Genomic DNA, 55,235 nt, shown 5'->3' with positions numbered 1-55,235 from the left:
CGTGGTGCCGCTGGCGATGAGGCTCTTGGTGACGGTGCCGAACGAACCGTGCAGGACCGGATCGGTGCTGTCGCTGATCGCCGCCGGGTAGCCGGAGCTGATGCTGAGGGAGTCGATGGAGAAGCCGAACGGGTCGGTGGAGTCGACGCTGTTGTCGGTCATGAGGTCGTTGAGGATCTGGACCGCGTCCTCGCCGTCGTTGTTGCGGTCGGCGCCGGTGTGGTCGGAGATCATGAAGAGGCCGCCGCCGTTCTTCACGAAGTTCATGATCGCCGTCTTCTCGGCCGTCGTGAACAGCGTGTTGGGCTCCGGCAGAACCAACGTGTCGAACTTCGACAGGTCCGTCGCCGAGGAACCGCCGTAGGTGAGGGCGGAGCCCGACGGCAGGGTGTCCAGCGTGTAGTCGCCGGTCTGCTGGAGCGCCACGCCCCAGGAGGACAGCGCGCCCGTCCAGTCCGACTCGTCGGCGGGCGAGGAGTCCTCGCCGGTCGGGTCGGGCTGGCTGGTCGACACGATCCAATCGGCGTTGCCCGCCGTCTCGGCGTGCGCGTTGTCGAACAGGACGCGGTGCGAGGCGGCCGCGACCGCCGGAGCGGCGGTCGACGCCTGGACGGCCGCGCCGGCGGTCAGCAGGCCGAACACGGTGAAAGCGGTGGTGAGTCTGCGGGGGGACGTACCGAGGCCGAGCATGCGGAGAACCTCCGGAAGTGGGGGAAGGGAGGCGGTGCGGGTGCCTGATCTGCGCGCGTAGAACGGCGGTTGGACAACTGCCGCTCGACACACGGCTGGACGCTACACAGAAGATCCAGAACGGCGGCAGGGCCCACTGGGGGTTCACGTAGACCTCTTACCGAGCACAGACCGACGCCGATCTCACTCGATGGTCTCGAGCACCTTCAGATACTCGCCCAGGTCACGGCCGTGGCGATCCGACTCCTCGACGGCGCGCACGAGTTCACGCCGGACCTTCCCGCGGCAGTCGAGCTCCGACTTGCGGAGCTCGGGGAACTCGTACGCGAAGTCGAGCAGGATCCTGGAGGCCTCCGGCGGCGACAGGAGGGCCACGGTGCCCGCCTCCTGGAAGTGCTCCTCCGCCCCTTCGCGATAGGAGACCGCCACGACATAGATCCGTGTCCGCCCTTGCTCCTTTTCGTAGTACAGATCCTTTTCCGGCTCCCCGAGCACGAACCGGACGGCCTCGGACCTGCCCGGCGGGATCTCGAACGACCGGGCCAGCACCTCGCTTCCCTTCTCGGGCAGGCTCACATCAAAGCTGCCGGTCACAGCGACAGGTCCGCCGGTGGGCGGGAGTTTCGTCCGGCACGGATCGGTGGCCCGGGCGACACGCCGCACCGTGAACCGGAAGTCGGTGATCACCGCCGTCAGATCGCCCCGGTTCCGGAGCGTGAGCAGGACCGGAATTCCCAGCGTCGTGGTGTCGCGCGGCGCCTCGCCCTCTCCGGTCTTCACCACGGCGGGAACTCTCGACTCCTCCTCCACGGACAGCGAGAGGGCCTCCAATCCGGGCCTGACCCCGTCATCGCCCGCCCACGGGTTCGGCAGCCAACCGAAGAAGACGCTCGTGAAAGCCAGCGCCACCGCGCTGCCGAACGCCGTGACCCCGGCCAGGAACGGCCGGTTCGATTCCTCTGACCTCGTACCAGATGCCGCCGTATCGTCCGATTCCCCCATGGCTCCGAGTTTTCCAGAGCGGGCCTCGGCACACCACGACAGCGTCGGACCACTGCCGCGCGGTCAGACGGGGCCGCCCCCGAGCCCGATCTCGTTGCCGTCCGGATCGCGGTACGTGATCTTGCGGACGCCGTTGGAGTAGGTCTCGCGTTTCACGGGTTCCACACCCCGGTCGGTGATCGCGGCGACACGGGTGTCGAGGTCGTCGACGAAGAGAGTGTGCAGGGCATGGCCGGCGCGGTCGGGGAGATGCTCGATGTAGACGTAACGGTGTTCCGCCAACTCCCATACGGCTTCGGTGTCGTTCGGGAAGAACGCCGGTGGGACGCCGAAGAGCCGTTCGTACCAGACCTGTGCCGCCTGGTAGTCGCTGACGGGGATGCCTGCGAAGAGCTCTAGGGCCATTGGCCCATGCTAGGCAGCCTTCGCCGTGTGCTCCAGGATCGCGTCGGCGAGCGGTGCGTGCACGGCGGGCGGGAGCGCGTGGCCCATGCCGGGGATCTCGACGAGGTGGGCGCCCCGGATGACCTGGGCCAGGTGATGGGCGTGCGGCGGTGGGGCGACGGGTTCGGCCGGGGCGGAGATGACCAGGACGGGCACGTCGGTGCGGGCGAGTCGAGCGGTGCGGTCCATGCCGGAGGTGTCGGCGCGGGCGTGCGCGGTGTTGGTGGCGTGGTGGCCGGTGTGCTCGATGATCCTCCGCTCCAGAGCGCGGGCGTACCCGGCGTCGAAGGGCAACCGCTCGCCGCCGAGGGCTCGCCAGTGCTCGACCCGGCGTGCCAACTCGGCCTCCAGGCCTCGGTCCTCGACCGGACGGGCCCACATCTCCAGCAGGTGCGGCGCGACGCCGGGAAGTTCCTCGGGCGGGACGCGGGTTCCGTCCGGAGCCGTGTACGGCGCGCTGCTGAGGGCGGCGGTGCCGATCAGGGTGGCGCTGAGCAGCCGGTCGGGGTGGTCGGCGACGAGGAGTTGGGCGAGCATGCCGCCCAGTGACATGCCGACCACATGGGCGCGTTCGATGCCGAGCCCGTCCAGCACCGCCACGACGTCCTCCGCGAGCCGGGTGAGCGGGTAGGGCCGCTCATCGAAGCCCCAGGTGGAACGGCCGGTGTCCCGGTGGTCGTAACGGATGACATGGTGCTGGGCGCCGAGCCTGTCGACCAGTTCGTCGGGCCACCCCAGCCCCGACGCCTGGGCACCCATGATCATCAGCAGCGGAGGGGCCCCGACGGTGCCGCGGTCCTCCACCCACAGGCGCACACCGGGGGCTACGTCGACCATGTGTTCCACGTTCGCTCTCCTCTCACTCCTCAACCAAGACGAGACGTATCGTATCGCGAATCCCCTGATGCGTCCGTCTCTTTTGCCGAGCAACCTGCGCACCACGCGCCCCATGGCCCAAGATGAGCAGGTCATGCACCGGCCCCCCACGCACCGACCCGCGCCCCTGCCCGTCCTGCGGGCGGCGGTGTTCGCCGTGGTCGGCGCGGTGTTGGGGGTGAGCGCCCACCATCTGGCCGCCGAGGGCAGCGTGCCCTGGCGACAGGGCTCGGCGGTGGCCGCCGGACTCTTCGTCCTGGGACTGGTGGGCGTACGCCGCCCCCGGCACGTGGGCACGGTCGTCGCCGCCAGCGTCGTGGGCCAGTCCGGTCTGCACCTGTGGCTGACCCTCGGCGCGCACGCGCGGCCGCCCGCCCACCACCACGGTCGTCATCCGCACGGCAGCACTCCCACGAGCTCCTACGACTCGCTCGCCATGGCGGCGGCCCACGCGCTGGCCGCCGTACTCGTCGCGGTGCTGTTGCATCGCGCGGACACGGCCTGCTGGACCCTCGTGCGCGACCTGGCCGCCACCGCACTCGCCACGGCTCGCGCCCATGTGGCCGCCGCGCGGAGGTTGTTCACGCGGCCCCGGACGACCCTGCGACTCGGGGCAACGCTTCTCGTGCCGGTGCACATCGACTGCACGACGGCCATCGGACCGGTGCTCGCCCATGCGGTGTCACGGCGCGGTCCTCCCCTCTCCAGCCCGGCCCACGTCAACTGACCACGCCGGGAGGCCCGTTGCGGCCGCCCGGGCACCACCCCCCGCCTGGAGACACCCATGTCCCGCACCACCCGCCGCCTCGCCGTCGCCACCGCGGCCGCCGCAACCGCCGTTCTGCTCACCGCCGTTCCGGCCGCCGCCCATGTGGAGGTCGAGGCCGACAAGGCGCAGGCCCTCGCCGAGGACGTCCAGCTCACCTTCACCGCCGAGTCGGAGTCCGCCACCGCCGGCATCACCCAGCTCCGGGTGATCCTGCCCAAGGGCATCGCCCCGTCCGACGTGACGTACAAGGAGGGCCCCGAGGGCTGGAAGTTCGCCACCACGGACGACGGCTACACCGTGAAGGGCCCGGCCCTGAAGACCGGCGGCGACGCCGAGCACTCGGTCGTCGTACGGCAGTTGCCCGACGCGAAGGAGCTGGCGTTCAAGACGCTCCAGACCTACAGCGACGGCGAGGTCGACCGCTGGATCGAACTGGGCGAGTCCGACGACGGCCACGGACACGGTCACGGCAACGAGGCCCCGGTCCTCGAGCTCAAGGCGGCCGCACCGGGCGCGACGACCGTCAGCCCCACCCCCAGCCCGTCCGAGAGCCCGACGCCGACGCCGACCGCCACGCAGAGCGGCGACGACGCCACCCCGCAGGCCGCCGACACGGAGCAGGAGGAGGGCGGCGGTCTGTCGACGGGCGCGTGGATCGGCATCGCGGCTGCGGTGCTGCTCGTCGCCGCTGCGGTCGCCTTCGCCGTACGTCGACGCAGCGCCTCTCAGCAGTAATCCGGCCGCGCTCCCCGCGAGCGCCCGAGCACTTCGGCAGCCACCAACAGCCCCCGCACCGACGGACGTTCGCGGTGCGGGGCCAGCCTCAGAAGTTCCTGACGAGCCAGACGGCCACCCACAGCGCGACCGCCACCGCGGCGAGCACTCCGACCACCTGGACGGCCCGGACGGGAACCCTGCGCATCGCGTCCGTCCTCTCCTCGACTCCTGACGGAGTCCTACCCCGAACACTGGCCAGGGGCACGGATCGCCGCGACGATCCGAGGGAATCCCGACCAATCGGCGGTCAAGGAGAGCCCCTATGAAGGCCATCGTCCAGCACGCCTACGGCTCCACCGACACCCTGCACCTGCGGGAGATCGACCGTCCCGTCCCCCGCGCCGACGAGGTGCTCGTCGAGGTGCGGGCCGCCGGGGTCGACCCGAGCGTGTGGCACCTGATGACCGGGCGGCCCTACATCGCGCGCCTGAGCCCTCAGCTCGGGGTGCGCAGGCCCGCTCACACCGTGCGCGGCTGGGACGCCGCCGGCCGGGTCGAGGCGGTGGGGGCCGAGGTGACCGCCTTCAAGCCCGGCGACGAGGTCTTCGGCCAGTGCGACGGCTCCTTCGCCGAGTACGCGTGCGGCAAGGCCGAGCAGTTGGCCGCCAAGCCCGCGAGCCTCACCTTCGAGCAGGCCGCCGCCCTGCCCGTCTCCGGTGTCACCGCCCTCCAGGGCCTCGACGTGGCACGTCCGCGACCGGGGCAGAAGGTGCTGGTCATCGGCGCTTCGGGAGGCGTCGGGACCTACGCCGTCCAGCTCGCGGCGCACTACGGCGCCGAGGTGACCGGCGTCTGCGGCCCCGGCGCCGCCGAGCTGGTCGCCTCGCTCGGCGCGACCCACGTCATCGACTACACGCGCGAGGACATCACCGCCCGGTCGGTGCGCTACGACTTCGTCCTCGACTCCGCCGGAAACCGCTCCCTCTCCCGACTGCGCCGAGTCCTCGCCCCGCGCGGCACCGTGGTCTTCGTGGGCGGCGAGAACGCGGGTCCCGTGCTCGGCGGCCTGGACCGGTGGGTCCGTGGTCTGGTGCTCTCCGCCTTCGTGGGCCAGCGCTTCCGGCCGCTGTTCGCGGTCACCCGGCAGCAGGACCTCCTCACCCTCAAGGCACTCGTCGAGGCGGGAGCGATCGCTCCCGTCGTCGACCGCGCGTACCCCCTCGCCGAGGCGGCCGACGCCGTACGCCACCTGGAGAAGGGCCATCCGCGAGGCAAACTGGTCGTCACGATCTGAGGTCCGCACACCCGGTAACCGTTTGCGCGATTCTCCTGCTTCCCGCCTCTCACCCAACTGCGGCGATCCACGTTTCACAGCGGTACGACCATTGACCGCGCCAGATCTTCCTCATTAGCGTGGAATACGTTTACTGGTCAGCCGCTCTGCCTCGCCTTTCTCCGCACCGCCGAGAGGACCTTCGTCATGCCCGAATCCCTCCACCGCAGATCCCTCCTCAAACTGGCCGCGGGCACCGCGGCGACCGGATGGCTGTGGCAGGGCGGCACCGCCCGGGCCGCCGACGCCGACGCGGACAGCGGCGAACGGACCGGCGCGGGACCGCTCGACACCCTCGTCGTCGGGGACGCTTCCTCCGAGTCCGCCCACGGCCTGACCGCCACGCTCTCCGACGTGGTCGGCGGCGGCCTCGGCCAGGCGGCGCGGGTGCTCAACGCACCGGAGACCGCCGGCTTCTGGGGCGGCACCCTCTCCGCCACGATGGCCTGCCGCCCCAAGGGCCCCACCTACGTCACCGTCAAACTCTGGGGCTCCGACAGCGGCGCCGATCTCGGCCGTCTCCAGCTCTTCGCCGAGGGCGAGCAGGTCGGCCACTACCACCTGGGTGCCGTCGACCCCCTCGACATCGCCGGCGACGACCCGCGCACCCCGGAACGGTTCTTCTTCCACACCCTCCCGCTCCCCCTCGACCTCACCTCCGGCAAGAAGTCCGTGACCCTGGAGATCCGCTCGATGGGCCGCATAGCCGGCTACGCGGCCACGGCCGAGGCGTACTACAAGGACATGACGGGCCCGAGCCGCACGATCTACCGCCTCTACACCCACGACCAGCCGTACTTCGACCTCGCCGACGGCGATGTCACCGGCACCCTCCCGGCGCCCGCCACCCGCACCTCCCCCGGCACCGAGATCATCGGCACGATCAACGACCGTGTGCTGGCCCGGGCCGCGTCCGAGGCCTCCCGCACCAGTGCCCAACTCGACCTGTGGTACCTGGACTTCCTCGCCCGCGCCTACCGTATGCCCGCGACCGCCGCGTATGACAACGTTGCCGTGCCGCCGCAGATCGCCCGCAGCCTCGACGGCATCTACTGGAAGTACCTCACGGACGCCACCGTGATGACCGGCTCCAGCCAGCAGTGGATGGGCACAGGCCGGGCGGGCCTGGTCCTGCTGGCACTCGCCGACGAGCTGGAGCCGCTCCTGGACGAACCGGTCCTCGGCTCGCCGTACGGACTCCCCAATCCCGGCTTCGAGTTCGGCACCACCGGCTGGAAGTCGACCACCTGGTCCGGCAGCGGCACCGCCTCCCGGGACACCACCGTCCACCGCACCGGCCACGCCTCAGCCAAGGTGACGATCCCCGCCTCCGGCACCGTCGGCTACAGCACCTCCGCCAAGATCCCGGTGGACCAGGGCACTTACACCTACGGCGCCTGGATCAGGACGGACGGCGTCGGCACCGACAGCGCCTACCTCGACATCCTCTTCCACGACGCGAACGGCACCCTCGTCGGCACGGACCACAAGGCCTACGCCTCGGCCGGCACCCACGACTGGGAGCACGTCACCCTCGCCCTCACCACGCCCGCCACGGCCGCCCAGGTCACCGTCGGCGTGCGTCTGTCGGGAGCGGGCACCGCCTGGTTCGACGACCTGTCCATGACCGAACCGGACGGCTCGTCGTACGCACCCGTCGTCCGCCGGGCCGCCTGGACGAAACTGCTGCTGGACAGCCGCGAGTACTGGCGGCAGAACTTCCCGCAGTACACCAACCAGGCGATCATCTGCGCCATCGGCCTCTACCTCGCCGACCGAGGCCTGGCGTATCTCGGCCCCGACCGGGCCTGGGGCGAGAAGAAGGCCCGCGACTACATCTACCAGTCCGTCGGTCTGGTCCCCTGGCTGGGCCCGGAGCGGGCGGACGGCACCCCGACCCGGCCGCTCGGCGGCTCCTACCACCAGGTCACCAGCAAGGGCGTCTCCAAGGAGCTCGGCTACGCGGGCAGTTACGGCGAGCTCCAGGAATGGCTGTCGTTCGTGTACGACGCGGTGACCGGCATCGGTGGCGTCGAGGACGCGACGCTGCGCGACCATCTGGTCAAGATGGCCAAGGCGCGCATGGTCTTCCGGCACCCGGCCGTGGACCGTGACGGCTACCGGGCGATGCGGCTTGAGACCCTCGTGGGCTGGCGGGACACCGAGTACCCGGGCAAGGTGGCCTACGACCAGGACGCCAAGTGGGACGGCCACGCACTGAAGTTGGCCGCCCAGCTCAAGGACCCCGACCTCGTCTCGTACGCGCGCCAGTCGATCTCCGACGGACAGGCGTTCCAGTCCCTCGCCGACTCCCACGCGGCGACGGTCTCCTCCCGCACCAACCTCAACCTGCTCAGCACCGCCGACGACTACGCCTACCTCAGCACCGCCGCCGGCAGCGGGGCGCAGCTGCCCATGACACCCGGGGCGCCGGACCTCGTCTTCACCGACGAGGAGAACGGCCTCGTCGCGATCAAGCACGGTGACGAGATCCTCTATATCTCCCTGTACTGGCGGGCCCGTTGGGGCGTCAACCGGCTCGCCCGCGTCCACCACCTCACGGCCTCGGGAGTCGAGCGCTCGGCCACCGTCTGGCAGGACGTCAAGTACGTCGCGGACGGTCGGACCTTCTCCGAACCCGACTGGGTGAACTTCGAGTTCACGGTGAACGACCTCGCCATCCCGGACGGCGGGTTCATGCCGCCCGGCGACGCACTGCGGCAGGCCTTCGCCGGACAGGTGCTGCCCCTGGCCAAGGCACCGGACGACGTCCCGGAGCAGACGCCGGGCGTGGAGAGCCCGTACGCCGGGCGCGCGTCCTTCTACCGCTGTGTGTACGGCCCGTACCTGATCGCCATGAACTCCGGCGCGGACCGCGCGTACACCTTCACCACGAAGGGCTTCGGTGCCGCGCGGGACCTGGTGACCGGCGCCAGGGTGGGCGGGAACGCCGAGCTGCGGGTGCGGCCCGGTACGACCGTGGTGCTGCGCAGGCGCTGAGGGGACGGCAACGGCCCTGTCCCGGTGGCGTGTTCACCAGGACGGGGCCGTTCGGCTCAGCAGGCGATCAGGACCGCGGACCGCTCGGCGGGCAGGCTCACCCGAAGGGCGCCGGCGCTCTCGTCCCACCGCAGCTCCGCCGGCTCCCCGGCCCCGAAGAGCACCCGTGGCCGCCCGGTGACCGACGGCACCGTCACCGACTCCGGCGCCCCGTCGCGACGCCACAGCGCCAGCAGGGTCGTCCCCTCCTCGGTGTCCAGCGCGAGCGCGAGCCAACCGTCACGCCAGCCCGGCAGCCCCAGCGGCCAGCGGGCGTGGGCGGCGGGCAGGAGATGCCGGTAGGTCTTGTACGTCGCCAACGCCGCGCGCACCAGCGCCATCTGATCCTCGTTCAGGAGGTCGGGGCGGCCGCTGAGATGGACGCGGCCGAGCAGCGCCGACACCAGGACCATGCCTAGTTCGGCGTCGGTGTGCCCGGGCTGCGGGTAGGCCCAGATCGCGCCCTGTTCCGGGGTGACCGCCGTGGGCGCGGCGGCCGCGACGGCCGGGATCAGGCGGAAGTCCTGCTGGTCGGTGACCGAGTGGACGGGCAGCCGGGAGAGCGTCGCGTGGTCGGTGCGGCTGCCGCCGGCGGCGCAGCTCTCCAGCACGAGCCCGGGGTGCCGGTCGAGGACGCCGTCGAGCCAGTCGAGGTAGGCGCGGTTGTGGACGAGGAGGCCGTCGCCGGGGCTGCGGGTGCCGTCCGGGCCGTCGGTGCCCGCGCCGATGTCGATGTTGTAGTCCAGCTTCAGATACCCGACGCCGTAGTCGTGGACCAACCGGTCGACCACCGCGTCGAGATGGGCACGCGCGGCCGGATGGCCCAGGTCGAGCTGATGGCGGCCCCACTCGGCCACCCGGACCCCGTCCCGGCGGAAGAAGGCCTCGTCGGGCAGGGCGGCCGCGACCGGGCTGCGCACACCGACGACCTCGGGCTCCAGCCACAGCCCCGGGGTCATCCCGTGGGCGCGGACCCGGTCGAGCACCTCCGAAAGCCCGCCGGGGAAGCGGGACTTGGCCTCGCGCCACTCCCCCACCGCGTTCCACCAGCCTGGCACCCCGCCCGGTCCGACGGTGCCGGGCGGCTCGTCGTCGAACCAGCCCGCGTCGATGCAGAAGGCCTCGGCCCCCGCCTCCGCGGCGGCGTCGACCAGCGGCAGCAGGGCCTCGGTGCTGGGTTCGCCCATCAGGCTGTTCATGAAGTCGTTGAAGACGACCGGCAGTTGCTCCAGATCGGGGTGGGCGCGGCGGGTGGCCCGGCGGTGCCCGGTCATGGCCCGGACCGCGGCCTCGAAGCCTCCCTCGGTGACGAAGGCCAGCGCGGCCGGGACCGTGCGGAAGGACTCCCCGGGTTGAAGGCGGTGGCGCCACTGGTGTTCGCGGTCGGTCGGGCCGGACAGGGTCAGGTACAAGTCGTCGAAGCGGTCGGCGAGTTCGGCGTGCCAGGAGCCGTTGTGCTCGATCTGCCACAGCAGGGCGCGTCCGGTGCCCGTCTCCTCCAGGCAGCCCGTGGGCAGGTGTTCGGAGGAGGACCAGGAACCGGTGCTGGTCACCGCGAGGCGGTTCTTCGAGCCGGTCTGGCCGTACGCCACCATGCCGACGTCGTACAGCCCGCGTTCGGCGAGCGTGGCCCGCGACCAACGGAACTCGCCGCTCCAGGGGTTCGCCGCGAGCCACAGGGACAGACCGTCCTCCCAGCGCTCACCGGCGGGAAGTCGACGGGCGAGGTTGGCCAGGGCGAAGGAGGACACGTACTCCAGGGACACCGGGGCGCCGCCCGCGTTCTCGACCCGTGCGTCGGCGTGCAGCACGGGGATGCCGTCCCGCAGCCGGTACCGGGCGGTGACGCGCACTCCGGTCGCCTCGTCGGCCATGTGTATCCGCAGCGTCCGTACGCCCGCGGTGTCGTCCTCGTCATGGCCGGTGCAGCTCAGGCCGCGGGAGAGGGCGCCGTCGACATGCCGTTTGCCGGAGGTGCCGAGGCGTCCGCCGTCCGTCGTCTGGATCTCGACCAGGGGCAGCGCCCGTCGGGCGAGCCGGTCGCAGAGGTCGGTGTCGTGCGCGGGGTCGGGCAGGCCGGCCGTCTCGCCTACGGCCAGCAGGCGGGCGGGGCCGGCGGGGTCGAGGCGGATGAGCAGGGACAGCTCGTCGCTGCCCCATCGCAGATGGGTCGGGGTCATGGGGCGGCTCCGGGCGAGGGGAGGGAGTGGGAAGGGCGCGAAGGGGTGCGGCTTGCGCTTGGAAAACGTTTACTGTGTTGGCACGGTAGTTGCCCACCGCCGGATGCCGCAAGGCACTCCGCGTGCAGTAACGTCGAGCCGTGACGGACGAGGCGGACAGGACACACGGCAGGCCCACGACGGAAGGCTCCGGGAAGCGAAAGCGCGCCAAGCGCGCCGCTCAGGACCGGCCCAGCACGATCCGCGACGTCGCGGCCAAGGCGGGCGTCTCCGTGGCAACCGTTTCCCGCACCCTCGCCGGGAACTACCCGGTCTCCGACGAGACACGGACCCGGGTCATGGCGGCGGTCGAGTCACTGCACTACGTGGTCAACGTGCACGCCAAGGCCCTCTCCGGCCGGGTCGCGGGCCCGGTGGCCCTGGTCGTCAAGGACATCACCGGCCCCTCCCTCGCCCATGTCGCCGCCGGCGTGGAGCAGGAGGCGGCCGCGCGAGGGCGGCTGAGTCTGGTGTGCGCCACACACGACGACACGGCCCGGGAGGACGACCTGGTGCAGCTGATGCGTGAGCAGCACGCGGCCGCCGTCCTGCTCGTCGGCGGAGCGACACCGGACGAGGCGTACGCGGCCCGGATGGCGGGCTACGCCAAGGCCCTGGACGCCGCGGGGTCGCGGCTCGTCCTGGTCGGCCGCCCGCCGATCGCGCCCGGGCTGCCCGTGACGGTCGTGGACTACGACAACCGGGGCGGCGCCTTCCAGGCCGCGGCGCATCTGCTGACCGCGGGGCACCGGCGCGTCCTGTTCCTCGGCGGCGAACAGGGGCTGACCAGCTCGGACCAGCGCCGGTCCGGCTACCGGGACGCGCTGCGCGCGCACGGCGCCGAGCACGTCGAGGAGCTCGACACCTCAGGGACGTACACCCGCTCCTCGGGCTATCTGCGCACCCGTGACGCGCTGCGCGCCGGGCAGGCGTTCAGCGCGGTGTTCGCCGCCTCCGACATGGTCGCGCTCGGTGCGCTGGCCGCCCTGCGCGAGGCCGGTCTCGACGTGCCGGGCGACGTGTCGGTGGTGGGTTTCGACGACGTGCCGTTCGCCACAGACCTGACCCCGCCGCTGACCACGGTCCGGGTGCCGTACGAGGAGCTCGGCCGCACCGCGGTGCGGCTGGCCCTGGAGCGGGAGGACCGTATCGCGGGCGACGACCACGTGGTGCTCAGCACACAACTCGTCATCCGTCAGTCGGTGCGCCCGGCCGCCTGACCGCCCGGGGGTTCCACACGGGCCAGCCACGACGTCAGGAGCGTCTCCAGCGTCTCGGCCTCGTTGGGTGTCAGCGCGTCCAGCAGGCGGCGTTCGTTGCGCATGTGGTCGGTGAAGGCCCGGTCGATCAGTTCCCGGCCGGGGCGGGTGAGGGCGACGATCCGGCCGCGCTGGTCGTCGTCGGCGCGGCGGCGGGTGACGAGTCCGGCGCGCTCCAGGCGGTCGATCCGCTTGGTCATCGCGCCGGTGGTGACCATGGTGTGCGCGGCGAGCTCGCCGGGCGCCCGTTCGTAGGGCTCGCCGGCCCGGCGCAGGGCGCACAGGACGTCGAACTCGCCCTCGCTCAGGCCGTGATGGCCGTAGACGAGGCAGAGTTCCTCGGTGAGTCGGTCGGCGAGCCGGTGCAGTCGGCCGATCACTCCCTGCGGGGTGACGTCGAGGTCGGGCCGTTCGCGGCGCCAGTCGGCCTGGATGCGGGCCACGTGGTCGGGGTGTTCCATGGAGTCACAATACCTTCCTGGGAAGCTATATTGCCTTCCATGGAAGGTAATACGCGCTGGGTGGCGCTGACCGCGGTCGCGCCGGTGGCCTGGGGGACGAACTACTTCGTCACGCACGAGTACCTGCCCGCGGACAGCCCGCTGTACGGGGCCGCCCTGCGGGCGCTGCCCGCCGGGCTCGTTCTGCTGGCCCTGTGCCGGAAGCTGCCGCGGGGCGTGTGGTGGGGGCGGTCGGCCGTGCTGGGGCTGCTCAATGTGAGCGTGTTCTTCGTGCTCGTCTACGCCGCTTCCCAGCTGCTGCCGACGAGCGTCGCCTCGACCGTCATGGCCATGTCCCCGCTGACGATGATGCTCATCGCCTGGCCCCTGGTCGCCGAACGCCCCGGCCGCGCCCACCTCGCCGGCGCGGCGGTCGGGCTCGGCGGGGTCTGTCTGATGCTGCTGACCGGGGCGAGCGGCGTGAGCGTGCCGGGGGTGCTCGCCTCGGTGGGGGCGATGCTGGTGTCGGCCTTCGGGCACATCCTGACCAAGCGGTGGAACGCCGGCAGCGACGTGCTCGCCTCGACCGCCTGGCAGCTCACCGCCGGAGCACTGTTCCTGCTCCCGGTCGCCGCGGCCGTGGAGGGCCCGCCGCCCGCGCTGACCGGGCCGTCGCTCCTCGCCTTCGGGTACGTCTCGCTGGTCGCGACCGCGCTGGCCTTCACCGCCTGGTTCGCCGGGCTGCGCCACCTCCCCGCGGCGACCGTGGGTCTGATCGGGCTGCTGAACCCGGTCACCGGTGTGCTGCTCGGCACCGTCGTGGCGGGCGAGGCGATGACGGGCCGGCAACTGTGCGGACTCGCGCTCGTCCTGCTGGGCGTGCTCCTGGGACGACCCGCCCGCCCCTCGGCACCTGCCGTGCGCGAGCAGCCGTACGCCTGCGTTCCCGGGGTGGACCGGTGCAAGGTGGAGGAGTGAGCGAAGGACGCTTCGACGTGTGGGCGGCCGGCGAGGCCTACGAGCGCTACATGGGCCGGTGGAGCCGGCTGGTGGCCGACGGATTCCTGGAGTGGCTGGCGCCCGCCCCCGACGCGCGGTGGCTGGACGTCGGCTGCGGTTCGGGCGCGTTGGCCTCCACAGTGGCCGCCCGCTGCCGTCCGCGCACCCTGCTGGGGCTCGACGGGTCCGCCGGGTTCGTGGCCACAGCCCGTGCCACGGCGTCAGGGCCGGCCCATTTCGCGGTGGCGGACGCGCAGGCCCTGCCGGTGCGCGACGCCGTCTTCGACACGGCCGTCAGCGGGCTGGTCCTCAACTTCCTTCCCACGCCCGGCAGGGCCCCGGCCGAGGCGGCGCGCGTGGTGCGGCCCGGCGGAGTGGTCGCCGCGTATGTGTGGGACTACGCCGAGGGCATGGACCTCCTCCGTCTGTTCTGGGCCGCCGCGACGGACCTCGACCCCTCGGCCGCCGCCCAGGACGAACGCCGCCGTTTCCCGCTCTGCCGGCCCTCCGCGCTACGCCTGCTGTGGACCGAGGCCGGGCTGACGGAGGTGACGGTCGCGCCGATCGACATCACGACCCGTTTCGCCCACTTCGACGACCTGTGGGACCCCTTCCTCTCCGGCCAGGGCCCTGCCCCCGGCTACGTCGCCGCCCTCCCCCCGGCCGCACGGGAACGGCTGCGCGGGACACTGCGCGAGCGGGTACCGGCCGACGCGGACGGGACGATCACCTTGCGGGCCCGGGCCTGGGCCGTACGGGGCCGCACGCGGGGTTAGCGGAGATCGACCGTGGCGCCACGCTGTTCGAGGAGTTGGACGATCTCCTCGAAGTAGGTGAGCCCCTCCTCCGACACGTCGTCCTCGAACGTCCGGCGGGCGATGTGGGAGTCGTGCCAGACCAGGGTGAAGGGCGCGGCGATGCCGAAGCCGCCGCCCAGGCAGTCCCTGAAGGCGTTCCACTCCCGCCCGAAGTAGTTACCGGGCCCCACCAGCGCCTCGGCCAACGCGCAGTACAGGCCGGGGTGGTCGGTGACGAACCTGCCGTCGAGGTGGTGGACGCCGCCGGTGCGGTCTGGGTGCTGCTCGCGCGCGCCGGTGGCGGTGAGTTCGAGCCACTCGTGCCGGGCCTCGGTGGTGAGCGGGGCCCATTGGTTGGGAGCCGTCGGAACTCCCTGGTACCAGGTCTCCCAGACCGGGCGGGCGAGGAGGGGGCGCTGGTCCCCGCCGTCGGTGAGGGTGATGTCCAGGAGGTCGGTTCCGAGGACGGACGGGCGGGCCGTCTCGATCCGCAGGTACACGGAGTGGCGGTACATCACCCGGCCATGGCGGTCCAGCGCCCAGAGCTGCACCCAGTCCCTGTCGTGTCTGCGCCGTCGGCCCAGCAGGGCACGCAACGGCTCGGCGGCCTCACAGCCGACCAGGTGCATCGGGACGGGCGGCGGGCCGTGACGGGGGACGAACAGCCCCTCCACGTCCTGGCACGGCCCGGCGGGGAGGGCGGACGCGGTGGTCCCTGCGAACACCTTGAACGCCGGGACGGTCGGCAGGGTGTGCGCCCACGCGGTCTCGGGCTCCACGCCCGCGCCCAAGACGACGTCCACCAGGGCCGGGTCCTTCCGGTTCGGCCGGTGTGCCAGGACGACGGTGTCGACGAGGGTCCACCACTGGAGCGGCTGTTCCTCGTCCCAGACCTCGACGCACAGGTCCCCGAGCAGCGCGGTGGCCGCGCCGTCCGGCGCCAGGGCGTCCCGCAGCGCGCCTTCGGGGGTACAGCCCCGCAGCGTCAGCACCTCACGCCGGGGCGGCACCTTGTCGACGAACAGGCCCTCGACACCCGCACAGCGCCCCCAGTACTCCTCCACACCGTCCAGGTCCTCCTGAACCAGCAGATACCTGACCGGGACATCCCGCCCCCAGACCGCATGCTCCGCGACCCGCACCCGTCCCCCACACTCCGACCACCGCACCAGACGGACGGAAGCCTCGCACTCCGGCTGGCTTCGCGCCCCTCAATTGTTCACCGGTGCCGGTCCGGGGCCGCCGCCTCCAGTTGCTCGATCGTGCCCGACATGATCGTGCGTACGTGTGCGGTGATGTGTTCCAGCGGCCAGTCCCACCAGGCCACCGCCAGCAGTCGGGCGATGTCCGCGTCGTTGTGGCGGGTGCGGATGAGGCGGGCGGGGTGGCCGCCGACGATGCCGTAGTCGGGGACGTCGGAGGTGACGACGGCGCCGGTGCCGATGATGGCGCCGTGGCCGATCCGGACGCCGGGCAGCACGGTCGTGCCGTGTCCGAACCAGACGTCGTGGCCCACGACCGTGTCGCCTCTGTTGGGCAGTCCGGTGAGCAGGTCGAAGTGGTCGGACCAGGAGCCGCCCATGGTGGGGAAGGGGAACGTCGAAGGGCCGTCCATCCGGTGGTTGGCGCCGTTCATGATGAACCGCACGCCGGTGCCCAGCGCACAGAACCGGCCGATGATCAGCTTCTCCGGCCCGTAGTGGTAGAGCACGTTGCGGGTCTCGAAGGCGGTCGGGTCGTCCGGATCGTCGTAGTACGAGAACTCCCCCACCTCGATGAGCGGGGACTTCACGAGCGGCTTGAGCAGCACCACGCGCGGCTGCTCGGGCATGGGGTGCAGCACCGTAGGGTCGGCGGGCACGGGCATGGTGGGCGGGTCCTCGCTGGTCGGGTGCGGGTGTACGGGGCCACGATCGCAGCACCTCCCGCCCCACGACACCGCATCAGTCGGCGTCGGCCTTGACGACGTAGACCTCCCAGCGCTCCGCACCCGGGCCGTGGACCCAGACCTTGTCCTGGAGGGCGTGGCAGCAGGTGGTGTCGTTCTGGACCTCGGTGGCCAGTCCCGCCTCGCTCAGGCGGGCGGCGTCGGCGCGGACCTCCTCGGAGCTGTCGACCTCGACGCCGAGGTGGTCCATGCGGGTCGCCTCGCCCGCCGTCCCCTCGATCAGGACCAGCTTGAGCGGGGGCTCGGCGAGGGCGAAGTTGGCGTAGCCGTCGCGGAGTTTGGCGGGCTCGGTGCCGAAGAGCTTGCTGTAGAAGGCGATGGACGCCTCGAGATCCGGGACGCGGAGGGCGAGTTGTACGCGGGACATGACCAACCTCCTGGTGTGGATGGGGGTTCAGCAGCCTCGGGACGTGGAGATCTGGAGGGTGGTGGGCGTGGCTGGGGTGGCGCAGCAGCCGCCATCGGACTGTTCCTGCTCGTCGAACAGGCCCGCGCCACCGCATACGCCGGTCTCCGGGAGGGTCAGTTCGACGCGTTCGGCGGCCTCCTGGTCGCCGGCGAGCGCGGCGGTGACGGAGCGGACCTGCTCGTAGCCGGTCAGGGCGAGGAAGGTGGGGGCGCGGCCGTAGGACTTCATGCCGACCAGGTAGACGCCCTGCTCCGGGTGGGAGAGCTCGGTCACGCCGTGCGGGTAGACCGTGCCGCAGGAGTGGACGTTCGGGTCGATCAGCGGGGCGAGGGCGGTCGGGGCCTGGAGGCGGTCGTCGAGGCCGAGACGGAGCTCGGAGAGGAAGGACAGGTCGGGGCGTAGACCGGTCAGGACGATCACCTCGTCGACCGGGTCCGTGCGGCGGCCGTCCTCGGCGACGAGCACGAGCCGGTCGCCGTCGCGCTCCACGGCCCGGGTGCGGAATCCGGTGACCGCGCTCGCGTGCCCGGCCTCCACGGCGGCCCGGGCGCGCAGGCCGAGGGCGCCACGGGCGGGGAGCTGGTCGGCCTCGCCGCCGCCGAAGGTGTTCGCGCCGATGCCGCGGCGCAGCACCCACTCGGCGTGCGTGCCGGGGGCGTCGGCGGCCAGGTCGGCGAGGAGCGCCAGGGCCGTGAAGGCGGAGGCTCCCGAGCCGACGACGGCGGTGCGCCGGCCGGCGTATCGGGCGCGTACGGCCGGGTCGGCGAGGTCGGGGACGCGGTAGGCGACGCGGTAGGCGGCGGCCTTCTCGCCGAGTGCCGGCAGGCCGTCGGCGCCCAGCGGGCTCGGCGTCGACCAGGTGCCGGAAGCGTCGATGACGGCGCGGGCGGTCAGGCGCTCCTCGCGGCCGTCCGAGGTCTCGATGTGCACGGTGAAGGGCTGCTCGTCGCGGTCGGCGTCGACGACACGGTCCCGGCCCGCGCGGGCGACCCCGGTCACCCGGGCGCCGTAACGGACCTTGTCGCCGAGGACATCGGCGAGCGGCTGGAGGTAGTGCTCGGCCCAGTCGCCGCCGGTGGGGTAGGCGGCCGCGTCGGGGCGCGCCCAGCCGGTCGGGGCGAGCAGCTTCTCCGCGGCGGGGTCGACGAGTTCGCCCCAGGTGGAGAACAGGCGGACGTGCGCCCACTCCCGTACGGCGCTGCCCGCGGCCGGGCCGGCCTCCAGGACCAGGGGTTCGAGGCCGCGCTCGACGAGGTGTGCGGCGGCGGCCAGGCCGATGGGGCCGGCACCGATGACCACGACGGGCAGGCGGTCGGTGGAGGAGGCGTTCACGAGCGATCCCCTTTGTTCAACACTTGCTTCGACTTGTTCCACACTTGATTCGACGTTCGTCGATACAGAAGTCAGCTTGGCACCTGATTCGACAAGTGTCAACATAGATGCATGTCGAACTCCGAGACGCTGCCACTGCTCGACCCCGAGGTCTCCGGCACCGCGGCACCGTGCTGCCCGCCCCTGACCGAGCGCCCCCTGACCGCCGACGAGGCCGAGCGGACCGCCACGATGTTCAAGGCGCTCGGCGACCCCGTGCGACTGCGGCTGTTCTCACTGGTCGCCTCCCACGACGGCGGCGAGGCGTGCGTGTGCGACATCTCCGACGTCGGCGTCTCCCAGCCGACCGTCTCCCACCACCTGAAGAAGCTGAAAGAGGCCGGGCTGCTCAGCTCCGAGCGGCGCGGCACCTGGGTGTACTACCGGGTGGAGCCGTCGGTGGTCGCCGCGCTGGGGCGGATGCTCGGCACCCTGGGATGACTACGGGGTGGTCCGTCCGCGTACGAAGACGATCGCCACCAGAGCCAGTCCGACCGTCGCCCCGACGAGCTGGGCGGCGACGAACCCCGGCACCGAGCCCGGCGCTATGCCCGCGAACGTGTCGGTGAAGGCCCGGCCGACCGTCACCGCCGGGTTGGCGAAGGACGTCGACGAGGTGAACCAGTACGCCGAGCCGATGTACGAGGCCACGGCCACCGGCGCGAAGCGGAGGCGGTCCGTGCGGGCGAGGCCGAAGATCAGCAGGATCAGGCCGGCGGTGGCCACCGCCTCGCCCAGCAGCAGATGGCCGGCCGAGCGGTCGTGCGTGGACCATCGCACCAGCGGCTCGCCGAACATGGCGTCCGCCAGGATCGCGCCCGCCGTCGCTCCGGCGGTCTGCGCGGGGACGTACACCGCGACCTCGCGGGCCGTGACCCCGTCGCCGCCGCGTCGGGCCGTCCACCACTCGGCTAGCGTGACCACGGGGTTGAAGTGCGCCCCGGACACCGGGCCGAGCAGCAGGATCAGGACGCCGAGGCCGAAGACGGTGGCGAGGGAGTTGGCGAGGAGCTGGACGCCGACGTCCCGGGTCAGCTCGGTCGCCTGGATGCCGGAGCCGACGACGACCGCGACCAGCGCGGCGGTGCCGAGCAGTTCGGCGGTCGCGCGGGCGACGAGCGGCGCGCGTGGTGGGGCTGCGGTCGGGTCCGTCCGGGCCGCGGCGGCGGCATCGGTGACGGTCAACGGGGCTCCTCGGGAAGGCCGTGGCGGATCAGGGACAGGACCGTTTGACGTGGTTCTCGGCGGTGGCCCGGGCGGTCGCCGCCAGCTCGGTGAACTGGCTCGCGAGGGCGGCGATGACCTCCGGCCTGAGCCGGTAGTAGGTGAAGCGGCCGCACGGTTCGGTCTCCACGACGCCCGCCTCCCTCAGCACCCTCAGATGGTTGGAGAGGTTCGTCTGCCGCGCCCCCGTCTCCTCGATCAGGTGCGTGGTGCAGAGCGTCTCCCGGGCGAGCAGGGTGACGATCCGCAGGCGCAGCGGGTCGGCCAGGACCCGCAACAGATCAGTGTCGACTGACGTCAGCATGGGCTGATACTTTCACATCACTCCGCGCTGATTCCAACCTCGCCCCAAGGAAGCCCTGATGCCCTCCAGCCCGCCCGCCTCCGTGCTGTTCGTCTGTGTCCACAACGCCGGGCGCTCCCAGATGGCCGCCGGTTTCCTGCGCCATCTCGCCGGCGACCGGATCGAGGTGCGCTCCGCCGGTTCCGTGCCGGGCGACCGGGTCAACCCGGCAGCGGTCGAGGCGATGCGTGAGGTCGGTGTCGACATCTCCGCGGCCGAGCCGAAGATCCTCACCACCGAGGCCGTTCAGGCGTCCGACTACGTCATCACCATGGGCTGCGGTGACGCCTGCCCGGTCTTTCCCGGCAAGAAGTACCTCGACTGGGCGCTGGAGGACCCGGCGGGCAAGGGTGTCGAGGCCGTCCGACCGATCCGGGACGCGATCAAGGCCCGTATCGAGGCGCTGATCGCCGAGATCGACGCCCGCCCGGCCGTCGCCCCCTGACGAGTACGGTCCCCCGCCCGCCGTCTCACCTCGCCCAGTGCGGCGTCCAGGTCTCCACGTCACCCGGGCCGAACCGTGCGCCGTCGAGATGGCCGCGCAGGGTCGTGAGGGCGGGGTGGGGGTTGTCGGACCGCCACAGCAGTGAGTGCGGGTAGACCGGCATCGGGTCGCGCAGCGCGATACGGCGCAGGTCCTGGTCGGTGGGCCAGACCATCCGGGTCTCCTCGCCGACCAGGGTGGCCAGGTGCGGTGAGTCGGCGATCGTGTCCAGGAGCGGGTCGGTGCCGAAGTCGGGGCCCGTCGCCTCGATGGTGAGGCCGAAGGCGAGGGCGAGTTCGTCGTAGTACGACGCCCATTCGGTACCGGCGACGAGGCCGGGCATCCAGATGCGGTGCCCGGCGAGCCGTGCCGGGGTGACTTCGCGGACCGTGGCCAGGGCGTGCCGCGGGCCGGTCAGCAACTGGACGGGCTCGTCGTAGACCCGGACCGCCGCGATGCCGTCGGGGAGCTGGCGGGCGGGGACGGTGACGGCGCGGAAGGACGCGTCGATCGTCCCGAAGCGCAGAGCGGTGAGCGCTTCCTCGGCGTCGAACAGGGTCACCACGTCGAGTTCGACCTCGGGATGGGCGCGGTGGAAGCGGCGCAGCAGCGCTGCGGGGCCGAGCCGGCGGCCGATCACGTCGACCCGCAGCGCGCGTGAGCCGGGCCGTACGGAGGCCAGGGCCCGCTCCGCGGCGTCGAGGAGGGCCCGCGCGTGGGGCAGGAACGCCTGTCCGTCGATGGTGAGCCGCACTCCGCGCGCAGTGCGCGTGAACAGCCGTACGGCGAGCTCCTTCTCGAGCGCGGCGACGCGCTTGGAGACCGCCTGCTGGGTGACCGACAGGGTCGTGGCGGCGTCCTGGAGCCGTCCCGTCTCCGCGGCCACCACGAACGTCCGTACGGCGTCGAGGTCCATGCCCGCCATCCTAAAGACACAACCATTGGTTGTGGACGAGCCGCTCGGAGGTTGTTTGATCTGCGGTTCCGTCGCCCGCTTGGATGTCCGGGGATCAAGAGAGAGGCGGCGGCATGGGGCGGTCCTTCGGGTGGTTGTGGGCGGCGTACTCGGTGAGCGCGCTCGGTACCGCGCTGGCCCTCAACGCCTTTCCGCTCATCGCTATCCTGGTCCTGCACGCCGGTCCGGCCCAGGTGTCGGCGCTGGCGGCCGCCGGGCTCGCGGTCGGCGCGGTGGTGGCGGTGCCGCTGGGCCCGTGGGTGGAGTTCCGCCGCAAGCGGCCGGTGATGATGGGGATGGACCTGGCCCGGTTCGCCCTGCTGATCAGCATCCCGGTCGCGTACGCGCTCGACCGGCTGAGCTTCGTACAACTCCTGGTTGTGTCAGTGCTCGTCGCCGCGGCCGACATCACCTTCACCGCCGCCTCCGGCGCCTGCCTCAAGGGACTGCTGCCCCAGCAGGAGCTGCTGGTCGCGAACGGGCGCTTCGAGGCCACGACGTGGACCACGACCATGGTCGGACCACCCCTCGGCGGCGCGGCGATCGGTCTGTTCGGGCCGGTGGTGACCATCGCCGCCGACGCCGTCAGCTATCTGCTGTCGGCGGTCGGGATCCGCGCCATGGGCGACCACAAGGAGCCCCGGCCCCTGCGGCCCGACTCGGGGGCCCGCCTCAACTCCCGTGATCTGCTGGAGGGTTGGCGTTTCATCCTCACCCACCCGGTGCTGCGCCCGCTGTTCCTCAACGCCGTCCTCGTCAACGGCCTGATCATGGTAGGCGCTCCCCTGCTCTCCGTCCTCATGCTCGGCACCCTCGACTTCGCGCCCTGGCAGTTCAGCCTCGCCTTCGCCGTGCCGTGTGTCGGCGGACTGATCGGCTCCCGTCTGTCGCGGCGGCTCGTGGCACGGTTCGGACAGCGCAGGGTCCTGGTCACCGCCGGGACACTGCGCGCGTGCTGGCCGCTCGGCCTGGCCTTCGTCGGCCCCGGCGTCCCCGGTCTGCTGCTCGTCATGGTGGTCGAACTCGGGCTCATCACCTGCATCGGCGTCTTCAACCCGGTGCTGGCCACGTCCCGGTTCGAGCACACCCCGCCCGACCGCGTCGCCCGCACCCTGTCCGCCTGGTCCATCAGCTCCAAACTGACCATCGCCGCCCTGACCGCCCTGTGGGGCCTGCTGGCCACCCTCACCAGCACCCGCACCGCCCTCGCCGCGGCCGGCCTCCTGCTCCTCGCCACCCCGCTCCTGCTCGGCAGACGTGCGCCACAGCCGGCCTGACCGACGGCGGACCCGGGCCGGTCCCTCAGAGTCGTACGACGACCAGGGCCGTGTCGTCCGTGGCCCCCTCCGGTGGGAGCAGTTCCCGCAGGACCGCGTCCGCGAGGGTCTCCGGGTCGGCGGACCGGTGCCGGACCAGGGCGTCCGCCAGGCGTTCGAGGCCGGTGTCGATGTCCTCGCGGCGGCGTTCCACCAGTCCGTCGGTGTAGAGCACCAGCGTGGCACCGTCGGCGAAGGTGGTGGTCGCCTGCGGCCGGGGGACGGGGTCGGGGCTGGCGTCCAGCGGCGGATCGGTCGCCGCGTCGAGGAACTCGACCCTGCCGTCGGCGTGGACGAGCGCCGGCGGGAGGTGGCCGGCGCTGCTGTAGGAGATGGTGCGGGCGGCGAAGTCGACGAAGGTGATGACCACCGTGGCGGACTCCGCGCCGGCCACCACGTGCGCGTACCGGCCCAGCACGTCGAGGGCCTGCGCCGGGCCGTCGGCCACCCGTGAGGCGGCGCTCAGCGCGCTGCGCAGCTGGCCCATCGCGCAGGCGGCCGCCAGTCCGTGGCCGACGACGTCGCCGACCGCGACACCGATGCGGTCGCCGCCGACCAGGTCGACGAGGTCGTACCAGTCGCCGCACACGTTCAGCGCGCCGATCGCGGGCCGGTAGCGGACGGCCACCCGGCCGTCCTTCTTCAGCCGAGGTGTCGGCAGCATCGCCTCCTGGAGCGCCAGCGCCACCTCGCGCTCGCGGGCGTGGGCCCTTCTCAGGCGCTCGTTGACCTCCTGCAACTCCCGTGCGCGGAAGTACAGTTCGGCCTCCAGCGCCCGCGCCCGGGTGTCGGTGGGCCCGCCGCGGTCGCGGATGAACTCGGTGACCTCCTCCACCCGGTGCACCAGCAGCACGACCTCGCCGTCGGGGCCCAGCACGGGGGCGTTGACCGGGCTCCAGTAGCGCTCCTCCCAGCGCCCGGGCTGCTCCATCGACTGGACGTCGTAGCGCTGCATGGCCATGGTGTCGCGCTCGCCGGTGGCCAGGACGCGCCGGAGGGAGGCGGCCAGGTTGCGCATGCCGGAGGCGGCCGGGTCGTCGGGGTTGTCGGGGAAGACGTCGAACAGGTAGTTGCCGACCAGCTGCTGCCGGCTGCGGCCCGACATGCGGACGAACTGCTCGTTGGCGTCCGCGTACACCAGCTCAGGGGTCAGCAGTGCCACCATGCCGGGCAGCGACTGGAACACCGCCGCGTAGTCGATCTCCGCGTCCGCCATGGCTCTGCCGCCTCGCTGCCGATATCGCATCACTTCCCACGATATGAGCCGTGGGCGACCTGTGTGGGTTCCCTCGGGCCGACGGCCCGGAAAATCGGTTGCCCCGCTCCTGTCACCCCGGGCTAGATTCCGCGCATGGCAGACATCCGGGGCTCGTACGACGATCTGTTCACCGCCGTGCCGAACGCGCTGGCCGCTTTCCTGGACGACGGGGACGCCGGTGGTTCGGCCGCTGTGTTCGTGGACGGCAGGCCCGTGGTGGACGTCTGGGGCGGTTTCGCCGACGCCGGCCGCACGGCGCCGTGGGAGCTGGACACGGTCACCAACGTCTGGTCGGTGACCAAGACGATGACGGCGCTGTCCGCCCTGGTGCTGGCGGACCGGGGCGAGCTCGACCTGGACGCGCCGGTCGCGCGGTACTGGCCGGAGTTCGCCGCGGCGGGCAAGGAGAAGGTGCTCGTCCGGCACGTGCTCTCCCACACCGCGGGCCTGCCGGACTACGACGGACCGGTCGAGGAACTGTACGACTGGGAGGCGGTCACGGCCCGGCTGGCCGCGCTGCCCCCGCAGTGGGAGCCGGGCACGGCCGCGGGCTACCACTCGCTGACGCAGGGGTTCCTCGTCGGGGAGGTCCTTCGCCGGATCACGGGCCGGACACCGGGCGCGTTCTTCGCCGAGGAGGTGGCCGGTCCGCTCGGCGCCGACTTCCGTATGGGCCTGCCCGCCGAGCACGACCACCGCGTCGCCCTCGCCGTACCGCCGCACGGGCGGGACGAGGACTACGTCGCCGGGGCGGCCGGCCAGGACCCGGCCCCCTCCACGGCGACCGGGATCCGGCTCCGGGACGGCAACAGCATGTCCTGGCGCCGCGCCCAGATCCCCGCGGCGAGCGGCTTCGGCAACGCCCGTTCGGTCGCCCTCGTCCAGTCGGCGATGGCGTGCGCGGGCACGGTGGGCGACGTACGGCTGCTGTCCCCGGCGGGGTGCGAGCGGGCCTGGGAGGAGCAGTACAGCGGCGAGGACCGCATCCTGGGCATGCCGGTGAGCTGGGGCCTCGGCTACGGCCGCTTCGGCACCACGTACGGCTGGGGCGGCTGGGGCGGCTCCCTGGTCATGATCGACCCGGCCAACCGGATGACGGTGGCCTACGTGACCAACCAGATGCGCGAGCCCGACGCCGACAACCGAGGCCTGGAACTGGTCATGGCCGCCTACGAGGGCCTCCAGGGCCTCAACGCCTGAGCTCCCGGCAGACTCGACGGTCGGGACACAGGCAGCGCGACGGTACAGGGGGCACACACGGGCAGCGCGGCGGGCTTCGACGGCGACAGCCGCGGGTCCCCGGCCGGCAGGGCAGGCACGGGGCACACGCCGCACGGGGCGCTCCCTCACGGCCGGCTCACAGGTGCACGCCGGACTGGCCCACAAGGTCGGCGGCGCCCTCGTCGGCACGGGGCACAAGCCACACAGCACCCTCTCCCACGACCGGCTCGCAGGAGCAACCGGCCGAGCCCCGACCGGCGGGGCCGGCCATGGCACAAGCCGCCTTACAGCGTCGCCCAGTCGCGAGCTGCCCAGGAGCCGGCGGCGAGCCCGGCCGCCAGGACACGCGCACGGCACAGGATCCGGCGTCGGCCACGCGGCGGGTCTCGCCAGGCCGAGCGGCCACGCCCCGGCCCACGGTGACGGGTTCGGGGCACGAGCCGTACGGCCCCTGCCCCGCCACGGGCCTCACCAGGACAGGCGGCCGAGGCCCGGTCCGCATGTCATGCCAGGTCCGCTGCGGTGTGCCGTTCGTCCCGCCACTGACTTCGTCCGTCGTCCCGCCACCGACTTCGTGCGCACCTGCCCCACCCGGATGCGCCGCAGGCCCCTCGTGGCGCATTCTTGCTGTGTCGCCCGTGGGGCGGCCCAGGGACGAGGCAGGCCGATGACTGGGAGCGGCGAGGACACGCACCGGACGCCGGGACGGCTGGCCGCGCTGCTGATCGACGCCTCGACTGAGGCGATCGGCGCGGCCGGAGGTCACGCCGGTGGGGTCTACCTGCGCTCGAGCACGTCCGGGACGCTGCGCCTGGCGGTGCTGGCCGGGCTGCCGGGGCCGCTGTTCCGGCCCTGGTGGCGGCTGCACGTCGATCGCCCGTTCCCGGTCGCCGACGCCTATCGGCTCGGTACGCAGGTGGTCCTGCCGAACGCCACGGAGACCATGCGCTGCTACCCCCAGTTCGCCGCCGGACTGCCCTTCCAGTTCGGGTCGCTGTACGTGCCGGTCGTGGGGACGGACACGACCTTCGGGGTGCTGACCGTGCTGCGCCCCGCCGCCTCCGACGCCGCCGAGGTGCAGATCGAGCAGGAGCGGGTCGCCCGGGTGGCCGACGAGCTGGCCCGGCGCCTGGAGGAGCTGCGGGGCGCGGACCCGCTCGTCTGGGACACCGAGCCGCTGTGCGTACGGCCGCCGACCACCCACCCCTCGGCGGGTCGGCTCGGGCGGTTCGCCTGGGATCCGGCGACCGGCATGGTCACCGCGGACGCGCATCTGCACGCCCTGCTCGGCGTGGCGCCGACGGACTTCGACGGCACCGTCGAGGCGCTGGCCCGGGCCGTCGCCCCGGACGACACCCAGCGGGTGCTGGCCGCGCTGCGGGAGGCGGCCGCGAGCACCCCGTCGCTGCCGCTGTACGTGCGGGTCGCGGACGGCGGTCTGCGGCTCATGGAGTTCTGGACCCCGGACGCCGCCCCGGCCGGGTCGGGCGCGCGGCCGGTCAGGGGCTTCGTCCTCGACCCGGGTCCCGGCTCCGCTGCCGACGCCGCCGCCGACCTGTTGCCGGAGGGCGTGTTCTGTCTGGACCGGCTCGGGCTGGTCGCCTACGCCAATCCGCGCGCCGCCCAGCTCCTGCACCGCCCGCGGGACGTCCTGCTCGGCCGACCGCTGTGGGAGGGCGTGCCGTGGCTGAACCAGCCCGACTTCGAGGACCATCTGCGCAGCGCCCTGCTCTCCCCGGACCCGGTGCATCTGCATGTGCGGCGGCCGCCCGACCTGGACGCCGCCTACGAGGGCGACTGGCTCGCGCTGTCGGTCTATCCCGGCCCGGACGTGCTGACCTGCACGGTGCAGCCGACGAGCCGTATGCCGGACTCCTCGGCCGCCGCCGACGCGGGTACGTCGTCCCTGGCGCCGCTGTACCGTCCGATCGTCCTGGCCATCGCGCTGACCGAGGCGGTCACCGCCCGTCAGGTGTCCGCGGTGGTGATGAAGGAGCTCCTGCCCGTGTTCGGCGGGCGCCGACTGGCGATCTACCTGCTCCAGGACCGCCATCTGTACCTCGCGTGGGAGTCCGGCTTCCCGCCGGGGTTCCTCGCCCCGTTCGACGGCGTGGGGCTGGACGAGAACCTGCCCGGGGTCGAGACCCTCACCACCGGCCGGCCGCTGTTCTTCGACTCGATGCAGCAGCTCACCGCCGCCTACCCGGGCATCCCACTGGACGCCACGGAGGGCGCCCGCGCCTTCCTGCCACTCATCGCCTCCGGTCGCCCGGTCGGCTCCTGCATCCTGGGCTTCGACCGCCCCCGCACCTTCAGCGGCGAGGAGCGCTCGGTGCTGACCGCGCTCGCCGGGCTGATCGCCCACGCCATGGAGAAGGCCCAGCGCTACGAGAGCGAGGCCGCCCTCGCCCGCGGTCTGCAACAGGCGCTGCTGCCCCGGCGTCTGACGGACCATCCGCTGGTGGAGACCGCGGGCCGCTATCTGCCCGGCACCCAGGGCATGGAGGTGGGCGGTGACTGGTACGACGTCGTCGAGGCGGGCGACGGTCTGGCCCTGGTGATCGGCGACGTCCAGGGCCACGGTGTGCAGGCCGCCGCGACGATGGGTCAACTCCGCAGCGCGGTCAGGGCGTTCGCACTGGGCGACCGGCCGCCCGACGAGGTGATGAGCGGCACGAACCATCTCCTCATCGACCTCGACCCCGGCCAGTTCGCCAGTTGCTGCTACATCCGCCTCGACCCGGTCACCGGGCTCGCCCGGGCGGCCCGCGCCGGACACCCGCCGCCCCTGCTGCGCAACCCCGACGGCAGCACCCGCGTCCTGGACCTGGCCGGCGGCGTCGTGCTCGGTGTGGACCCCGGCGCCCGTTACCCGGTCACGGAGTTCCGGATCCAGCCCGGCGCCGTCCTTGCGCTCTACACCGACGGGCTGGTCGAGCGGCCCGGTGTCGACATCGACGACGGCATCGGCGTACTGCGCGTCGCCCTCGCCCGGGCCGGCGCCCCCACCGCACGCCTCGCGGGCGTGGCCGACTGGCTCACCGCGGCGGCCCGGCAGGCCACCGACCGGCCCGACGACATCGCGCTGCTGCTCGCCACGCGCCGCCGACAGCGATGAGACAGGGTAAGAGACGTGTCACGGTGTGTGACGCCTCTCGCCTCACGGGGCCGTGCAGTGTAGACATGGCACATGGCCCGACTCTCGCAGCGTGACGCAGGCCGGTCGCGGCGCGGGCGAGTCGCCGAGGTGCGCTCGACCCTGGGCTGGCGCAGCGTCGCCGGACAGGTGTTCCTCTCGCAGGTCGTGATCGTGCTGCTGCTGGTGGTGGCCGCGGTGGTGGCGCTGGTGCTCCAGGTACGCCACGACAGCACGACCGAGGCCCGCAACCGATCGGTCGCCGTCGCCGAGGCCTTCGCCAACGCCCCGGGCACCGAAGAGGCCCTGAGCGCCCCCGATCCCACAGCGGTCCTGCAACCCAGAGCCGAGGCCGCGCGCAAGGCCACCGGGGTGGACTTCATCGTCGTCCTGAACCCCGACGGGATCCGCTACACGCACCCCAAGCCGGACCGGATCGGGAAGAAGTTCGTCGGCACGCTGGCGCCCGCGCTGGCGGGCCAGGTGGTGACCGAGGAGATCGACGGGACCATCGGCCGGCTGGTGCAGGCCGTCGTCCCCATCAAGGCGCCCGACGGGAAGGTCGTGGGGCTGGTGTCGGCCGGCATCACCACGGAGCACGTGGGCGGTACGGCCGACGAGCAGATGCCGCTCCTGCTGGCCGCCGCGTTCGGCGGACTCGCCCTGGCGACGGCGGGCACGGCACTGGTCAGCAGACGGCTGCGGCGCCAGACACACGGCCTGGGTCCGCACGAGATGACCCGGATGTACGAGCACCACGACGCCGTTCTGCACGCCGTGCGCGAGGGCGTGATCATCGTGAGCGGCGAGGGCCGGCTGCTGCTCGCCAACGACGAGGCGCAGCGGCTGCTCCATCTGCCCGCCGACGCCGAGGGCCGGCACGTCCTGGAGCTCGGCCTGCCGGCTGACACGGCGGACCTGCTGGCCTCCGGGCGGGTGGCCACGGACGAGGTGCACCTGGTCGGCGACCGGCTGCTCGCCGTCAACCAGCGCCTGACGGACCTGGAGGGCGGCCCCGCGGGCAGCGTGGCGACCCTGCGCGACTCCACCGAGCTGCGGGCCCTGTCCGGACGGGCGGAGGCGGCACGGGAGCGCCTGAACATGCTGTACGACGCCGGGGTGGGCATCGGCACCAGCCTGGACGTGACCCGCACCGCCGAGGAGCTCGCGGAACTGGCCGTCCCGCGGTTCGCGGACTTCGTCACCGTGGACCTGTTCGACGCGGTGCTGAGCGGCGGGCAGCCGGATTCGGGCACCGATCTGCGCCGCACGGCATTCAGCGGGATCCGCAAGGACGCGCCGCTGCACTCGGTGGGCGACCGGATGCGCCTGGTCGCGTCCTCCCCGCAGATCCACGCGCTGCGCTCCGGACAGGCGGTCCTCGAAGCGCGGCTGGCCGAGTCCCCCGGCTGGCGCGCCCAGGATCTCGAACGCACCGCGCAGGTCCTTCAGTTCGGCATCCACTCGCTGATCGCGGTCCCGCTGCGCGCGGGCGCCCTGGTCCTGGGCGTGGTCAACTTCTGGCGCTCGGAGAAGCCCGCGCCGTTCGACACCGACGAACTCGCCCTGGCGGAGGAGCTGGTGGCCCGGGCCGCGGTCTCCATCGACAACGCCCGCCGCTACACCCGCGAGCACACCATGGCGGTCACGCTCCAGCGCAGCCTGCTGCCGCGCAACCTGCCCGAGCAGAACGCCCTGGACATCGCCTACCGCTATCTGCCCGCGCAAGCCGGCGTGGGCGGCGACTGGTTCGACGTACTGCCCCTGTCCGGCGCCCGGGTCGCGCTCGTGGTCGGCGATGTCGTCGGCCACGGCCTGTACGCGGCGGCGACCATGGGCCGACTGCGCACCGCGGTCCACAACTTCTCCGCCCTCGACCTCCCGCCCGAAGAACTACTCGCGCTGCTCGACGAGTTGGTCGGCCGCATCGACCAGGACGAGACCGAGGACGGCGACAGCGCCCCGGTCACCGGCGCGACCTGTCTGTACGCCGTGTACGACCCGGTCGCGCGGCGTTGCACCGTCGCCCGCGCCGGGCACCCGCCGCCCGCCCTGATCCACCCCGACGGCACCGTGGAGTTCCCCGACGTGCCCGCCGGTCCCCCGCTGGGGCTCGGCGGCCTGCCGTTCGAGACGGCCGATCTCGAACTGGCCGAGGGCAGCCGCCTCGTGCTCTACACGGACGGGCTGGTCGAGGACCGCGAGCGGGACATCGACGTGGGCCTCGAGCTGCTGCGGGCCGCGCTGGCGCAGGCGGGCGACTCGCCGGAGGACACCTGCCGGGCGGTGCTGGACTCCCGGCTCACCTCCCGGGCCGGCGACGACATCGCCCTGATCGTGGCCCGCACCCGGGCGCTGGGCGCCGACCGGGTCGCCGAGTGGGACGTGCCGTCGGATCCGGCGGCCGTGGCCCGGGTCCGCGCCGACGTCTCCCGGCAGCTGTCCCGATGGGGCCTGGAGGAGCTGGAGTTCACCACCGAGCTGATCCTGAGCGAGCTGGTGACCAACGCGATCCGCTACGGCGGTGAGCCCATCCGCGTCCGGGTGCTGCTCGACCGCAGCCTGATCTGCGAGGTGTTCGACAGCAGCAGCACCTCGCCCCATCTGCGGTATGCGGCGATGACCGACGAGGGCGGCCGCGGCCTGTTCCTCGTCGCCCAGCTCACCGAGCGCTGGGGCACCCGGTACACGCCCGAGGGCAAGGTCATCTGGGCGGAGCAGCCGCTGCCGTAGCCGGCGCCCTGTTCATAGGTACGAACCTTTGACGCGATGGGTGTTCTTCGCGCCCCGCATCTGATAGGAAACCTTCCTATCAGTGCAAGGAACGGCCAACTCCCCACCCCCCACCTCCTTTTGGAGCCGCCGTGAAGCATCCCGTACACCCATCGCGCCGCACCCTCCTCACCCTCGTGGGCGCGTCCCTCGCGACCGTCCCGCTGCTCGCCCCCGCGGCCGCGACGGCCCGCACCAGGGCGATCGGACTCGACGACCCGGCGAAGAAGGAGATCGCCATGCAGCTGGTGTCGAGCGCGGAGAACTCCTCGCTCGACTGGAAGGCCCAGTACAAGTACATCGAGGACATCGGCGACGGCCGCGGCTACACCGCCGGCATCATCGGTTTCTGCTCCGGTACCGGCGACATGCTCGACCTCGTCGAGCTCTACGCCGACCGCCGCCCCGGCAACGTCCTCGCCCCCTACCTCCCCGCCCTGCGCCGGGTCGACGGCACCGACTCACACGCCGGGCTCGACCCGAACTTCCCCCGGGACTGGCGCAAGGCCGCACAGGACGCGGCCTTCCGGCAGGCCCAGAACGACGAGCGGGACCGCGTCTACTTCGACCCGGCCGTGCGCCAGGGCAAGGCCGACGGACTGCGCGTGCTGGGCCAGTTCGCCTACTACGACGCCATCGTCATGCACGGTGACGGCACCGACCCGACCAGCTTCCGCAACATCCGAAAGCGCGCCCTGAACCGGGCCCGGCCCCCGGCCCAGGGCGGCGACGAGGTGACGTACCTCAACGCCTTCCTGGACGCGCGGGTGTGGGCCATGAAGCAGGAGGAGGCCCACAGCGACACCAGCCGGGTCGACACCGCCCAGCGGGTCTTCCTGCGCGCGGGCAACCTCGACCTCAACCCGCCGCTGGACTGGAAGGTGTACGGGGACAGCTACCACATAGGCTGACCGCCCCGGGCACCGCGGTCCCGGTCACGGGCGTTGACCGATACGGTCCACGACACCCAGCTCCTGCCGGGCACGCGTCTCGTGGTACCAGTCGCGGTACTTGAACTTCCCGTCGACCAGGTCCGCGGTGCTCCCCTTCTGACGCAGCCCCAGGTACGTGTAGTCGGTCGCGTCGAAGATGAACGCGAAGTCGTACTTCGGGTAGGAGACGGCCACTCCCTTGCGGCCGAGGCCGTCCACCGCCTCACGATCGATGCGGATGCGGGGGATCCGCGCGACCGCCTCGAACGTGGCCGCCTCCAGCCCGGGAGGCATGATCCGCGGGACCACGAAGAACTGGACGGCGTTCGCGAACGCCATGCTGTCGATGTCCTCCTGACTGAGCGGCGCCGAGTGGGCCTTGTCCGATCCCACCGTCCACCGCGCCGACTTGTCGCCGGCGCTCCAGGCCCCCCGCAGCCTGTCCAGGAGCTTGTCCGGGTCCGTCGGCCACTGCGCCAGCTCGGCGTACTCGGTCGGCGGCCACATCACCTCGTGCTTGCCCAGCGGCGGATCGTGGTGGACCTTGCCGTACTCCTGGCGCCTGGAGGGCTTGGAGCCGTCCACGGACATCCAGCTCTCGTCCGTCCAGGTCCTGCGCTTCCCGTCCTTCACATAGGTCCGGGTGATGTACGTCTTGGTGTACACGTACTGGTCGTCGCGGGGAATCGGCATCCCGGCGCCGACGACACGGGATCGCACCGCGGCCTTCTGAAGCAGCTCGGCCGCGCTCAGCGCCGCCATCCGCGGGGCGTCCGCGCCCCCGCCGCCCTCGTGCCGGCCGGCGACGACCACGCCGCCCGCGACCGCCGCCGTGGCCGTGCCGACCACCGCGGCCCTCAGCATCAGCCGCCGTGACAGCGCGCCCGGGCGCCCCTCCTGGATGATGGCGCGCCGCAGTCGGACGCGGGCGGCGCCACGGGCCTCGTCGGTGAGCGGGGCCACGTCGGCCTCGAACTCGCGTACCACGGTGAGGTCATCCACGATCGGTCTCCTCGGTCTCCTCGTGAAGGGCTGTGGGGTCCGCCCCGCCCAGTGCGTCGCGCAGCCTGGTCCGCGCCCGGTTGAGCCGTGAGCGCACCGTGCCCACGGGGATGCCGAGGGCCTCCGCGGCCTCGGCGTAGTCCAGATCGCCCCAGGCGATCACCAGCAGCACGTCCCGGTAGCGCGCGGGCAACTTGGCCAGGGCGCCTGCCAGTTGGGCACGGGAGTGCTCGGCACCGACCCTCGCCACCACCCGGTCGGCCAGCGCCTCACCGCCGTCGCCGCTCCCCGTCGAGGCGACGCGCGAGAACGCCCTCAACCGCCGCGCCTCGGCGCGTCGGTGCTGGCCGACCAGGTTGGTGACGATCCCGTACAGCCACGGGCGGGCCTGCGGTCGGGACAGGTCGTAGCGGCGGCGCTGCTGGAACGCGACGACGAAGGTCTCGGCCATCAGGTCGTCGGCCGCTTCGGCGCCGAGCCGTCGGGCCACGTAGCGGTGGATGTCGTCGGCGTAGCGCTGGAAGAGGATCTCGAAGGCATCAGGCTCCTCCCAGGACCGCTCGACGACCGAGGCGTCGGAGAGGGCTTCCTCCGGGGAGTCGACCTCCGGACGGTCCCGGACGCGCGGATCGCTTGTCGATTGCATGCGGTTCCCTCGAAGTCATGGGCATGGTCGACAGCTGTTGGCCGATCCCCGCGATCGAGTTCCCGACCGGCATGAGAGAGTGCTCGCACAGCCCGTCCAGGTCATAAAGTAGCCTTATGAGCTCATAGATCGGACCCGCGTACCAGCTTAGGCTTGCCTTAGTTTAGGCTTCCCGACGGAGATCGCTTGTCGCCTCTCGAAGGGAACCTGATCATGCCCCGCCCCCTGCGGGTAGCCATCGTCGGCGCCGGCCCGGCCGGCATCTACGCCGCCGACGCTCTGCTCAAGTCCGACGTGGCCACCGAGCCCGGTGTGTCCATCGACATCTTCGAGCGGATGCCCGCCCCGTTCGGGCTGATCCGGTACGGCGTCGCTCCCGACCACCCCCGCATCAAGGGCATCATCAAGGCCCTCCACCAGGTCCTCGACAAGCCGCAGGTCCGTCTCTTCGGCAACGTCGACTACGGCACCGACATCCACCTGGACGACCTGCGCGCGTTCTACGACGGTGTGATCTTCTCGACGGGCGCCATGGCGGACCGCGAGCTCAAGCTCCCCGGCGTGGAGCTCGACGGATCCTACGGCGCCGCCGACTTCGCCTCCTGGTACGACGGCCACCCGGACGTGCCGCGCACCTGGCCGCTGGAGGCCGAGAAGGTCGCGGTCCTCGGCGTGGGCAACGTGGCGCTCGACATATCCCGCATCCTCGCCAAGACCGCGGACGAGCTGCTGCCCACCGAGATCCCGCCGAACGTCTACGAGGGCCTCAAGGCCAACAAGGCCGTCGAGATCCACGTCTTCGGCCGCCGCGGCCCGGCGCAGGCGAAGTTCAGCCCGATGGAGCTGCGCGAGCTGGACCACTCGCCCACCATCGAGGTCATCGTCAACCCCGAGGACATCGACTACGACGAGGGCTCGATCGCCGAGCGGCGCGGCAACAAGCAGGTCGACATGGTCGCCAAGACCCTGGAGAACTGGGCCATCCGCGACATCGGCGACCGACCGCACAAACTCTTCCTGCACTTCTTCGAGTCGCCGGTCGAGATCCTCGGCGAGGACGGCCAGGTCGTCGGTCTGCGCACCGAGCGCACCGAGCTGGACGGCACCGGCAACGTCAAGGGCACCGGCCAGTTCACCGACTGGGACGTCAACGCGGTCTACCGCGCGGTCGGTTACCTCTCCGACAAGCTCCCCAAGCTGCCCTGGGACATCGGCTCGGGCACCGTCCCGGACGAGGGCGGCAGGGTCATCCAGGAGAGCGGCGAGCACCTCCAGTCCGTGTACGTCACCGGCTGGATCCGGCGCGGCCCGGTGGGCCTCATCGGCCACACCAAGGGCGACGCCAACGAGACCGTGGCGAACCTGCTGGACGACTTCGCCAACAGCCGCCTCCAGACGCCCGCTTCGCCCGAGCCGGAGGCCGTGGAGGCGTTCCTCGCCGAGCGCGAGCTCCGCGTCACCACCTGGGAGGGCTGGTACAAGCTGGACGCCGCCGAGAAGGCGCTGGGCGAGCCGCAGGGCCGCGAGCGCGTCAAGCTCGTCGAGCGCGAGGACATGCTGAAGGCCAGCGGCGCGTAAGCGAGTTGTTCCGTACGACGTGACGGGCCAGGGGTTCGCCCCCGGCCCGTCACGCGTTTCAGTGCTCGACGGTGACGACGATCTTCCCGACCTGCGAGCCCGCCTCCATGTACCGGTGCGCCTCGGCGATCTCCTCCAGGGCGAAGACGCGGTCCACGACCGGTACGAAGGCACCCGTGCGCAGACCGGCGGTGACGAACGCCTCGGCGCGGCGCAGCCGTTCGGGGTCCCGCGTCGTCTCGGGGAGGGTGTACGTGCGCATGTTCAGCGCGGGCATGCCGAGGTCGAACCCGGGGTACGGCGTGGGCTCCCCGCTCAGCGCGCCGTACAGGAACAGCGTGCCGCCGGGGGCGACCACCCGGGCCAGGTCCATCACGCCCGGGCCGGCGACGGCGTCGAAGACGAACTCGGTGCCGCGCCCCGCAGTCAGCTCCCGCACCCGGTCGACCAGGTCCTCCTCTCCGGTCACGATCACCTCGGCCGCGCCCGCCTTCAGCAGCGCCTCCCTCTTGGCTCGGCTGCGGGTGGTGGCGACGGGCACCGCGCCGACGCTGCGCGCGACCTGGATGGCCGCCAGGCCCACGCTGCTGGAGGCGGCCGTCAGGACGACGGTGTCCCCGGCCCGCATCCCGCCGACCTCGACCAGCGCGCCGTAGGCCGTCATGTACGGCATCCACACCGCGGCTCCGGCGATGGCGTCGAGCCCGTCGGGGCGCCGGAGCACCGCCCTGGCGGGGACGACGGCGCGCTCGGCGTAGACCCCGTGGTCATTCATGGAGAACGCCGGTACCACGCTGACCTGTTGACCGATCGCGAACCCCGTCACGCCCGCGCCGACCGCCTCGACGATCCCCGCGGCCTCGATGCCGAGCCGGGCGGGGAGCCGGGCGGGTTCGATGTACCGGCCGCTGCGGAACAGCACTTCGGCCCGGTTGAGACCGATGGCGTCCACGCGGATCAGCAGCTCACCGGCGCCGGGTTCGCCGACCGGCACGTCCTCCAGCTTCAGCACCTCGGGCCCACCGAGCTCATGGAACCGCACGGTCCTGGTCATGACGTATCCCCCTGAGCCTGAAGTTCGACGATGATCGTAGTTCGACAATCATCGTACTTCAATGCCCCCTAGAGACGGTCGAGTTCTCCCGTGGTGCGTCCGAGGCAGGCGACCGTGTCGAACTGCGGCACGGGGATCTCGCGGAAGCCGAGCCGGTCATAGAAGGCCCGGGCCGGGGTGTTGGCGAGTGCCATCACCAGGTGGACGGCCGGGACTCCACGCTCGCCGAGGGCCCGCAGGAAGGTCCGCATCAGCTCGCGTCCGTGACCGCGCCCCTGCCACTCGGGAAGCAGGTCGATATGCAAGTGGGCGGGGTAGGCGGCGAGTTCGGGGACGATCATGCGCTCGGGGTGATGCAGCAGCGGGATCATCGCCTCGTCCGGGGTGGTGGGCGGGCCACTCGGTTCCGGATAGCGGTCGGCGACCAGGGGAAGCCACTTCGCGCGGAAGTCGTCGACGAAGCGAGGCGTGTCGGCGGTGCCGAGGATGTACCCGACCGCCTGCCCATGCCCGTCGTCCAGCACGAATGTGAGCTCCGGCTCCAGCTCGGCGTAGGGAGTCGCGAAGATCACCGGGAGGATCCCCGGGTCCGCGTACACGGGGCGGCTGTCCCGGCCGTTGTGCGCGGTGCGGATGCAGATGTCCTCGAGGGCGGCTCGGTCCTCGGGACGGTACGGGCGGATCACGGATGACGAGGTCACCGCAGCATCCTGCCCCCATGGGAGCGCTCCCTCAAGCCCGTGGACGGAAGATCGCCTGTTAGCGTCCTGCGGTGTTCTCCCTCCATGAGCCTGCCCTCCTCACCCGTCTGCGCACCGCGCGGCGGGTGCTCGTCGCCGGTGCCGGCGGCGGTTTCGACATCTACGCCGGTCTCCCCCTGGCCCTCGCGCTGCGCGCGGCCGGAAAGGAAGTGCACCTGGCCAACCTGTCGTTCGCCGATCTGTACGGCCTCGACGCGGACGTGTGGCTCGACCGGGACGTCGCGGCCGTCCGCCCCGACACCGCCGCCCGCGGCGACTACTTCCCCGAGCTCACCCTCGCCCGCTGGCTGGACGGCCAGGGCCTGCCCGCGACGGTGTACGCCTTCCCGCGCACCGGCGTCCAGCCGTTGCGGGCCGCGTACCGCACGCTCCTGGACCACCTGGGCCCGGTGGACGCGATCGTGCTGGTGGACGGCGGCACCGACATCCTGCTGCGCGGCGACGAGCACGGGCTGGGCACGCCGGAGGAGGACATGGCGAGCCTGGCGGCGGTGGCGGGGCTGGACGGGATACCCGAACGACTCGTGGCCTGCCTCGGGTTCGGGGTGGACGCCTATCACGGCGTCAACCACTCCCTGGTCCTGGAGAACCTGGCCGCGCTGGACCGCGAGGACGGCTATCTGGGCGCGTTCTCGCTGCCCCGGGAGAGCAGGGAGGGCGCCCTCTACCTCGACGCGGTGGCACACGCCCAGGAGTCCACCCCCGACCACCCGAGCATCGTCAACGGCTCCGTCGCGGCGGCCGTACGCGGCGACTTCGGGGACGTCCGTTTCACTCGACGGACCCGGAACAGCGAGCTGTTCATCAACCCGCTCATGGCTCTCTACTTCTGCGTGGACGCCCCCGCGCTCGCCCGCCGCAACCTCTATCTCGACCGGCTGGAGGACACCGTACTGATGCGCCAGATCAGTACGGTCATCGCCGAGTTCCGTGACGAACTGCCACGGCAGCGGCCACCGCGCGCGTATCCGCACTGATGTGGTCACGTTTCGGCCAATCGACCGTGATCGCACAGCAAGGCTGTATACGCTCCAGGTTCTTCTTCACCGATCCTTCACAAGGGGGGCCTTGTCATGCAGATACGCCTTGCCGCCACAGTCGTCGCCGCCACGGGCACACTGGTCGCGCTCACGGCCGTTCCGGCCCAGGCCGCCGAGTACACGTCCGCGCTGAAGATCCGCGGCGTCCAGTACGACGCGCCGGGCAGCGACTCCAACAACTGCGCCACCGGGAACACCGACGAGGAGTACCTGACCATCAAGAACTACTCCTCGACCAGGACCGTGAACCTCAAGGGGTACTCCGTCGAGGACGCCGCCGGGAACTACTTCGAGTTCACCGCGAACCACTACCTCCAGCCCGGCGACTACGTGAAGCTCCGCGGCGGCAACGGCTCCGACTCCGACGCGAAGAACGTCGTCTACCGCGACAACTGCAACTTCATGTGGAACAACGACAAGGACACGATCTACGTGTACAAGCCGTCCGGCAGCCGGGCCGACGTGCACTCCTACACGAAGAGCGGCTCCGACCCGGACCGGAACGGCTACATCAAGTTCCACAGCTGAGGTCGCGCCTGGCCACCACCCCCAGCACGACCACCAGCAGCGCGAGCGCGGCCGCCTGAGCGACCGCGCCGACCAGGAAGACGGCGGGCAGGGGGAAGCCGAGCCACGGAAACAGTGCCGCCACCCGCACCGCGAGGATCAGCAGGCCCAGTACGGCCAGGGCCAGGGCACTGCTTCCGGCTCCGGGTGCCGCGCGACGGGCCCCCAGCAGCAGCCAGCCCAGGACGGCGAGCACGAAGCAGGTCGCGGGCGCCCAGGCGATGTCGGCCATGGCGGGCAGTACGGCGACGGAGGCGCCCGTGACGACGCAGCAGGCCAGGAAGGCGAGGCCGGGGGCGCCGCCGGGCAGCGCGGCCCGCGGGGCGTCCCGGTGGTACGCGGCGCACACGGCGAGGGCCGGCAGCCAGGCGAACAGGGCGTTGGCGGTGGCGAACCACGGGTCGGACGCCGACCAGTCGCTCACCAGCGGCGCGACGAGCGGCCACAGCGAGGGCAGCGCGGCCAGCAAAACGGCGGCCCGGGCGAGGCGCCGACGGTCGTGGACGAGGGCGAAGAACCCGACCGTCCACAGCAACGGCAGCACCCAGCCGGCGATCTCGACGACGCTCGACAGCGGGCCGCGACCGGTGAAGCCCGTGAGGAACAGATCCCATTCACGTGCGCCACGGGTGGCCGACCAGGTCACCCGCAGGATCTCGTCGGAGACGACGGCGGCCGCCTGGAGCAGCACGGCGTACAGCGCGAAGTGCCGGACGGCCGAGCCGAGCAGGGCGTAGCGCCGGGGTGCGCCGACGGTGGCCAGCCTGCTGCGCACGGCGAGGGCGGCGATGCTGGCCACCTCGCCGAGGGTGGGCCTGCTCTGGTCCTGGGTGTCGCGGTCGACGTCCCACAGATAGACCTCGACCATCTCCTCCTCCCGCTCCCGGCGGTAGTAGGCGGGGAGCAGGCGCAGCACGGTGCGGTAGCGCGCTTCGAGCAGGGTCGTCATGCGAGGCCTCCCGCGAGTCCCGGACCGGTGACGGGCGGGGTGCCGGTGGCCTTGCGGCCCTCGGCGATCCGCTGCTTGGCGGCGCTGGCGCCCGCGGCCATCCGCTCCGCCTCCGCGGCGAGCGCTCGCGTGCCCTCGTCGGTGAGGCGGTAGTAGCGCCGGAGCCGGCCGTCGTGGACCTCCTCGCGGTCCAGCACGATCAGAGCGTCCGCGGTGAGCCGGTCGAGCACGCCGTACAGCGTGCCGACCCGTAGCTGGACCGCCCCGTCGGAGAGTTCCTCGACCTCGCGCAGGATGCCGTAGCCGTGCCGCGGCTCGTCCGCCAAGGCGGTGAGGACGAAGAACGCCGCCTGTGTCATGTTCCTCGATGCCATGGAACAGAATATATCGGCTACCGATATATTCCGCGAGCGTGACACGTCATGAGGTCCGGATCAGAGTGTGCGACCCAGGAGCTCCAGCAGTGCCGCCCAATGGCGGTCCGTCGCCTCGGCGCTGTACATCGCCGTGTCGGCCTGGGTGAAGCCGTGGTGGGCACCGACGTAGACCTCGGTGCGGTGGCGGACGCCGGCCGTGGTGAGGGTCTTGTCGAGGCGGGCGATCTGGTCGGCGGGGTTGGTGGCGTCCTGGTCCGCGTGGCCGAAGTAGAGCTCGGCGGTGATGCGGTCGGCGAGGAGGTGGGGGCTGTCGGGGACGTCGGTGGCGAGGAAGGCGCCGTGGAAGCCGGCCGCCGCGGCGACGCGGTCGGGGTGGGTGCCGGCGGTGCGCAGGGCGAGCCCCGCGCCCATGCAGTAGCCGGTGACGCCCACCTTGCCGCCGGTGGCCAGCGGGGACGCGGCGAGCCAGTCGAGATAGCCGGCCGCGTCCCGCATGGCCCGCTCGGGGGTGAGAGCGAGGGCGGCCGGGCGGAGGCTCGCGATGATCTCCGGGCGTTCCGCCGGGTTGATGAAGTCGGGCAGCTCCACCAGGGGTGCCCGCCCCGAGCGGTAGAAGACGTTGGGGACGAGGACGGTGTAGCCCGCCGAGGCGAGCCGGTCGGCCATGCCCTTCAAGTGCGGGCGGAGTCCGAAGGCGTCCATGTAGAGCAGGACGGCGGGGTGCGGGGCGCCGTCGTCCGGATGGGCGAGGTAGGCGTCGGCGGTGCCGTCGGGCGTGCGGATCTCGACCATCGTGCTCATACCGCGACGCTCCCGGCCTCGACCAGCTCCTTCACCCGGGCGGCCGGAACCGGCACCCCCGGGCTCGCGAGGAACCACCGTCGCGCCTCCTCCGGGTCCAGCCCCTCCGGCCGCTCCCCCATGTACGGCTGGACATAGGCCGGGCTGCCGGGCCTGAGGCGCCCGCTGTCGGCCAGGCCGCCGGCGTCCACCGCGTCGTAGCCGAGCGTGTCGAGCAGGGCGACCACCTCCGCCTTGGCCCCGGCATGGTCACCGGCGACGGGCAGGGCACTGCGGTCGGGGGCGCCGGCGGGGCGGGCGAGGGTGACCAGATGGTGGAAGTCGATGGTGGAGAAGGTCTTCACCACCCGGGCGCCGGGCAGGTGCCGCTGCACCAGCACGCTGGAGGCCGACAAACCGGAGTCCAGCTCGGAGAAGGTCCCGTCGCGCTCCGGGAAGTAGTTCATGGCGTCGATGACGATCCGGTCCGCGAGGGCGTCGGACGGAAGCTGCTCGTAGGCCTTCAGCGGCAGGGCGACGACCACCAGGTCTCCGGCCCGGGCCGCCTCGACGGGCGTCGCCGCGCGCGCCTGTCCGCCGAGTTCGGCGACGAGACCGGCGAGGCTCTCGGGGCCGCGGGAGTTGCTCAGGACGACGTCCAGTCCGGCGGCCACGGCGAGCCGGGCGACGGCACCGCCGATCATTCCGCTGCCGATGAGTCCGAGGGTCTGAGGCACGGGGTCACGCTCCACGGTTGTTGATGCTCAGGTTCTTGATGCTCAGGTAGATGTGCAGGTCGATATTCAGATGCTCGATGTCCAATGTGAAACTGAGTGTCACGCTAGCCATCAGGTTTCACTCTTGCAAGTGAGAGTCTGGGGAGCGGTACGATCACGGGGTGACCGGAGCAGCGCGTACGAACACCAGAGACATCGCCCGGGCCGCCGTACGGGCCGAACTGGCCCAGGTGGCCTTCGAGTTGTTCCGTCGCGAGGGGTTCGACAAGGTCACCCTCGACGACCTGGCGGCCGCCGCCGGGGTCTCGCGCAGCACCTTCCTGCGCTACTTCGGCACCAAGGAGGACGCCGTCCTGGGCGCCTTCGAGGGACACGACCGGAGAGTCGCCGACGCCCTGCGGGCCCGCCCGGCGGACGAGGGCGAGTGGACGGCGCTGCGGGCCGCGATGGACGCCGTCATCACGCGGTACCACGAGGACCCGGAGGGGTCCCTGGCGACCACCCGTCTGGTCCGGGAGACCCCGGCCCTGTGCGCCCGCCACCTGGCGAAACAGCACAGCTGGCGTCCGGCCATGGTCGAGGCGCTGGCCGAGCGGTCCGGCACCGCGGGGCACCCGACGCTGACCCAGACGGTGCGGGCGGCCGCCGCGATCGACTGTCTCCAGGTCGCCCTCGACCACTGGACGGCCTCCGACGGCCGGCTCGACCTGGTCACCCTGCTCGACGAGGCCTTCGCCGCACTCGCACCGCGCTGAACGCGCCGCAAGGGGGCATCACCGTCGGGGCAAGCTCACCGGCCGTCCCAGTGGTAGCGCCGCTCGGGCCGCCCCGCGTGCCCGTACCGCAGCGACACCACCGCTCGCCCGGTCACGGCGAGATGCTCCAGGTACCGGCGTGCGCTGACCCGGGAGATGCCGACCCGTTCCGCGCACTCCGCGGCGGACAGGGTGCCCTCGACCGCACGCAGCGCACGCTCGACCAGCTCCGAGGTCTCCACGCTCATGCCCTTCGGCAGCGTGGGTGCCACCGTCGGCGCGGCGACCCGGCCCAGCGCCCGGTCCACCTCGGCCTGTCCGCTGACCGTGCCGACGCACAGGTCGCCGCGCCGGGCGCTGTAGCGCTCCAGCCGGTCCTTGAGCTCCTCGGCGTCGAAGGGTTTCAGCAGGTAGTCGACGACCCCCTGCCGGACGGCACGGCGTACCGCCTCCGCCTCCCGGGCGGCGCTGATCACCATGACGTCGCAGTCGTGACCGGCGGTGCGCAGCCGGGGGACGACATCCAGGCCGAACATGTCGGGCAGATAGAGGTCCAGCAGGATCAGGTCGGGGTCCAGTTCGGCGACGGCGGTGAGCGCCTGTTCCCCGCAGTTCGCCGTCCCGACGACGCGGAAGCCGTCGACGCTGTCGACGAACCCGCGGTGGATGCGCGCCACCATGAAGTCGTCCTCGACCACGAGTACGTCGATCACCGGACCTCCTGCGTCTCCCGGTCGGCCGGCCGGCCCACCGACATCCGTGCCGTGAACACCGCGCCCGAACCGGTGTTGGTCACCCACACCTCGCCGCCCCTGCGGGTGCAGACCAGCCGGGTCAGGGCCAGCCCGATCCCCCGGTCGCCGCCCCGCGCGGCCTTGGTGGTGAAGCCGTGCGCGAAGACCTCCTGGGCGAGCTCGGGAGCCACGCCCGGCCCCGAGTCGCGCACCACGATCTCGACACCGGAGGCGTCCTGGCTCAGCTCGACCTCCACCCAGGCGGCGTCGTCGCGGTCCGAGGCGGCGGCCGCGTCGAGGGCGTTGTCGACGAGGTTGCCGAGCACCGTGGCCACGTCCGCGGAGTCCATCGGCTCCAGCCGGTCCATGCAGGTGCGTTCGGAGATCCGCAACTGGACCCGGCGCTCCGCCGCGAGCGCGGACTTGGCCATCAGCAGGGCGGCGACGGCCCGGTCGTGGACCCGGCTGGAGACGGTCAGATCGAGCGACTCGCGGTGTTTGCGCAGGGCCCGCACATACTCGACGACCTCGTCGTGCTCGCCGATCTGGATGAGCCCGGAGATGGTGTGCAGCTGGTTGGAGAACTCGTGGGCCTGGGCGCGCAGCAGCTCGGTGCTGCTGCGGAAAGAGCCCAACTCCCGTTCCATCCGCGCCAGTTCGGTCCGGTCGCGCAGGGTCGTCACCGAGCCCAGACGGCGGCCGTCCTTGGTGACCTCCATACGGTTCATCACCAGCACCCGGCCCCGGCGCACCACCACCTCGTCGAGCTGCCCGGTGCCCCGGTCACCGCCGGTCCCGGCCAGGACGTCGTACAGCCTGCCCTCGATCCCGAGGTCGGCCAGGCTCATCCCGACGCACTGCTCGGGCAGGTCGAGCAGTCCGCGGCCGACCTCGTTGACGAGCGTGAGCCGTAGCCGGGGGTCGAGGGCGATGACGCCCTCGGCGATCCCGAACAGCATCGCCTCTCTGTGTTCGGCGAGACCGGCGATCTCGCGCGGCTCCAGGCCGAGGGTCTGCCGCTTGATCCGGCGGGCCAGCAGCCAGGACCCGGCCACGCCGAGCACGCTGGCGATGCCGAGGTAGGCGAGCAGATAGGAGGAGGCACCGCTCAGGCGTTGCCAGACCGTCGGGGAGGCGCGGCCGATCATGACCGTGCCGACGTGCTCCCCGACATGGTCGTCGTGCTCGGCGAGCACCGGCGCCTGGGCCACCAGTTCACGGATCCCGGCCACCGGCAGCTCCCCCGACCAGCCCCGCGCCTGCGCCACGCTGGACCCTTCGACCGGCAGCCGGGTGCCGACCAGGGTGGGGTTGGTGGCGGCCACGATCTCACCGTCCGCGTCGGCCACGGTCACGGAGGTGACGTTCGAGCGGGTCCGCGTGGTCTGGAGCAGCGGCGCCAGGACCTCACCCGGCGCGGGCAGCACGAGTTGGGCGCGCAGCAAGGGGTTGCCGGCCATCTCCTCGGCGAGGGCGGTGACCCGGCGGCCCTCGACCCGGTCGAAGGTCGCCTCGGACTGCGCCAGGGAGACGGCGGCCACCGCGACCAGCACGACCACCACGATGGCGAGCTGGAGCACCAGCAGCTCACCGGCGAGCGTGGGGCGGCGGGACGTCACGACCACTATGAACTCAACCTTCAATGGTCACACAACGCAGACGGGCTGTTCGAGAATCCGCACAATCATGGCGCCGGACCAGCCCGAGCGAAAGAGATGAGCCATGAGAACTCGCAGAGCCGCACTTCTCGGCGCTCTTGCCACCGTGTCGATGCTCGCCGCCAGTGCCTGCGGGGCCACCGCGGACAAGGAGGAGACGGGGAGCGGGGGCTCCAGGACCGTCGGCGGACTGCGCCTCATGGTCCCCAACACCCCGGGCAGCGGGTACGACGTCACCGCCCGGACCGTCGCCCAGGTGATGCAGGACTCCAAGGTGGCGTCCGGGGTCCAGGTGTACAACCTGCCCGGCGCGGGCGGCACCGTGGGGCTCCAGCGCCTGGTGAACGAGAAGGGCAACGGCAAGCTGGCCATGCAGATGGGCCTGGGCGTCGTCGGGTCCGCGTACACCTCGAAGTCGAAGGCGACGCTCACCGACACCACCCCGCTCGCCAAGCTGATCGAGGAGGCCGGCGCGATCGTGGTGTCGAAGGACTCCCCGTACAAGACGATCGACGACCTCGTGACGGCGTGGAAGAAGGATCCCAAGAAGGTGGCCGTGGGCGGCGGTTCGTCGCCGGGCGGCCCGGACCATCTGCTGCCGATGCAGCTGGCGAAGGCCATCGGCATCGAGCCGAAGAAGGTCAACTACGTCTCGTACGACGGCGGTGGCGAGCTGCTGCCCGCGATCCTCGGCAACAAGATCGCCTTCGGGGCGAGCGGGTTCGGCGAGTTCCTCGACCAGATCGAGGCCGGGCAGGTGCGGGTCCTGGCGGTCACCAGCGAGGAGCCGATCCCGGCGGTGAAGGACGCGCCCACGCTCAAGGGCTCGGGGATCGACCTGGTCTTCACCAACTGGCGCGGCTTCGTCGCCCCGCCCGGGATCACCGACGCCGAGAAGAAGACCTGGATCGACTCCCTGACCACGATGCACGATTCGAAGGAGTGGAAGGCCGAGCTGACCAAGCGCGGCTGGACCGACGCGTTCGTCACCGGTGACGAGTTCGGCACCTATCTCAAGGACCAGGACACGTCCGTCGCCGACCTGCTGGCAGAGCTCGGTCTGGCATGAGCGCGGACGTGGACGAACGGAGCGCGGAGCGCACCCGTCCGCCCCGGGACGGGGATCGCGCGCAGTACGGCGTGTGCGCCTTCCTCGTCCTGCTGGGCGGCGCGGTGATCGTGGACGGGCTCGGGATCCCGCACATCACCAGCGGCACCGACCCGGTCGGGCCGCGCGCGGTGCCGGTGATCCTCGGTGTGCTGCTCCTGTTGGCCGCGATGGTGTACGCGGTCGACGTGGCCCGCGGCGGGCGCGGTGAGCCGGAGGCCGGCGAGGACGTGGACCTCTCCCAGGGCGCGGACTGGCGCACGGTGCTCCTGCTGATCGCGGCGTTCCTGACGAACGCCGTGCTCATCGAGCGCCTCGGCTGGGTGATCAGCGGCGCCCTGCTGTTCTGGGGCACGGCCTTCGCCCTCGGCAACCGGCACCACGTCCGCAACCTGCTGATCGCGGTGACGCTCTCCCTCACCACGTTCTACGCCTTCGCGATCGGGCTCGGAGTGAACCTCCCGGCCGGTGTGCTGCAAGGGATCCTGTAGATGGACAACCTCGACAACCTGATGCAGGGCTTCGCGGACGTCGTCGCCCCGATGAACCTGCTGCTGGCGCTCATAGGTGTCGTCATCGGCACCGCGGTGGGCGTGCTGCCGGGCATCGGCCCGGCGATGACCGTGGCCCTGCTGCTGCCGGTCACCTACGGGATGGAGCCGGTCCAGGCGTTCATCATGTTCGCCGGCATCTTCTACGGCGGCATGTACGGCGGCTCGACCACCTCCATCCTGCTCAACACCCCAGGGGAGTCGTCCTCGGTGGTGACGGCCATCGAGGGCAACAAGATGGCCAAGTCGGGCCGGGCCGCGCAGGCGCTCGCGACCGCGGCGATCGGTTCGTTCGTGGCGGGCACCATCGGCACCCTGCTGCTGGTCCTGGTGACCCCGTTCGTAGTCGACTTCGCGGTCAGCCTGGGCGCGCCGGACTACTTCGCCCTGATGCTGCTGTCGTTCATCGCGGTCACCTCCGTACTGGGCGCCTCCCGGATCCGCGGGCTGATCTCGCTGCTGCTGGGGCTGACGATCGGCCTGGTCGGCATCGACGCGGTCTCCGGACAGCAGCGGCTGACCCTGGGCGTCCCCCAACTCGCGGACGGCATCGACGTGGTGGTGGTCGCGGTCGGCATCTTCGCCGTCGGCGAGGCGCTGTGGGTGGCCGCGCATCTGCGGCGCAGACCCGCCGAGATCATCCCGGTCGGCACCCCGTGGATGGGCAGGGCCGACTGGAAGCGGTCGTGGAAGCCCTGGCTGCGGGGCACGGCGTACGGCTTCCCGTTCGGCGCGCTGCCGGCCGGCGGGGCGGAGATCCCCACCTTCCTGTCGTACGCGACGGAGAAGCGGCTGACCAAGCACCCCGAGGAGTTCGGCAGGGGCGCGATCGAGGGCGTCGCCGGACCGGAGGCCGCGAACAACGCCTCCGCCGCCGGCACCCTGGTCCCGATGCTGGCCATCGGCCTGCCCACCAACGCCACCGCCGCCGTGATGCTCGCCGCCTTCCAGTCGTACGGCATCCAGCCCGGCCCGCTCCTGTTCGAGCGCGAGGCGAGCCTGGTGTGGGTGCTGATCGCCAGCCTCTTCATCGGCAACCTGCTGCTGCTCGTGCTCAACCTGCCGCTCGCGCCCGCCTGGGCGAAGCTGCTCCAGATCCCGCGCTCATATCTCTACGCGGGCATCCTGTTCTTCGCCTCGATGGGCGCCTACGCCGTCAACGCCCAGCCCCTGGATCTGTTCCTGCTGCTGCTCCTGGGGCTCCTCGGCTTCGGGATGCGGCGGTTCGGGCTGCCGGTGCTGCCGCTCATCGTCGGCGTGATCCTCGGCCCCCGGGCCGAACTCCAGGGACGGCGCTCCCTGCAACTGTCGGGCGGCGAGCTGTCGGGGCTGGTCGGCGGACCGGTGTCCTACGCCGTCTACACCACGATCGTCCTGGTGCTCGTCTGGCCGCTGATCCGGCGGTTCGTGGTCCGTCCCCTGCGTGCGCGAAGTGCCCGAGAGGAAGAACTGACATGACCGTACTGGTCGGATACGTCCCCTCACCCGAGGGTGAGGCCGCTCTACGGACGGGGATCAACGAGGCCCAGCTGCGGGGCGAGAAGCTGCTGGTGGTGAACACCTCGCGCGGGGACGCCTATGTGGACCCGCGGTTCGCGCAGGAGCCGGACCTGGCCCATGTCCGGGAGGATCTCGCCGCGTTGGGCGTCGAGTTCGACGTCCGCCAGGTGCTCGGCGGGGGCGACGCCGCCGAGGAGATCATCGAGCTGGCGGAGCACGCCGACGTGTCCCTGGTGGTGATCGGGCTACGGCGGCGCAGCGCGGTCGGCAAGCTCATCACGGGCTCGGCCGCACAGCAGATCCTGCTGGGCGCGGGTTGTCCGGTGCTCGCGGTGAAGGCGGCGGTGTAGGCCTCGGCCCGGTCCGGGAGAACAGGGCCCGCCCCAATGCGGATGGTGGGCGGACCCTGTTCGTCCGAGTCATTGTGCGGGGTCGATCGGGTCCGGGACATGGGTGAACCGCGGCCACCCGAAGTGGATCGCGCACACCCCGAGTGCGCGGATCACCCGGGACGGACGCGGGTCCCACCCCGCCTGATCCCCGGGGACCTGCCGTGACGATACTGGTGGGTGCACGTTCCCCCCGCCCCACAGATGGACTCATGCAGACCTCCCCCGCCACCCTTCCCCTCACCGTGTGGCCGGCCCGCGGCCGCCACGTCGGATCCGCCGCCGCGGACGTACTGCGCGTCAACCTCCAGCAGCTGAAAGACGGCGCGGTCGTCGACGACTTCCTGGAACTCAAGGAGGAGCAGGCCTTCGAGGCCCGCTGGCGGGTCGACGGCGAGGTGACCGTACGGGCCCGGCTGACGCTTCGGCCCGACGACGAGTGGGTCCTGGTCGCCGAGGCGGAACAGCCGTGGAAGGCGGCGTGGGCCTCTCCCGCCGGGATGTTCTGGCCGCTCGGTCCGGACGCGGACTGGGACCACGACGCCGTCGCCGGTCTGCGGATGCGGGACGCCAACCGGCTCCCCGAGGACGACAAGGAGCTGCGGCGGCTGCTCCGGGACTGTGCGCGCGCCTCCTGGGCGGTGCACCTGATCGTGCACGAGGCCATGACCCCCGACGAGCGCGGCCTGCGGTCACTGACCGAGCACCTGCCGCCGAGCCTGCGGCACCGCGTGGTGGAGCACCGGGCCGCGCCGCACCAGTTCCGGGCCGTCAACTGGGCGCTGAAGGAGTTCGACGTCCAGGTCCCGCGCGGCGGTGCGGTGCTCCTGCCCCCGCTGCCGCCCGGCCGGGACGGCGAGGACTTCGCCGTCCGCAGCGTCTTCCTGGACGGCACGGAGCCCGCCGAACTGATCGATGCCGTGACCCGGTTCGCGAGCCTGCCGAGGCCGCTGCCGGAGGGTGCCGAGGACGCGCTCACCGCACTGCGCGAGCGGTGGCGGCTGACGACGGCCGAGGAGGAGCTCGTCCGGCAGCGCGAGCTCGTCGCCATGTACGCCGAGGCGCTGGACGCGATGACGAAGTCCCGGGATCTGTACCGGGAGGCCGCCGAGCGGGCCAACGAGGCGCTGGCCGCCTACCGCGAGGCGGGCGCCGAACCACCACGCCCGCCCGCGGAACAGCCCGGCTCACCCCTGCAACAGCTGACCCGCACCCTCGAACGCTTCAAGCCCCGCCGGCCCCCACGGGACGAGAACGACGCCGACTGAACGACGGCCGGGCGCCCCGGCGTCGTAGGTGACGCGCGGGGCCCGGCCGGAGGCTACTCGGCAAGCAGCCGGTTCGCCGCGCTTCGCCTCGGTGCGCGCGAGGCCAGCCGGACGACCAGGGCGGTCAGCGCGGTGAGGGCCGCGCAGACGGCGGCGAGCCCCGCGACCCAGGCCGGCGCGAGCGAGAGGTCGAGGGTGCTCGACAACCTGCCCGCATCGAACCGGCTCGCGTACAACTGGGCCGCGGCCAGGCCCGCCGGCAACAGGACGGCACCGACCAGCAACGGCACCGCGGGGCGCACGGCCACCAGCAGTCCGAGCAGCAGACACAGGCCGGACAGGCCCAGCACCATGCCGTAGCGGCGCAGGGACACGCCGTCCTGGTACACCGGGAAGTGGGCGACGGCGCATGCCAGGAGGGCCAGGGCGGTGAGCCGGCCGGGCCAGGTGGGTGTTCTGGCGGACCGGACGCGCACCAGGCCGGGGAGTTCCGTCGGGATCGGGGGCAGCCCCAAGTCCGTGTCGTGCACCGGTGCGGACGGTTCGGCGGCCTGTGGCGGGTGGGAGCCGCGGCGCTCCTCGGCCAGTCGGCCGATCAGCTCCACGAGTTCCTCGACGGACCGGCCGGTGGCGGCCGCCCTGAGCGCCTCCTGCCCGCAGCGCGGCTCCAGCGGCGCCTGTTGCAGCAGGGCCATCAGCCGGGTCACGTCCTCGACCGGGCGGGTCTCGGCGGCGGCTCGGATCGCCTCATCGGCGCTCGCCGCGTCTCTCGGCGGCCGGGTGAGCAGGACGACCAGGCGGGTGACGTCGTCCACGGAACGGTTCACGCCGACGGCGCGGAGCGCGTCCACCGTGGCCCGGGCGTACAGGGGGGACTGTTCGAGAAGTGTGATGAGCTGGGCCACCTCTTCCAGCGGCCGGTCGGCCACGGCGGCACGCACCAGGCCGTCCACCGGATCGCCGTACGCCGAACCGCTTCCGTCCGCGACGACGGGCAGCGGGCTCAGGGAGCCGGTGTTCTCCGTGACGGGTATGGCGGGGTCATTCGACTGCGGGGTTGACGGGCTAGTGGTCATGCGTGGCTCTCCAAGGGATGGGGTGCGGCCGCAGGTGCGCCCCCGACGCGCGACACGCGACCTTACGGTGACCATTACTAGGGGTCCCTGCCGGGCCGTGCCACTCGGGTGCGCCACGGGTATGACGGCCGCTCGACGCCTCCACCCCTTCACTCCCACTGGTGTTCGAGCACACCGGATTCGCCCCGGCGGGCCATAGGGGCGCCCCCAGGGGGAATCCGATTATTCGTACGCGCTTCGCGGCGCCCCGGAGCAAGGAGGGCCGTTGGACATCACCACCCGGTGGATCGCCGTCGCCGCACTCGTCGCGGCTGCCGTCCTGGCCGTCGCCGTCGCGGTGTTCCTACGCCTGGTCAGAGCCCGGCGCGGGCTGCGCCGGGCCGGACTTCCGACCGGCCCGCGCTGGGTCTTCTGGGGTGCCCTCGCGTACTTCTTCCTGCCGACCGACCTGGTGCCCGACCCGGTGTACCTGGACGACATCGGCGTCCTGCTCCTGGCGTTGCGGACCATGCGGAAGAACTCCCGCAGTGAACCTGTCTGAGTTCACCCACGTCTCCCCCGTTGTGCGGGCCGTGAACCGCAAATGACTACGCAGCGTAAGGAAACCAATCACCCGTTCGATTCGTATAAGTCTCAGGAAGCCGACGGAAGTCGGTGGACCGGGCGACGGCGCAAGGTGACCATCGCTGGATCGAAGCAGGACCCACGAGGGAGAGACGATGCAACCGTTCGCGCTCAACTACGCACGTCCGGCAGCGGAGTCGGAGGTCACCGCTCCGTATGTCTACGACTCCGGGCGGCAGTTGAACGTGTTCTCCGACGGGCGGATCGCCGCGCACGACCAGGCGCTGCTGAGAGAACTGGGGACCACGACCTCCACCGCGGGGTCGAAGACGCACTTCGACGACTGAACACGGGCGGGCACACATGACCGTGTTGATCCTGACCTGTGAAGAGGACGTCACCGCCGACATGGTGGTCGTCCATCTCAACGCGACGGGGGTTCCGGTGGTCCGGCTCGACCCGGCCGACCTGACCGAGGGCGTGGCGCTGTCGGGCGAGTACGTGCACGGCTCGTTCCGCGGCCATCTGTCGTCCGGGGGCCGGCTGGTGAGCATCGGCGGGCTGCGGTCCGTGTGGGTGCGCCGGCCGGGCACCGCGGCCACCCGGGCCGCCGTGCCCTCCGGCTGGCTGACCGAGGAGTCGGCGCAGGCGCTGTACGGCATGCTCCGCAGTTCGGGGGCGCGCTGGATGAACCACCCCGACGCCGCTCTGCGGGCCCGGCACAAGCCCTGGCAGCTGCGGCTCGCCCAGCACTGCGGGCTGCCCGTGCCGGCCACCCTGATCACGACCTTTCCGCAGGCCGCGCGGGAGTTCTCCGAGCGCTATCCGGACCTGGTGGTCAAACCGGTCTCCGGGGCGCATCCGCAGGACCCGCCGAGGGCGGTGCCGACCAGCCGGGTCGCGCCGGACACCGACTTCTCGGCCGTCGCGTTCGGTCCCACGCTGCTCCAGCGGCGGGTGGCCAAGCGGGCGGACATCAGGCTCACCGTGGTGGGCGAGCGGATGCTGGCCGCGCGCAAGACGACCGCGGAGGACGACGAGGTGGACGTCCGTTTCGCCTCCCCCGACTCACCGTGGCGGCCCACCGACGTGCCGCCGCGGGTCGCCGACGGGGTGCGCGCGTACATGCGGGACGCCGGGCTGGCCTACGGCGCCTTCGACTTCGCCGAGGACGCCGACGGGACGTGGTGGTTCCTGGAGTGCAACCAGTCGGGGCAGTTCGGTTTCGTGGAGGTGGAGACGGAGCAGCCGATCGCCCGCAGCGTCGCCGAATGGCTGGCCCGTCCCGAGCCGGGCCCTTCGGGACGCGTCAACGGCCGGGACACCGCGGTGTCCTGAACGTCACAGCTGCCCGGGGCCGGGCAGGGCGGCCCGCTGCCACTGCGGAGTGGGCGGGGCGGGCGGCAGTTCGCCCAGGTGGGAGCGGCCCATGGGCTGGAAGGGCTGCATGACGAACTCCAGTTCCCTGCTGACTCGCTCGGCCTCCCTGCGAACCTGAGTGGGTACGTCGCCGCGCTCCGCGATGAGTCGGTCATAGATGGGGGAATCCTGGAACACCCGTCAACGTGCCTTTCGTGTCATGGCCCATATGTATGGGCGCACCTGCCGAGTCTAGGCGCCCCTGCACACTGCGGGGTGAATTCCACCGTTCGGCTTGACTCAGGCACCCGTCGTCGAACCGGGCCGGACGATCATGAGGACGGTGACCGTGGCCCACAGCAGGTTGAAGACGCCGGTGAACATGGCGAGTTGAACGGTGTGGGCCCGCTCGACCGTCTGTCGCGCGCCCAGAGCCTCGAGTAGCTCCTCCTGGCGGGGCAGGACGAAGGCCACCAGGATGCCGGCGGCCACGGCGGTCAGGGTCATGGACGTGATCAGCCAGGCGTCGCCCAGCACGCCCATCGCGGCGCCGGTGGCGAGCCCGAACACGGGCACGGCCAGGCCGAGGCGGGCGTAGATCCGGCAGACGCGGTGCAGCAGGGTGACGGTGCCCACCGCCGTTCCGGAGGGGTCGGTGCGGCGCACCGCGGGCGGGAACATGCTGGCCGCGACGGTCACGGGGCCGATGGCGACGATGGCGGCCAGGACGTGCAGGGACAGCAGGAACTTCGTCATGAAAGGGCGTCCAGGGTCGTACGAAGGGGTCGGCCGCCCACGCTAGGGAGCCGCCCGCGGGCAGGCACAGAGGCTGAAACGACAGGTTGCGACGGATTCCCGCCAACCGCTCCCACCTGGGGACTTCTCAGCAGACCCGCCTGACACAGCTGGCGGGAATCCGCCTATCGTGGCTTTCATGCACACCGTGGCGATCCTGGCTCTCGACCAGGTGGTGCCGTTCGACATGGCGGCGCCGATGCAGGTCTTCGACTGGACGCGGCTGCCCGACGGCCGCAGCCCCTACCGGATCCGACTGTGTGCGGCATCACCCGAGGTACGGGCCGACGGCGGCTTCTCGCTGCGCGTCGAGCGCGGGCTGGAGACGCTGGCGGAGGCGGACACGGTGATCGTGCCGGGCTGCTCCCCGGCGGCCGGACCGACACCCCCGTCCGTACTGGAGGCGCTGCGCCGGGCGGCCGCGGCGGGCACCCGGATCGCCTCGGTGTGCGTGGGCGCCTTCGTGCTGGCCGAGGCCGGGCTGCTGGACGGGCTGCGCGCCACCACCCACTGGGTGGCCGCCAAGGACCTGGCACACCGCTTTCCGGACGTACAGGTCGAACCGGACGTCCTGTACGTCGACAACGGGCAGATCCTCACCTCGGCGGGCGCCGCCGCCGGCCTCGACATGTGTCTGCACATGATCCGCCGCGACTTCGGGTCCGCGGTCGCCGCCGACGCCGCCCGGATGTCCGTCATGCCCCTCGAACGGGAGGGCGGACAGGCCCAGTTCATCGTCCACGACCACCCCCCGGTGCCACGCGGCTCGACGCTCGAACCGGTCCTGGAGTGGATCGAGGACAATCTGGCCCGGGAGATCACCCTGGCCGCCATGGCGTCCCGGTCGGGAATGAGCGAGCGCACCTTCAGCCGCCGGTTCCGCGAACAGACGGGCACCACACCGCTCCAGTGGCTGCTGCGGGCGCGGGTGCGGCGCGCCCAGTACCTGCTGGAGAACACCGACCACCCGATCGAACGCATCGCCCGGCAGGCGGGGTTCGGATCACCGACGGCGTTCCGCGAGCGGTTCCGCCGGGTGGTCGGCACCGGTCCGCAGGCCTACCGCACGGCCTTCCACGGGGAGTCGCGCTCCTCGGCCGCGCGCGGGTGAGCCCACGGAGAACCGGTGCCGACGATGTCTCACACCGTCAACAGACCACTGCGCCCCGCCGGTTCCCGCGCCGTGTCCGCCGCCCGGCCCGCGCCGAGCAGCAGGGCGTCCGCCTTCGCGACGGCGTCGCGGATCGCGGTGGTGCCCATCATCACGCACAGGGTGTAGCTGACGTCCTCCAACTCCCTTGTCGTCACCGGGTTGCCCCGCTCGGCGTCGGCGATCCGCAGCGATGCGTACCGCGTCAGCAGCCCTCTGACGACCTTCGGATCCGGAACGAGCACGAAGAGCCCCTCTCTCGATTTCCGCTGCGTATGCCCGGGCATCGGGAGACCAATCACCTCTCCCGCTCTCCGGCTCGCGATTGACGGAATCCTGTCGCCGTACACCCGACTGACGCTCGAATCCCGCCGGGGCGAAACCCACAGGAGTGACGTTCCGGCAAGTACGGAACCGACCCGCTTCCCCCTGGGCCGCGGACAGTTGAGCAGGGAGCAGCCCCTCAGCACGGACGCCTGAACGCACGAACGGTGTACGCCCATGAACCACCTCCAGCGCCTGCTCGGCGCGCTCTACGTCACCACCAGCGCCGGACTCGCCCTGACCACGGTCCTGGAGTTCCGCCACGGCCCCTGGTGGGCGGCGGGTCTGTTCGCCGTCGCGAGCCTGGTCCCCCTGGTCGCCGCCGTCCGCGAGAGCGAGCCCCGCGCGCCGGCGGCCGGACCACGACTGCGGGGCGTCGGGACCGGCGCCGACGACGACGTCGTACGCGCCGAGCTCGACGCCGCGTGCTGCGAACCCTGGTGGACGAGCTGCGGCACGGAACACGATGTGACGTGTCCGCGCCGCGTACCGCGCAGCAGCGCCGCCTGAGCGGTGCCGTCAGGCGACCTGGCCCGCGTGCAGCGCGGTGTACGCCCCGC

At 71.9% G+C, this 55,235-nt stretch carries 56 protein-coding genes and 1 pseudogene (2 of these 57 cut by a window edge); 28 read left to right on the top strand and 29 right to left on the bottom strand.

The window, feature by feature from the left end; translation table 11 throughout:
• From ABKA17_RS21580 to ABKA17_RS21565, 4 genes are all read right to left on the bottom strand, one after another.
• Positions 1-690: the 5' portion of a hydrolase gene (locus ABKA17_RS21580; protein WP_353693792.1), read on the bottom strand. 249 nt of this gene lie to the left of the window's left edge; only the first 690 of its 939 coding nucleotides appear in the window; the start codon lies at positions 688-690; its stop codon lies beyond the left edge, outside the window.
• Between the two features lie 183 nt (positions 691-873).
• Positions 874-1,692, bottom strand: a complete 819-nt coding sequence (locus tag ABKA17_RS21575) for a hypothetical protein (RefSeq protein WP_353693791.1) — start codon at positions 1,690-1,692, stop codon at positions 874-876.
• Positions 1,693-1,755: 63 nt separating this feature from the next.
• On the bottom strand, positions 1,756-2,097 hold the full coding sequence (locus ABKA17_RS21570) for a VOC family protein (RefSeq protein WP_353693790.1): 342 nt from the start codon (positions 2,095-2,097) through the stop codon (positions 1,756-1,758).
• Between the two features lie 9 nt (positions 2,098-2,106).
• On the bottom strand, positions 2,107-2,982 hold the full coding sequence (locus ABKA17_RS21565; RefSeq protein ID WP_353693789.1) for an alpha/beta fold hydrolase: 876 nt from the start codon (positions 2,980-2,982) through the stop codon (positions 2,107-2,109).
• Positions 2,983-3,106: 124 nt separating this feature from the next.
• Here ABKA17_RS21565 and ABKA17_RS21560 point away from each other — a divergent pair, with 124 nt between their 5' ends.
• The 4 genes from ABKA17_RS21560 to ABKA17_RS21545 all read left to right on the top strand — a co-directional run bounded on the left by ABKA17_RS21560 (position 3,107) and on the right by ABKA17_RS21545 (position 8,831).
• Positions 3,107-3,739, top strand: coding sequence for a hypothetical protein (locus tag ABKA17_RS21560; protein WP_353693788.1), 633 nt, complete (start codon positions 3,107-3,109; stop codon positions 3,737-3,739).
• Between the two features lie 57 nt (positions 3,740-3,796).
• The gene (locus ABKA17_RS21555; RefSeq protein WP_353693787.1) at positions 3,797-4,516 is read left to right on the top strand and encodes a DUF1775 domain-containing protein; all 720 of its coding nucleotides are present in this window, start codon (positions 3,797-3,799) and stop codon (positions 4,514-4,516) included.
• 304 nt (positions 4,517-4,820) lie between these two features.
• A complete protein-coding gene (locus tag ABKA17_RS21550) occupies positions 4,821-5,792 on the top strand; it encodes an NAD(P)-dependent alcohol dehydrogenase (RefSeq protein WP_353693786.1) in 972 nt (323 codons plus the stop codon).
• Between the two features lie 186 nt (positions 5,793-5,978).
• Entirely contained in the window at positions 5,979-8,831 is a 2,853-nt protein-coding gene (locus tag ABKA17_RS21545; RefSeq protein ID WP_353693785.1) for a carbohydrate binding domain-containing protein, read from the top strand.
• A 56-nt stretch (positions 8,832-8,887) separates the two neighbouring features.
• Here ABKA17_RS21545 and ABKA17_RS21540 read toward each other — a convergent pair whose 3' ends face one another.
• The gene (locus tag ABKA17_RS21540; RefSeq protein ID WP_353693784.1) at positions 8,888-11,050 is read right to left on the bottom strand and encodes a glycoside hydrolase family 36 protein; all 2,163 of its coding nucleotides are present in this window, start codon (positions 11,048-11,050) and stop codon (positions 8,888-8,890) included.
• Positions 11,051-11,289: 239 nt separating this feature from the next.
• Here ABKA17_RS21540 and ABKA17_RS21535 point away from each other — a divergent pair, with 239 nt between their 5' ends.
• Complete coding sequence (locus ABKA17_RS21535; protein ID WP_353694225.1) at positions 11,290-12,309, top strand: LacI family DNA-binding transcriptional regulator; 1,020 nt, start codon at positions 11,290-11,292, stop codon at positions 12,307-12,309.
• On the opposite strand, the gene ABKA17_RS21530 is transcribed toward ABKA17_RS21535, so the two are convergent.
• Positions 12,285-12,809, bottom strand: coding sequence for a MarR family winged helix-turn-helix transcriptional regulator (locus tag ABKA17_RS21530; protein ID WP_353693783.1), 525 nt, complete (start codon positions 12,807-12,809; stop codon positions 12,285-12,287). The genes ABKA17_RS21535 and ABKA17_RS21530 overlap by 25 nt on opposite strands.
• Positions 12,810-12,848: 39 nt before the next feature.
• On the opposite strand from ABKA17_RS21530, the gene ABKA17_RS21525 reads away from it, so the two are divergent.
• Positions 12,849-13,766: a DMT family transporter gene (locus ABKA17_RS21525; RefSeq protein WP_353693782.1), complete on the top strand. Its 918-nt coding sequence runs from the start codon at positions 12,849-12,851 to the stop codon at positions 13,764-13,766.
• Entirely contained in the window at positions 13,763-14,563 is an 801-nt protein-coding gene (locus ABKA17_RS21520; RefSeq protein WP_353693781.1) for a class I SAM-dependent methyltransferase, read from the top strand. Before ABKA17_RS21525 ends, ABKA17_RS21520 begins: the two co-directional genes overlap by 4 nt.
• On the opposite strand, the gene ABKA17_RS21515 is transcribed toward ABKA17_RS21520, so the two are convergent.
• The 4 genes and pseudogenes from ABKA17_RS21515 to ABKA17_RS21500 form a co-directional block, all read right to left on the bottom strand.
• Positions 14,560-15,726 (bottom strand): barstar family protein, encoded by a 1,167-nt coding sequence (locus ABKA17_RS21515; RefSeq protein ID WP_353693780.1) that lies wholly within the window; start codon positions 15,724-15,726, stop codon positions 14,560-14,562. The two genes, ABKA17_RS21520 and ABKA17_RS21515, sit on opposite strands and share 4 nt — an antisense overlap.
• Before the next feature lie 77 nt (positions 15,727-15,803).
• Entirely contained in the window at positions 15,804-16,451 is a 648-nt protein-coding gene (locus ABKA17_RS21510) for a CatB-related O-acetyltransferase (RefSeq protein WP_353693779.1), read from the bottom strand.
• Between the two features lie 79 nt (positions 16,452-16,530).
• Positions 16,531-16,899: pseudogene (locus tag ABKA17_RS21505) on the bottom strand (ArsI/CadI family heavy metal resistance metalloenzyme); the annotation flags it as partial.
• A gap of 27 nt (positions 16,900-16,926) precedes the next feature.
• Positions 16,927-18,273, bottom strand: a complete 1,347-nt coding sequence (locus ABKA17_RS21500; protein ID WP_353693778.1) for an FAD-dependent oxidoreductase — start codon at positions 18,271-18,273, stop codon at positions 16,927-16,929.
• 111 nt (positions 18,274-18,384) lie between these two features.
• Between ABKA17_RS21500 and ABKA17_RS21495 the strand changes: the two genes are divergently transcribed.
• Entirely contained in the window at positions 18,385-18,753 is a 369-nt protein-coding gene (locus ABKA17_RS21495; RefSeq protein WP_353693777.1) for an ArsR/SmtB family transcription factor, read from the top strand.
• Here ABKA17_RS21495 and ABKA17_RS21490 read toward each other — a convergent pair whose 3' ends face one another.
• Together ABKA17_RS21490 and ABKA17_RS21485 are read right to left on the bottom strand one after the other, a co-directional pair.
• On the bottom strand, positions 18,754-19,497 hold the full coding sequence (locus ABKA17_RS21490) for an aquaporin (RefSeq protein ID WP_353693776.1): 744 nt from the start codon (positions 19,495-19,497) through the stop codon (positions 18,754-18,756).
• 28 nt (positions 19,498-19,525) lie between these two features.
• Positions 19,526-19,840 (bottom strand): ArsR/SmtB family transcription factor, encoded by a 315-nt coding sequence (locus tag ABKA17_RS21485; RefSeq protein ID WP_353693775.1) that lies wholly within the window; start codon positions 19,838-19,840, stop codon positions 19,526-19,528.
• A gap of 58 nt (positions 19,841-19,898) precedes the next feature.
• On the opposite strand from ABKA17_RS21485, the gene ABKA17_RS21480 reads away from it, so the two are divergent.
• Positions 19,899-20,324, top strand: coding sequence for an arsenate reductase ArsC (locus ABKA17_RS21480; protein WP_353693774.1), 426 nt, complete (start codon positions 19,899-19,901; stop codon positions 20,322-20,324).
• 25 nt (positions 20,325-20,349) lie between these two features.
• On the opposite strand, the gene ABKA17_RS21475 is transcribed toward ABKA17_RS21480, so the two are convergent.
• A complete protein-coding gene (locus tag ABKA17_RS21475; protein ID WP_353693773.1) occupies positions 20,350-21,279 on the bottom strand; it encodes a LysR family transcriptional regulator in 930 nt (309 codons plus the stop codon).
• A gap of 113 nt (positions 21,280-21,392) precedes the next feature.
• Between ABKA17_RS21475 and ABKA17_RS21470 the strand changes: the two genes are divergently transcribed.
• Positions 21,393-22,595: an MFS transporter gene (locus tag ABKA17_RS21470; protein ID WP_502994326.1), complete on the top strand. Its 1,203-nt coding sequence runs from the start codon at positions 21,393-21,395 to the stop codon at positions 22,593-22,595.
• A 25-nt stretch (positions 22,596-22,620) separates the two neighbouring features.
• On the opposite strand, the gene ABKA17_RS21465 is transcribed toward ABKA17_RS21470, so the two are convergent.
• The gene (locus ABKA17_RS21465) at positions 22,621-23,850 is read right to left on the bottom strand and encodes a PP2C family protein-serine/threonine phosphatase (RefSeq protein WP_353694224.1); all 1,230 of its coding nucleotides are present in this window, start codon (positions 23,848-23,850) and stop codon (positions 22,621-22,623) included.
• A gap of 135 nt (positions 23,851-23,985) precedes the next feature.
• Between ABKA17_RS21465 and ABKA17_RS21460 the strand changes: the two genes are divergently transcribed.
• The 4 genes from ABKA17_RS21460 to ABKA17_RS21445 all read left to right on the top strand — a co-directional run bounded on the left by ABKA17_RS21460 (position 23,986) and on the right by ABKA17_RS21445 (position 31,932).
• Entirely contained in the window at positions 23,986-25,092 is a 1,107-nt protein-coding gene (locus ABKA17_RS21460; RefSeq protein WP_353693771.1) for a serine hydrolase domain-containing protein, read from the top strand.
• A 688-nt stretch (positions 25,093-25,780) separates the two neighbouring features.
• Positions 25,781-28,231 carry a SpoIIE family protein phosphatase gene (locus ABKA17_RS21455; protein WP_353693770.1) on the top strand — a complete coding sequence of 817 codons (2,451 nt, stop codon included), beginning with the start codon at positions 25,781-25,783 and terminating at the stop codon, positions 28,229-28,231.
• 72 nt (positions 28,232-28,303) lie between these two features.
• Entirely contained in the window at positions 28,304-30,982 is a 2,679-nt protein-coding gene (locus ABKA17_RS21450) for a SpoIIE family protein phosphatase (protein WP_353693769.1), read from the top strand.
• A gap of 131 nt (positions 30,983-31,113) precedes the next feature.
• The gene (locus ABKA17_RS21445) at positions 31,114-31,932 is read left to right on the top strand and encodes a chitosanase (protein WP_353693768.1); all 819 of its coding nucleotides are present in this window, start codon (positions 31,114-31,116) and stop codon (positions 31,930-31,932) included.
• 24 nt (positions 31,933-31,956) lie between these two features.
• Here ABKA17_RS21445 and ABKA17_RS21440 read toward each other — a convergent pair whose 3' ends face one another.
• Positions 31,957-32,955 (bottom strand): CU044_5270 family protein, encoded by a 999-nt coding sequence (locus ABKA17_RS21440; protein WP_353693767.1) that lies wholly within the window; start codon positions 32,953-32,955, stop codon positions 31,957-31,959.
• Positions 32,948-33,601, bottom strand: coding sequence for an RNA polymerase sigma factor (locus tag ABKA17_RS21435; RefSeq protein WP_353693766.1), 654 nt, complete (start codon positions 33,599-33,601; stop codon positions 32,948-32,950). Before ABKA17_RS21435 ends, ABKA17_RS21440 begins: the two co-directional genes overlap by 8 nt.
• Positions 33,602-33,814: 213 nt before the next feature.
• On the opposite strand from ABKA17_RS21435, the gene ABKA17_RS21430 reads away from it, so the two are divergent.
• Positions 33,815-35,179 (top strand): FAD-dependent oxidoreductase, encoded by a 1,365-nt coding sequence (locus ABKA17_RS21430; RefSeq protein WP_353693765.1) that lies wholly within the window; start codon positions 33,815-33,817, stop codon positions 35,177-35,179.
• 58 nt (positions 35,180-35,237) lie between these two features.
• Here ABKA17_RS21430 and ABKA17_RS21425 read toward each other — a convergent pair whose 3' ends face one another.
• Both ABKA17_RS21425 and ABKA17_RS21420 read right to left on the bottom strand, forming a co-directional pair.
• Positions 35,238-36,233 carry a zinc-dependent alcohol dehydrogenase family protein gene (locus tag ABKA17_RS21425; RefSeq protein ID WP_353693764.1) on the bottom strand — a complete coding sequence of 332 codons (996 nt, stop codon included), beginning with the start codon at positions 36,231-36,233 and terminating at the stop codon, positions 35,238-35,240.
• A gap of 68 nt (positions 36,234-36,301) precedes the next feature.
• Positions 36,302-36,934: a GNAT family N-acetyltransferase gene (locus ABKA17_RS21420; RefSeq protein WP_353693763.1), complete on the bottom strand. Its 633-nt coding sequence runs from the start codon at positions 36,932-36,934 to the stop codon at positions 36,302-36,304.
• A 71-nt stretch (positions 36,935-37,005) separates the two neighbouring features.
• On the opposite strand from ABKA17_RS21420, the gene ABKA17_RS21415 reads away from it, so the two are divergent.
• Positions 37,006-37,971: a DUF1152 domain-containing protein gene (locus ABKA17_RS21415; RefSeq protein ID WP_353693762.1), complete on the top strand. Its 966-nt coding sequence runs from the start codon at positions 37,006-37,008 to the stop codon at positions 37,969-37,971.
• 96 nt (positions 37,972-38,067) lie between these two features.
• Positions 38,068-38,562 (top strand): lamin tail domain-containing protein, encoded by a 495-nt coding sequence (locus ABKA17_RS21410; RefSeq protein WP_353693761.1) that lies wholly within the window; start codon positions 38,068-38,070, stop codon positions 38,560-38,562.
• On the opposite strand, the gene ABKA17_RS21405 is transcribed toward ABKA17_RS21410, so the two are convergent.
• The 4 genes from ABKA17_RS21405 to ABKA17_RS21390 all read right to left on the bottom strand — a co-directional run bounded on the left by ABKA17_RS21405 (position 38,546) and on the right by ABKA17_RS21390 (position 41,444).
• On the bottom strand, positions 38,546-39,550 hold the full coding sequence (locus ABKA17_RS21405) for a hypothetical protein (RefSeq protein WP_353693760.1): 1,005 nt from the start codon (positions 39,548-39,550) through the stop codon (positions 38,546-38,548). The two genes, ABKA17_RS21410 and ABKA17_RS21405, sit on opposite strands and share 17 nt — an antisense overlap.
• The gene (locus ABKA17_RS21400) at positions 39,547-39,909 is read right to left on the bottom strand and encodes a PadR family transcriptional regulator (protein WP_353694223.1); all 363 of its coding nucleotides are present in this window, start codon (positions 39,907-39,909) and stop codon (positions 39,547-39,549) included. The genes ABKA17_RS21405 and ABKA17_RS21400 overlap by 4 nt, the downstream gene beginning before the upstream one ends.
• Before the next feature lie 75 nt (positions 39,910-39,984).
• Positions 39,985-40,728 carry a dienelactone hydrolase family protein gene (locus ABKA17_RS21395; RefSeq protein ID WP_353693759.1) on the bottom strand — a complete coding sequence of 248 codons (744 nt, stop codon included), beginning with the start codon at positions 40,726-40,728 and terminating at the stop codon, positions 39,985-39,987.
• Positions 40,725-41,444, bottom strand: a complete 720-nt coding sequence (locus ABKA17_RS21390; RefSeq protein ID WP_353693758.1) for an NADPH-dependent F420 reductase — start codon at positions 41,442-41,444, stop codon at positions 40,725-40,727. The genes ABKA17_RS21395 and ABKA17_RS21390 overlap by 4 nt, the downstream gene beginning before the upstream one ends.
• A gap of 161 nt (positions 41,445-41,605) precedes the next feature.
• Between ABKA17_RS21390 and ABKA17_RS21385 the strand changes: the two genes are divergently transcribed.
• Positions 41,606-42,199 (top strand): TetR family transcriptional regulator, encoded by a 594-nt coding sequence (locus tag ABKA17_RS21385; protein WP_353693757.1) that lies wholly within the window; start codon positions 41,606-41,608, stop codon positions 42,197-42,199.
• A gap of 35 nt (positions 42,200-42,234) precedes the next feature.
• Here the strand turns inward: ABKA17_RS21385 and ABKA17_RS21380 are convergent, their stop codons facing one another.
• Positions 42,235-42,912 (bottom strand): response regulator, encoded by a 678-nt coding sequence (locus tag ABKA17_RS21380; protein WP_353693756.1) that lies wholly within the window; start codon positions 42,910-42,912, stop codon positions 42,235-42,237.
• On the bottom strand, positions 42,909-44,558 hold the full coding sequence (locus tag ABKA17_RS21375) for a sensor histidine kinase (protein WP_353693755.1): 1,650 nt from the start codon (positions 44,556-44,558) through the stop codon (positions 42,909-42,911). Before ABKA17_RS21375 ends, ABKA17_RS21380 begins: the two co-directional genes overlap by 4 nt.
• 97 nt (positions 44,559-44,655) lie before the next feature.
• Between ABKA17_RS21375 and ABKA17_RS21370 the strand changes: the two genes are divergently transcribed.
• The 5 genes from ABKA17_RS21370 (at position 44,656) to ABKA17_RS21350 (ending at position 49,407) form a co-directional block, all read left to right on the top strand.
• Positions 44,656-45,660, top strand: coding sequence for a Bug family tripartite tricarboxylate transporter substrate binding protein (locus tag ABKA17_RS21370; RefSeq protein WP_353693754.1), 1,005 nt, complete (start codon positions 44,656-44,658; stop codon positions 45,658-45,660).
• Entirely contained in the window at positions 45,657-46,190 is a 534-nt protein-coding gene (locus ABKA17_RS21365) for a tripartite tricarboxylate transporter TctB family protein (protein WP_353693753.1), read from the top strand. Before ABKA17_RS21370 ends, ABKA17_RS21365 begins: the two co-directional genes overlap by 4 nt.
• On the top strand, positions 46,191-47,708 hold the full coding sequence (locus tag ABKA17_RS21360) for a tripartite tricarboxylate transporter permease (RefSeq protein WP_353693752.1): 1,518 nt from the start codon (positions 46,191-46,193) through the stop codon (positions 47,706-47,708).
• Positions 47,705-48,100, top strand: a complete 396-nt coding sequence (locus ABKA17_RS21355; protein ID WP_353693751.1) for a universal stress protein — start codon at positions 47,705-47,707, stop codon at positions 48,098-48,100. Before ABKA17_RS21360 ends, ABKA17_RS21355 begins: the two co-directional genes overlap by 4 nt.
• Positions 48,101-48,351: 251 nt before the next feature.
• Positions 48,352-49,407 carry a hypothetical protein gene (locus ABKA17_RS21350; RefSeq protein ID WP_353693750.1) on the top strand — a complete coding sequence of 352 codons (1,056 nt, stop codon included), beginning with the start codon at positions 48,352-48,354 and terminating at the stop codon, positions 49,405-49,407.
• A gap of 53 nt (positions 49,408-49,460) precedes the next feature.
• Here ABKA17_RS21350 and ABKA17_RS21345 read toward each other — a convergent pair whose 3' ends face one another.
• The gene (locus ABKA17_RS21345; protein ID WP_353693749.1) at positions 49,461-50,483 is read right to left on the bottom strand and encodes a hypothetical protein; all 1,023 of its coding nucleotides are present in this window, start codon (positions 50,481-50,483) and stop codon (positions 49,461-49,463) included.
• Positions 50,484-50,748: 265 nt separating this feature from the next.
• Here ABKA17_RS21345 and ABKA17_RS21340 point away from each other — a divergent pair, with 265 nt between their 5' ends.
• From ABKA17_RS21340 to tgmB, 3 genes are all read left to right on the top strand, one after another.
• The gene (locus ABKA17_RS21340; RefSeq protein ID WP_353693748.1) at positions 50,749-51,024 is read left to right on the top strand and encodes a YkvA family protein; all 276 of its coding nucleotides are present in this window, start codon (positions 50,749-50,751) and stop codon (positions 51,022-51,024) included.
• Between the two features lie 178 nt (positions 51,025-51,202).
• The gene (tgmA, locus tag ABKA17_RS21335) at positions 51,203-51,394 is read left to right on the top strand and encodes a putative ATP-grasp-modified RiPP (protein ID WP_353693747.1); all 192 of its coding nucleotides are present in this window, start codon (positions 51,203-51,205) and stop codon (positions 51,392-51,394) included.
• Between the two features lie 16 nt (positions 51,395-51,410).
• The gene (tgmB, locus tag ABKA17_RS21330) at positions 51,411-52,385 is read left to right on the top strand and encodes an ATP-grasp ribosomal peptide maturase (protein ID WP_353693746.1); all 975 of its coding nucleotides are present in this window, start codon (positions 51,411-51,413) and stop codon (positions 52,383-52,385) included.
• 3 nt (positions 52,386-52,388) lie between these two features.
• Here tgmB and ABKA17_RS21325 read toward each other — a convergent pair whose 3' ends face one another.
• Entirely contained in the window at positions 52,389-52,604 is a 216-nt protein-coding gene (locus ABKA17_RS21325) for a hypothetical protein (RefSeq protein WP_353693745.1), read from the bottom strand.
• Between the two features lie 102 nt (positions 52,605-52,706).
• On the bottom strand, positions 52,707-53,162 hold the full coding sequence (locus ABKA17_RS21320) for a hypothetical protein (protein WP_353693744.1): 456 nt from the start codon (positions 53,160-53,162) through the stop codon (positions 52,707-52,709).
• 178 nt (positions 53,163-53,340) lie between these two features.
• Between ABKA17_RS21320 and ABKA17_RS21315 the strand changes: the two genes are divergently transcribed.
• Positions 53,341-54,312 carry a GlxA family transcriptional regulator gene (locus tag ABKA17_RS21315; protein WP_353693743.1) on the top strand — a complete coding sequence of 324 codons (972 nt, stop codon included), beginning with the start codon at positions 53,341-53,343 and terminating at the stop codon, positions 54,310-54,312.
• A 29-nt stretch (positions 54,313-54,341) separates the two neighbouring features.
• Here the strand turns inward: ABKA17_RS21315 and ABKA17_RS21310 are convergent, their stop codons facing one another.
• Entirely contained in the window at positions 54,342-54,596 is a 255-nt protein-coding gene (locus ABKA17_RS21310; RefSeq protein ID WP_353693742.1) for a DUF5133 domain-containing protein, read from the bottom strand.
• Positions 54,597-54,852: 256 nt separating this feature from the next.
• Here ABKA17_RS21310 and ABKA17_RS21305 point away from each other — a divergent pair, with 256 nt between their 5' ends.
• Positions 54,853-55,185 (top strand): hypothetical protein, encoded by a 333-nt coding sequence (locus tag ABKA17_RS21305; RefSeq protein WP_353693741.1) that lies wholly within the window; start codon positions 54,853-54,855, stop codon positions 55,183-55,185.
• A gap of 9 nt (positions 55,186-55,194) precedes the next feature.
• Here ABKA17_RS21305 and ABKA17_RS21300 read toward each other — a convergent pair whose 3' ends face one another.
• Positions 55,195-55,235: the end of an ABC transporter ATP-binding protein gene (locus ABKA17_RS21300; protein WP_353693740.1), read on the bottom strand. Its footprint extends 1,732 nt past the window's final position; only the last 41 of its 1,773 coding nucleotides appear in the window; the start codon falls outside the window, past its right edge; the stop codon is at positions 55,195-55,197.

The sequence above is a fragment of the Streptomyces sp. RG80 genome (genome assembly GCF_040446465.1).
Taxonomy (GTDB): Bacteria; Actinomycetota; Actinomycetes; order Streptomycetales; family Streptomycetaceae; genus Streptomyces.
Note: the sequence above shows the minus strand (reverse complement) of the source record. Positions and strands in the feature narration are given on the sequence as shown.

What these genes read in the sequence shown, in the direction of transcription:
- ABKA17_RS21550 (WP_353693786.1), top strand. Translation starts at nt 4,821, where the DNA reads ATGAAGGCCATCGTCCAGCACGCCTACGGCTCCACCGACACCCTGCAC.
- ABKA17_RS21560 (WP_353693788.1), top strand. Translation starts at nt 3,107, where the DNA reads ATGCACCGGCCCCCCACGCACCGACCCGCGCCCCTGCCCGTCCTGCGG.
- ABKA17_RS21465 (WP_353694224.1), bottom strand. Translation starts at nt 23,850, where the DNA reads ATGGCGGACGCGGAGATCGACTACGCGGCGGTGTTCCAGTCGCTGCCC.
- ABKA17_RS21525 (WP_353693782.1), top strand. Translation starts at nt 12,849, where the DNA reads ATGGAAGGTAATACGCGCTGGGTGGCGCTGACCGCGGTCGCGCCGGTG.
- ABKA17_RS21450 (WP_353693769.1), top strand. Translation starts at nt 28,304, where the DNA reads ATGGCCCGACTCTCGCAGCGTGACGCAGGCCGGTCGCGGCGCGGGCGA.
- ABKA17_RS21470 (WP_502994326.1), top strand. Translation starts at nt 21,393, where the DNA reads ATGGGGCGGTCCTTCGGGTGGTTGTGGGCGGCGTACTCGGTGAGCGCG.
- ABKA17_RS21350 (WP_353693750.1), top strand. Translation starts at nt 48,352, where the DNA reads ATGCAGACCTCCCCCGCCACCCTTCCCCTCACCGTGTGGCCGGCCCGC.
- ABKA17_RS21355 (WP_353693751.1), top strand. Translation starts at nt 47,705, where the DNA reads ATGACCGTACTGGTCGGATACGTCCCCTCACCCGAGGGTGAGGCCGCT.
- ABKA17_RS21495 (WP_353693777.1), top strand. Translation starts at nt 18,385, where the DNA reads ATGTCGAACTCCGAGACGCTGCCACTGCTCGACCCCGAGGTCTCCGGC.
- ABKA17_RS21400 (WP_353694223.1), bottom strand. Translation starts at nt 39,909, where the DNA reads ATGACACAGGCGGCGTTCTTCGTCCTCACCGCCTTGGCGGACGAGCCG.
- tgmB (WP_353693746.1), top strand. Translation starts at nt 51,411, where the DNA reads ATGACCGTGTTGATCCTGACCTGTGAAGAGGACGTCACCGCCGACATG.
- ABKA17_RS21555 (WP_353693787.1), top strand. Translation starts at nt 3,797, where the DNA reads ATGTCCCGCACCACCCGCCGCCTCGCCGTCGCCACCGCGGCCGCCGCA.
- ABKA17_RS21405 (WP_353693760.1), bottom strand. Translation starts at nt 39,550, where the DNA reads ATGACGACCCTGCTCGAAGCGCGCTACCGCACCGTGCTGCGCCTGCTC.
- ABKA17_RS21575 (WP_353693791.1), bottom strand. Translation starts at nt 1,692, where the DNA reads ATGGGGGAATCGGACGATACGGCGGCATCTGGTACGAGGTCAGAGGAA.
- ABKA17_RS21395 (WP_353693759.1), bottom strand. Translation starts at nt 40,728, where the DNA reads ATGAGCACGATGGTCGAGATCCGCACGCCCGACGGCACCGCCGACGCC.
- ABKA17_RS21430 (WP_353693765.1), top strand. Translation starts at nt 33,815, where the DNA reads ATGCCCCGCCCCCTGCGGGTAGCCATCGTCGGCGCCGGCCCGGCCGGC.
- ABKA17_RS21410 (WP_353693761.1), top strand. Translation starts at nt 38,068, where the DNA reads ATGCAGATACGCCTTGCCGCCACAGTCGTCGCCGCCACGGGCACACTG.
- ABKA17_RS21435 (WP_353693766.1), bottom strand. Translation starts at nt 33,601, where the DNA reads ATGCAATCGACAAGCGATCCGCGCGTCCGGGACCGTCCGGAGGTCGAC.
- ABKA17_RS21570 (WP_353693790.1), bottom strand. Translation starts at nt 2,097, where the DNA reads ATGGCCCTAGAGCTCTTCGCAGGCATCCCCGTCAGCGACTACCAGGCG.
- ABKA17_RS21545 (WP_353693785.1), top strand. Translation starts at nt 5,979, where the DNA reads ATGCCCGAATCCCTCCACCGCAGATCCCTCCTCAAACTGGCCGCGGGC.
- ABKA17_RS21540 (WP_353693784.1), bottom strand. Translation starts at nt 11,050, where the DNA reads ATGACCCCGACCCATCTGCGATGGGGCAGCGACGAGCTGTCCCTGCTC.
- ABKA17_RS21510 (WP_353693779.1), bottom strand. Translation starts at nt 16,451, where the DNA reads ATGCCCGTGCCCGCCGACCCTACGGTGCTGCACCCCATGCCCGAGCAG.
- ABKA17_RS21485 (WP_353693775.1), bottom strand. Translation starts at nt 19,840, where the DNA reads ATGCTGACGTCAGTCGACACTGATCTGTTGCGGGTCCTGGCCGACCCG.
- ABKA17_RS21345 (WP_353693749.1), bottom strand. Translation starts at nt 50,483, where the DNA reads ATGACCACTAGCCCGTCAACCCCGCAGTCGAATGACCCCGCCATACCC.
- tgmA (WP_353693747.1), top strand. Translation starts at nt 51,203, where the DNA reads ATGCAACCGTTCGCGCTCAACTACGCACGTCCGGCAGCGGAGTCGGAG.
- ABKA17_RS21425 (WP_353693764.1), bottom strand. Translation starts at nt 36,233, where the DNA reads ATGACCAGGACCGTGCGGTTCCATGAGCTCGGTGGGCCCGAGGTGCTG.
- ABKA17_RS21320 (WP_353693744.1), bottom strand. Translation starts at nt 53,162, where the DNA reads ATGACGAAGTTCCTGCTGTCCCTGCACGTCCTGGCCGCCATCGTCGCC.
- ABKA17_RS21365 (WP_353693753.1), top strand. Translation starts at nt 45,657, where the DNA reads ATGAGCGCGGACGTGGACGAACGGAGCGCGGAGCGCACCCGTCCGCCC.
- ABKA17_RS21475 (WP_353693773.1), bottom strand. Translation starts at nt 21,279, where the DNA reads ATGGACCTCGACGCCGTACGGACGTTCGTGGTGGCCGCGGAGACGGGA.
- ABKA17_RS21315 (WP_353693743.1), top strand. Translation starts at nt 53,341, where the DNA reads ATGCACACCGTGGCGATCCTGGCTCTCGACCAGGTGGTGCCGTTCGAC.
- ABKA17_RS21370 (WP_353693754.1), top strand. Translation starts at nt 44,656, where the DNA reads ATGAGAACTCGCAGAGCCGCACTTCTCGGCGCTCTTGCCACCGTGTCG.
- ABKA17_RS21305 (WP_353693741.1), top strand. Translation starts at nt 54,853, where the DNA reads ATGAACCACCTCCAGCGCCTGCTCGGCGCGCTCTACGTCACCACCAGC.
- ABKA17_RS21455 (WP_353693770.1), top strand. Translation starts at nt 25,781, where the DNA reads ATGACTGGGAGCGGCGAGGACACGCACCGGACGCCGGGACGGCTGGCC.
- ABKA17_RS21360 (WP_353693752.1), top strand. Translation starts at nt 46,191, where the DNA reads ATGGACAACCTCGACAACCTGATGCAGGGCTTCGCGGACGTCGTCGCC.
- ABKA17_RS21530 (WP_353693783.1), bottom strand. Translation starts at nt 12,809, where the DNA reads ATGGAACACCCCGACCACGTGGCCCGCATCCAGGCCGACTGGCGCCGC.
- ABKA17_RS21480 (WP_353693774.1), top strand. Translation starts at nt 19,899, where the DNA reads ATGCCCTCCAGCCCGCCCGCCTCCGTGCTGTTCGTCTGTGTCCACAAC.
- ABKA17_RS21460 (WP_353693771.1), top strand. Translation starts at nt 23,986, where the DNA reads ATGGCAGACATCCGGGGCTCGTACGACGATCTGTTCACCGCCGTGCCG.